This is a genomic window from Nocardia aurantia (assembly GCF_009604425.1).
Classification (GTDB): Bacteria; Actinomycetota; Actinomycetes; order Mycobacteriales; family Mycobacteriaceae; genus Nocardia; species Nocardia aurantia.
The window spans coordinates 230,687-285,660 of the sequence record NZ_WEGI01000012.1; the positions used below are offsets into that span (position 1 = coordinate 230,687).

Genomic DNA, 54,974 nt, shown 5'->3' on the forward strand with positions numbered 1-54,974 from the left:
GTGCGCGCGTGGTGCCGGACGGACGCGGCGCGAACGGTCCGCACGGCCTTACTAAACTGGCCCGGTGGCAGAAACCCAGCGACCAGTCCTCGTCGTCGATTTCGGTGCGCAGTACGCGCAGTTGATCGCGCGGCGGGTGCGTGAGGCCAGCGTGTACTCCGAGGTGATCCCGCACACCGCGACCGTCGAGGAGATCGCCGAGCGGCAGCCGCTCGCGGTGATCCTGTCCGGTGGCCCGGCCAGCGTGTACACCGAGGGCGCGCCGCAGCTGGACGCGCGGCTGTTCGATCTGGAGGTGCCGGTCTTCGGCATCTGCTACGGCTTCCAGGCCATGGCACAGGCGTTGGGCGGCACGGTCACCAACACCGGCACCCGCGAATACGGCCGCACCGAACTGAGCGTCGACGGCGGCGTCCTGCACGGCGGGCTACCGGCCGTGCAGCCGGTGTGGATGAGCCACGGCGACGCGGTCACCGACGCGCCGGCCGGTTTCGAGGTCACCGCCACCAGCGTGGGCGCGCCGGTGGCGGCGTTCGAGGACCGCGCGCGCCGGCTCGCCGGTGTGCAATATCACCCCGAGGTGCTGCATTCCCCGCACGGTCAGCAGGTGCTCAGCCGGTTCCTGCACGAGGTGGCGGGCATCCCCGCGGCCTGGACCCCGGCCAATATCGCGGACGCGCTGATCGAGCAGGTGCGCGCGCAGGTGGGCGACGGGCACGCGATCTGCGGCCTGTCCGGCGGCGTCGATTCCGCGGTCGCGGCCGCGCTGGTGCAGCGCGCCATCGGTGACCGGCTCACCTGTGTGTTCGTCGATCACGGCCTGCTGCGGGCGGGGGAGCGCGAGCAGGTGCAACGCGATTTCGTCGCCGCGACCGGCGCCCGGCTGGTGACCGTCGACGCGGTCGAGAAGTTCGTGGGCGAACTGAAGGGGGTGACCGATCCGGAGGAGAAGCGCAAGATCATCGGCCGGGAGTTCATCCGGTCCTTCGAGGACGCGATCGCCGAGGTCGTGCTGACCACCGAGGACGTTGGAGCGGCCGGTCCCATCGTGGAGTACCTGGTGCAGGGCACTCTCTACCCGGATGTGGTCGAGTCCGGCGGCGGAACCGGCACCGCCAACATCAAGAGCCATCACAACGTCGGCGGCCTGCCCGACGATCTGGAGTTCGAACTGGTCGAGCCGCTGCGGCTGCTGTTCAAGGACGAGGTGCGCGCGGTCGGCCGCGAGCTGGGGCTGCCGGAGGAGATCGTGGCCCGCCAGCCGTTCCCGGGTCCGGGCCTGGCCATCCGTATCGTCGGCGAGGTGACCGCCGACCGGCTGGCGACGCTGCGGCAGGCCGACGCCATCGCCCGCGAGGAGCTGACCGCGGCCGGCCTGGACGGTCAGATCTGGCAGTGCCCGGTCGTGCTGCTGGCCGACGTGCGCTCGGTCGGCGTGCAGGGCGACGGCCGCACCTACGGCCACCCGATCGTGCTGCGCCCGGTGTCCAGCGAGGACGCGATGACCGCGGACTGGACCCGGCTGCCCTACGACGTCCTGGAACGCATCTCCACCCGGATCACCAACGAGGTGGCGGAGGTGAACCGGGTCGTGCTCGATGTGACGAGCAAGCCCCCGGGGACCATCGAATGGGAGTGAGCCGGTGACGACGCCGAGGGCCCGGTCGCGATCGCGACCGGGCCCTCGGCGTCGTGCGAGTGGGGTCAGTGCCGCCGGCGGGGTGAGACCACCATGCCGCAGCCGACCACGATGGCGGCGCCGACCACGATCCAGCCGAGTGGGATGCCCGGATGGATCGGCCAGCCGTCCGGCCCGATGAAGGCCCAGACGCTGACGAGCACGGCCAGCAGACCGGCCAGCAGCAGGGCGAACGACGGTCCCCGGCGCGAGCGCCCGGTGCGGGTGTCGGTCTCCGACGGATCGGTGTCGATCGGGTTCTGATCAGCCACGTTTCACCTCCACGTTTCCGGCGCGTACATCGATGTCGAGATGCAGGACCGGTCCGGTCGCGGGTCCGGTCGGGCCCTGCGGGCAGTCGGTCGGATCGGCGAGTTTCACCGTGCAGGTGGTGTCCAGCCGCATCGACTCCGGGACCAGGACCCGCAGATTGCCCATCCGGACCCGCGCGGTCGCCGTCTGGTCCCCGGTCAGCGCCAGCGAGCGCAGGTCCAGCGTGCCGTTGCCGGCGTTGATCCGGAACGGCTGATCCAGTTCGGCGGCCGAGGTGGGCGTCCACGCGTGTTCGCCGACGGCGCCGCGATCGAATTCCACCGGTCCGATGATCGAGGCCAGCGCGACGAATCCGACCAGCGGCGGAATCAGCACGATCAGCCCGTAGCCGCGCCGCAGGAACGCGCCGATGATCAGGCCCAGGCCCACCACCGCCAGCGCCACCGCGCCGATGCGGGCGGGGGTCATCCAGTCCACCCCGGCGGCGGCGATCCCGCCCGCGATCGCGGCGGCGAGCACGGCGTTCCCGATGACGATCGGGGTGAGCCGCGAGCGCGGTGGCCGTGGCGCCGTCGCGACCGGCTGCGGTGGCGTCGGATCCGGGAGATTCCAGGCCAGCGGGGAGACCCCGAGCGGGTCCCAGCCCGGTGGCCGCGGACCGAAACGGTCCGGACCGGCGGTCGATCCGCGGCCCGCGGGGAATTCCTCGGTGACCGTCGACCTCGCGAAACCGCCGCCTTCCGGCCGGACCGGATCGTCGGCGGGGGCATCGACGACGCGATCCGCGGCGCCGGGTACGAAGTCGGTGTCCGCCGGATCGGCCATTCCTGCGGCTGTCGCACTCGCCGCGTCGGCCATCGGTGGGTGTCGGTCGGCCGTCGCGTCGGCCGACGGCGTGCCCAGCCTGGCTGTCGCCTCGGTCAGCGGCGTGCCCAGCCCGGCTGTCGCCTCGGTCAGCGGCGTGCCCAGCCCGGCTGTCGCCTCGGTCAGCGGCGTGACCTGGCCGGCGGTCGCGCCGGTCATCGGTGCCGCCCGGCCTCCGGTCCCGTCGGCGGCCGGTGTGACCCGGTTGTCCGCGGCACCGGCCGGTGACTCCGGCTCGTAGTGATCCGGCAGCGTCGTGTACGGCCCGTACGGGCCGGCCGCCCACGGCGATCCGCCCGGGAAAGCGGTGCCCGGATAGCCGGTCGCCGCGATCGTGTTCACCCCCAGGGAGTCCACCTCGTCGGCGGGGGGCTGAGGCTGCCGCAGGTACAGCAACCACCACGCGGCGACCATCAGCGCGAAGCTGATCAGTCCGGAGCCGCCGAGCCCCACCCCGACCGGCCCCATCGTCAGGAGCGCGATCACGAACACGACGAGCAGCACGATCGTCCGGACCGGGGACTGCGCGCTGTAGCCCTTGCCGAGCAGCCCCTGCGCCGGCGACACCTGATCGCCCGTCGCCGGGAGCAACAGCCATGCCGCCAGATACAGCACGATGCCCGCGCCGCCGAAGATCGTCGACACCACGAAGCCGATCCGGATCAGTACCGGATCGACGCCGTAGCGCCGCCCGAAGCCCACGGCGACGCCGGCGACCGGTCCTTGCCGCGGACGGCGCACGGGCCGGGTTCGCCACAGATGCTGGAGTTGCTCGTTGAATCCGGCCCGGCTACCGGTGCCCCCGGCCCAGCCGTTCGCTCTGGTCATGAATCTCATGGTGGAACGACCGGGGTCCGGTTGCATCGGGGTGAACCCTGAAATGAGACCTGAACTCCTGGGCACGGTCCGGTCACATCGTCGTGACCGGCCGCGATCCCCCCGCTCAGATGACCATGGGATCACCGAAGACCGCGCCGGAGGCGTCGGTGTCCGGTGAGCTGACCGTGATCATGGTGTACGGCCGGATCGTCACCGGGCCGCCGCAGTGGTGTGCCCACAGATGGAAGTCGTGGCTGACGACGGTGCCGGTCCGGTCCGGGGTCAGCGTCTTCTGGTCGATGACGACGTCCTTGATCTCCCCGGGCGAGATCGACAGGTCCAGGCCGACACCGGCCGCGATGGTCGGGCCGATCGAGGCCGCGACGCCCGGCGACACCAGATCCGGCGACGCCGACACCCCCGCGTTCGCCCCCAGCGACATCGACACCCCGGCGGTGGCGCTGAAGATCAGATCGATGTCGACCGCGCAGGCGATGAAATATCCGGCCCGCAGTGTTCCGGTGCCGCTGCCGGAGACCCGTCCGTAGAAGCTGGCCTCCATGAATGCCTCCCGGTTGGTCGGCATGTTGTTCAGCGGCGCGATCGGGTGGACGGCCGAATCGGCCTGCCCCACCGTGTAAGTGAGCCCGTCCGTCGTGACATAGGTGTTCTCGTGGGGTGCGAACACCCCGGTATCCGCCGACGCCTCCGGTGCGCCGAGTACGAGGCCGACCGTGGTGGCGGCGATCGCGATCGCGGACGTGATGTGCATTGATTCCCTCCCCATCGGTGCGCGCCGACAGCGCGCGATCTGCGTCCCTCCCGGCGGTCGGAGACCTCCCGGAGGCGGCGCGTCACCCATCCTGGCCGGGAGGTCTGAGCCCCGGCCAATGATTTCCTTGCGATTCCGGTCGAACAGCCTTGCGGGACAAGTGCTTCGGAATGAGCGACGATCCGGAATCCATGGTGTTCCGGTCGGGCGGCCGCCGGTGCGGCCCGGATCGCGATCCGGGCCGTCGCAGCCGGTCACGGCGCCGCGGGCAGTTTTCCGGACCGGCGCGGAGGATCCGGCGGATATCGCCGCCGCCGTCCGGTCCGGACAGCGGAGCGATGCCCGGGCCGATGGCGGTTGCCCCCGGGACCGGGTGACGGCACCCGGCCGACCGCACGGCGCCACTGTCCGGGGCCCGGGTACCGGACGCATCGTCCGGTCTGGACCGATGCACCGATACCGAGGCGCTGCCGGAAGCAGGTGCGCGGCGCACCCCGAGGCCCGAATCGGGGTTGTTCCCGATGGTCGCTGTCGGGGGTCCGTGCCAGTATCGAAGGCATGTTCCCGGCCACACCTGCCCTCGACGCGCACGGCGTCGTGCCCGCGCCGCCGCCGCGGTTGGTGCGCCGGTCCGGGGGCCGGGTGATCGGCGGCGTGGCCGGTGGGATCGCCGATCACCTCGATATCGACGTGTTCAAGGTGCGGATGGCGTTCGTCCTGCTGTCCGCGCTGATGGGGGCGGGCATTGTCGCCTACGGGCTGTTGTGGATCTTCACCTCGGCCGGTGCGGACGCGCCCCCGCCGACGGCGTCCGAGCGGCGGCAGGCGGTCGGGCTGGTGCTGCTCGGGCTGGCCCTGGCCGTCTCGATGTCGTGGCTGTTCAACGGCACCGCGGCCCACGTGGTCGGGCCGATCGTGGTGGTCGCGGTGGGCGCCGCGCTGGTGTGGCGCGAATTCGACGCCGAGGGCCCGCGGTCGATGTTCGGGCTGCCCGCCAAACCGGGCGTCCTGACCTGGACGCGCATCCTGTCCGGCGCCACGCTGATCGTGGTCGGGCTGAGCGTGGTGGTGCTGGCCCGGATCAATCTCAGCTCGCTGGGGTCGGCGTTGATCGCGGTCGGCGTCACGCTGGTCGGGGTCGGGCTGCTGACGGTGCCGCTGTGGCTGCGCCTGATGCGCGCGCTCAATTCCGAGCGCGCCGCCCGCATCCGCAACGAGGAGCGCGAGGAGATCGCCTCCCACCTGCACGATTCCGTCCTGCAGACGCTCGCGCTGATCCAGCGGCAGGCCGGCGATCCGCAGGAGGTCACCAGGCTGGCCCGCAGCCAGGAGCGGGAGCTGCGCAAGTGGCTGTTCGAGGATTCGATGCCGGCCGAGTCGAGCCTCGCCGCCGCGCTGCGCACCATCGCCGGGGAGGTGGAGGACCAGCACGGCGTGAAGGTCACCCCGGTGACCGTCGGCGACGTCTCGATGGATCCGGGCGATACCGGATTCGGCCTGCCCAAGGAGCATTTCACCGCCCTGCTCGGCGCCACCCGTGAGGCGCTGGTGAACGCGGCCAAACACGCCGGGGTGCCGACCATCGACCTGTTCGCGGAGGTGGAGCCGGAGCAGGTGAGCATCTTCGTGCGCGACCGCGGCACCGGTTTCGACCTCGCGGCCGTCCCCGCCGACCGGCGCGGCGTCGCCAAGTCCATCCGGGCCCGCATCGAGCGCCGCGGCGGCTCGGTCGACATCCGCTCGGCGCCCGGCCGTGGTACCGAGGTCCGGATCACCTTGCCGCGCAGCGACTCCGAGGACCCGGCCGAGTCCGCCGAGGCGGACCAGGAGTGATCGAGGCCGGTCGCGGCAGGCCCGGAGTCGGTAGGGTGAACCGGCCGAGGATGTTTCGGTTCCGGGAGAGCGCGGTCGGGTGTCCGGGATCGTCGAGTGAGGGAGAACAGTGTCCATCCGGGTTTTTCTGGTCGACGACCACGCCGTGTTCCGGTCCGGGGTGCGGGCGGAGCTGAGCAGGGAAGCCGATATGGCGGTGGTCGGCGAGGCCGGCGGGGTGGGGGAGGCTGTCGCCGGGATCAAGACCGCCCGCCCCGACGTGGTGCTGCTGGATGTGCACATGCCCGATGGCGGCGGCGTGGCGGTGCTGCAGGGCATCGACCCGGGCCCGGTGTGCCTGGCGCTCAGCGTGTCCGACGCCGCGGAGGACGTGATCGCGGTGATCCGCGCCGGCGCCCGAGGCTACGTCACCAAGACCATCTCCGGTCCCGAACTGGCCGAGGGCATCCGCCGCGTGGCCGCCGGTGACGCGGTGTTCAGCCCGCGGCTGGCCGGATTCGTCCTGGACTCGTTCACCGGCCGCTCCCCGGTCCCGGAGCCGCAACTGGACCCCGAACTGGATTCGCTGACCCCGCGGGAACTCGAGGTGCTGCGCCTGCTGGCCCGCGGCTACACCTACCGGGAGATCGCCGAGACCCTGTTCATCTCGGTGAAAACCGTCGAGACCCACGCCTCCAACGTGCTCCGCAAGACCCAGCAGTCCAACCGCAACGCCCTGACCCGCTGGGCCCACCGCCGCCGCATCGACTGACCCGGCGCGCTGCGTCGGCCGCCGCGACCCCGGCTGTACCGGCCGGCGCTATCCGACTGACTCGGTTCGCTGGCGCGGCTGGCGCTATCCGACTGGCACGGTTCGCTGGCACGGTTCGGCCGGCATGGCCGCGCTGTCCTCTCGGTGCGGCCCACCTGTACTGGGCGCTGTGTCGACCGGCCTGCGCTGTGCCGACCGATGTGACCCCGTCAGAGAGCGACCAGCACCACGATGATGATCAGCAGTCCGATCAGCAGGCCGACCGCGATGGCGAGCGGCCCGGCGTTCGGCCCGAGACTGTCCAGCCCGATGCCGCCGCTCTTGGCGGGCTTGCGTTGTGCCGGATTGCGTTGCGGGGCAGGCGCACTCGGGGCGACCGCGCGCGGCGGGCGGGGCAGCGGCGACGAATGCGGGCTGCGCAGCCCGGCGGCCGAGTTGCGCGCCGCCCACGCCGGGATGGTGCCGTCCTCGGTGCGGATCGGCGCGCCGAGAATATAAGGCCCGGTGCCGGGTCCGAAGGCCGCGGCGAGGATCTCGTCGCGCGCCTCGGCCATGGTCGGGCGGCGCTGCGGCGCCGGCTCCATCATGTGCAGCAGCACCTCGGTGAGCGGCCCGCTGCGGCTCGGCGGGATGATCTGCGCCATCGCGGCGCGGGTGACGATCACGTTCTGGTCCTCGTCGAACCCGTACGGCGTCTGCCCCTCGACGGCCGTGTAGAGCGTGGCGCCGAGCGAGTACACGTCGCTGGCGGCGGTCGGCTGCGCACCGCGCGCGACCTCCGGCGGCATGTAGGCGGGGGTGCCGGTGATCATGTCCTCCTGCTCACCGGCCAGATCACCGGCCCCGGCGGCGATACCGAAGTCGGACAGCTTCGCCTTGCCCACCTCACCGCCGCGGTCGGCGACCAGGATGTTGCCCGGCTTGATGTCGCGGTGGGTGATCCCGACGGCGTGCGCGGCGGCCAGGGCGTCGGCGACCTGCGCGCCGATCTGGGCCACCTCCACCGGCGGTAGCCCCTCGACCAGGGCCAGCGCCTTCGCGACGCTGCGCGACGGCAGATACTCCATCACCAGCCAGGGCTCGCCCGCCTCGAGCACCACGTCGTACACGGCGATCGCGTGCTCGTGCGACAGCTTGGCGGCGACCCGGCCCTCGTGCACGATCCGGTTGCGGACCTCGTCGGCCTCGGCGTCGGTGAGCCCGGCGGTGGTGAGCACCTGCTTGATGGCGACCTCGCGGTTGAGCAGGCGATCGGTCGCCAGCCACACCGCCCCCATACCGCCGCCGCCGAGCTTCGACTGGAGGCGGTAGCGCCCGGCGACGAGATAGTCGGGGCCGACGATGGGACGAGCGCGTTCGGTCACGGCGCGAGAATAGCCGAAAACCATCCTGACTGGCCCGGTTACCCGGAGTCGGCTTCCGCCCCCCGGCATCTTGACGCGTACCGAAGTGGGGGTTCTACTGAGGGTGGTATCGAACGTATATTCGACTATGATCGATAGCTGAACAGATGCTGGCGATGGTCATCCGACTCGTCCGGGTATCGCGGTGGAGTCCATTCGATGAGAGATGGGTGGTCGTTGGATGGGTTCGGCCGAGGAACGGAAACTGGAACGGCTGGCGGACCTGCGTCGCCGCATGGCCGCGATCCCCGCACGCGGCGCGGGTGCCGTCACTCGTCCGCCGGCCCCGCGATCGTCTCGCCCCGAGTCGCTACCGGTGCCGTCCGCCCTGGTGGACCTGCTGCCCGACGGCGGCGTACCTCGCGGATCGGTGGTCGCGTACACGGGTGCGAGCTCGTTGCTGGCCGGCCTGCTGGCCGCGGTGACCGGCAGCGGTGGTCACGCCGCGGCGATCGGCCTGCCCCGGCTGGGCCTGCTCGCGACGGCCGAGATGGGGGCACACCTGTCCCGGCTGTATGTCGTGCCCGACCCGGGCCCGGACCCCGTGGAAATAGCCTCCGTATTGCTGGACGGTCTGGATCTGGTCGTACTCAACCTCGGCGGCATCTCGGTCCCGGCCGCTCGCACCCGGGTGCTCGCCGCCCGCGCCCGCAGCAAGGCGGCCACCCTCGTCGTGACCGGCGGCGCCTGGATCGGCCCCACCCTGCGCATCGCCACCGAGATCGACGGCTACGAGGGCATCGGCCGCGGCACCGGCCGTCTGCGGACCGTTCGCCTGAACGTCTGCGTCCGCGGCCGCTCCACCCCGCCCCGCACCGGCCGCCTGGCCCTGACCCCCCACGACGGCTGCGTCGAATGGCAAGCCCCCGAACCCGATTCGACCTTCGCCCCATCCCCGGAGGTCGCCCGCCATGCCGTCTCCTGACCGTGCCGGCCACGGTCCCGGACCGAGATGCGTCCGATCGCATCATGCGAGACCGGCGAGCGCGGATCATCCGCGCCGCACGGGATGCCGGGCCTGTGCGAGTCGTTCGGCATGTGCTGCCGGACATACGGGTGGGCCGTGCTGCATGCGGCGTGCAGGTTGCATGAAATGCTCTGCACACCCGGACTTTTCGCTCCCGAAGAGAGTTCGTTGGCGTGCCGGATGCCCCGGTGGGGTCAGCTCTGCCGGATGCTCGGGGCATGCGGTCGGCCGCCCGGGCCGATCGCATGGCGTACGCCACCTGGTTTGTGCGGAATGCCCTGTCCAACTGAACTGTTCGGGATCAGCCGGACTTCTGTACCGTGTGATGTGCCCGGAGCGCGCACGGTGTCCGAATGCGGTGGCGTCCCGCACGAGGTCGCTGGAGTGCGCGGTCGGGGCGGCGCGATGAGCGCGGCCCGGTCGCGGGCGGCGCGGGTGCTGGCGTTGTGGTGCCCGGACTGGCCCGCGGTCGCGGCGGCGGCCGTGGACGAGGTGCCGCCGACCCGGCCGGTGGTGGTGCTGCACGCCAACCGGGTGGTCGCGGGGACGGCGACGGCGCGGGCGGAGGGAGTGCGACGCGGCCTGACGCGACGGGAGGCGCAGGCGCGCTGCCCGGGACTGTATGTGGCACAGGCAGATCCGGATCGGGACGCGCGATTGTTCGAGCCGGTGGTGGCGGCCGTGGCCGAGATCGTGCCCGGAGTGGAGGTGCTGCGCCCCGGTCTGCTGGTGCTGGCCGCACGCGGCGCTGCCCGATTCTTCGGATCCGAGGAGGCGGCGGCCGAGCGGCTGGTCGACGCCGTCGCCGCCACCGGGGTGGAATGCGCGATCGGGATCGCCGACGAACTGTCCACCGCGGTGATCGCCGCCCGTCGCGCGACGATCGTGCCACCGGGGGAGGGCCCGCGATTCCTGGCACCGCTTCCGGTCGCGGAGCTGGCCGTCGAGCCGAGCCTCGCCGCCCCGGAACGCGCCGACCTGGTGGACCTCCTGCATCGTCTGGGCCTGCGCCGCATCGGCGACTTCGCCGCGCTGAGCCCGGCCGAGGTCGGTTCCCGGTTCGGCGCCGACGCGATCCGCGCCCACCGCTGCGCCCGGGCCGAACCCGAGCGCCCGCCTTCGGCGGCGCCTCCGGCGGCGGATCTCGCGGTGGAGTACCCCTGCGATCCGCCGATCGACCGGATCGATGCCGCCGCCTTCGCCGGCCGCCTGCTCGCCACCCGGCTGCACGAACGCCTGGCCGGTGCGTCGGTGGCCTGCACCAGATTGATCGTGTCGGCGGAAACTGCTGCTGGAGAACAGCTTTCGAGAGTCTGGCGCTGTGCCGAACCGCTGACCCCCGAAGGTACCGCGGACCGGGTGCGCTGGCAGCTGGATGGCTGGCTCACCCAGCGTGCCCTGCGGGGAGTGCCGCCGGAGGAGGATCCCGGCGGCGCGGTGCACGGTCGCGGTATCGCACCGGGCGATCCTCGTTCGTTCGCGCCGGGGCAGAACCCTGCCGGGGCGACGGGAGAACACCACCGCGGGCACGGCGTCCGGCAACGCGGTGCGCGATCGGCCGGAACACCGCCGTATCGGCCCGGCCCGGCCCCGATCACCGTGTTGCGACTGGAACCGATCGAAGTCGTCACCACCGCCGCTCTGCAGATGGGCCTGTGGGGCGAGGCCGGCGACAACGAGGAGCGGGCCCGCCGCGCGCTGGTTCGAGTGCAGGGATTGCTGGGCGGAACCGCCGTGCAGGTCGGAGTGCTCAGCGGCGGCCGCGGCCCGGCCGAGCGCATCACCCTGATCGCCCTCGGCGACGAGCCGAGCCCCCGGTCCGATCCGGACCTGCCCTGGCCGGGCCGGCTGCCCGAACCCGCACCGGCCGTGGTGCTGGTCGACCATCCCGGCGTGCGATTGGAGGCGGCCGACAGCTCCCCGGTATGGGTGACCGACCGCGGCGATTTCACCGCCGTCCCGGCCCGCCTGCACTGGGGTCGTAAGCACTGGTCGGTGACCGGCTGGGCAGGCCCCTGGCTACTGGACGAACAGTGGTGGGGCGGCACCCGCCCCGACTGTCTCGTCCGTGCCCAGGTACTGCTCGACGACAGCGTGCGAACGCTGCTGCTGCTCGGCTACAACCGTGCCTGGCATGTGGAGGGCCTCTACGAGTGAGGCGAGAGCACGTGTACCGCGAAACTCCCCGGCCGCCGCCGCGATGCCGCCCGCCACACCAGAACCCGAATTCGTGCCCTGCTCACCGAGATTCGCGCCGACGGCAATCCCTGACCCGGGAGGCCGGCCACCCGCGGAACGCCCTACTTCCGCAGCGGACGCAGCAGCCGATGGAAGTTCAGGTCGTACCCCCAGCCGAAGGCTCTCGGGGTGAACAGACGCTTGTCGTCCGGATTCCACCACCGGGCGCGCAGCCGGGCCGCGGTCGGTACTCGCCAGTCGTACGGAATGCCGAGCACCGTGCCCTGCGGGTCGGGAACTCGGTCGTCGGAACCGTTCGTCATGTCCCCATCCTGCCACTCCGGTCCGACGAGAACCGGGCCCGGATTATGGCACCCGGCACATTCTGCGGCGCCCTCGTGCCGGTGTCCGTACCCTGGCGAAACGTGGAGTCGACTGTCATCCGGGTGCCGCTGGGCGGTGTATCCATCGCCTACCGCGACTCCGGCCGGCCGGTCGTTCCGCACCCGTTGTCCGGGGTGCCGGTGCTGCTGGTGCACGGTATGGGCGGCGACGGGCACACCTGGGACCGGTTCGCGGACCGGCTGGTGCGGTCCGGCCGTCGGGTGATCGTCCCGGATCTGCGCGGCCACGGCCGCAGCGCGCACACCGACTCCTACCACTTCGACGAATTCGGCGCCGACCTGCTGCGCCTGTGCGACCACCTCGAACTGTCCACGGTCGACCTGGTCGGGCATTCGCTCGGCGGCTACGCGGTCTCCTGTATCGCGATCGAACGGCCCGCACTGGTACGCCGCCTGGTGATCGAGGAACAGCCGCTGCCGCTGCGTTCCGGCGACGAGCAGGTGACCCTCACCCGCCGGTTCCCGTCGCTGCCGGAACTGTGGCATGCCGCCAGCAGCCTGCTCCGGCATCCGCGCGCGGTCCTGGCCTTCGACCGCGCGATGACCCGCACCGCCCTGGAACAGTTCCGCAAGCCGAATCCGGAGTGGTGGGAGCGGATCTCCGAGATCACCGCCGCCACGCTGTTCCTGCGCGGCGGTCCCGGCGGCATGGTCGACCCAGCGAAACTGGAGTTGTTCCGCGCCGCCGTCCCCGACTGCGCGATCGACGCCTTCGCCTGCGGCCACAGCATTCACCGCGACCGCTACCGCGAATTCACCACCGTCACACTGCCTTTCCTGGGCCACTGAGGTCCCGAGGCGGGTGCCCGTGGCCCGGAGATCTTCCGGTCCGCGACGGTTCTATCCTGAAATAATGTTCAGCGGTTTGTCCTGTTCGGCCGCCGCCGCGGTCGACATCCCCCTGCCCGGTAGCGCCACGCGGGTGACCGGGTGGTTGTGCGTCGAGCAGCCCGGTGCCTGGGGCCGGGATGTGATCGGCGACGAGGTGCTGGGCCCGGAGATCACGGCCGAGCTGGCCCCGCGGGTGAAGGCCGCGAAGGTCCGGCCGACACTTGTCCGCCGGCCCGGCCGCGGCGAATTCACCGGTGTCCGAACGGTACTGCTGGCGAGTTCGCATCCGGGGCGATCCTGGTGCGAGCGACTGGAGATCACCGACCTGAAGCAACTGCTCGACCTCGATCTGCACCTGGTGAACGGCCCCGCGCCCGGACTCGGTGCGCCCGTGCCGGTTCCGCCGATCCTGGTGTGCACCCACGGCAAGCGTGACCAGTGCTGCGCACGGCTCGGCCGCCCGATCGCGGCGCGGCTCGCCGCCGAATACCCGGACCGGGTCTGGGAGTGCTCGCACACCGGCGGTCATCGCTTCGCCCCCGCGATGGTGCTGCTGCCCGGCGGCCTCACCTTCGGCCGCCTCGACGAGGACGCCGCGGTGGCGGTGGTGGCCGCCGCCGATCGAGGCGAGATCCCGCTGACCGGCTTCCGTGGCCGCAGCGGTTGCTCACCGGTGGAACAGGTAGCGGAAATCGCTGTGCGCGAACGAGTTCCGGCCGCTGCGGACGATCTCACGGTAGCCGCCGTCGCGGACGATGTCCTGCCCACCCTGACCGGGGCCGAATTGCCCGATGATCCGGCCACTTTCGCCGGTGCCGCCCAGGTGGCCCATCGTGACGGCCGCCGCTGGCTGGTCACCGCCCGCACCGTCGCCTACGCCCCGCGTCAGGCCAGCTGCGGTGCCGCCCCCAAACCCGCGTCGGCCGTGGTCGCCGACGCCGTCCGCGAATTGCCCTGAGCCGCACCGACGGTGGATGCCCGGGACGGCTACCCGGTGGGGTGCACCCGCTCGCACACCGCACGCCGCCACTGGCGACTCGCGCGGGACCCCATCCCGTGTCTACCGATGGACCAGAAACAGTCGGCCTGGCCGCGCACTACTCAGCGGACGCCTCGAGGGCGGTCGATCCGGGTCCCACATGGACCAGCGGATGCCCGGCGCGGTCGATCCGGTCCCGTCTGCCAGTGGATTCCGGTCGACCTGATCCCAGGCACGTCGGCCGATGCTCAGGCCGCCGAGCTGGCCCCGAGTCTGCCGATGGATGCCCGGATCGTCGCTCCGATCCAGTGTCTGCCGATGGATGCTCGGGGATTGTTGCTCTGGTCCGGCGCCTGCCGATGGATGCCCGGGTACCCGTCGACTCGGCCCGGCATCTACCAGTGGATACCCGGGACCAGGTTGACGGTCCGGCGCAGCGCGGTGCGGGCCGCGCGGCCCGCGGTGGACGGGGCGCGATGCGGTTTATGGTGTGTGACAAGGGTTTCCGACACGGGTACTTCACCCTTGGCGGCGGGTGAGTCGGGCAGCGCGCGGTAGTACTGGTGCAGGATGCGGTCTTTGAGCCGCGGGGCGAACAGGCTGCCGTATTCGGCGAGCGTGCCGACCGGGACATCGATGCGCTTGGGTCGGTCGGTCAGCGCGCGTACGACGGTGTCCGCGGCCCATTCCGGGGACTGCGAGGGCCCCTGCTTGCCGCTCGGCGCGATCATCGGGGTGCGGACCAGCGGCATGTGGATGGTGGTGAAGGTGACGTTGTCGGCGAGCATCTCGGCCGCGGTCACCTCGGCGAACTTGTCGAGGGCGGCCTTGCTGGCCAGGTAGGCGGCGAAGCGGGGAGTGGCGACCTGCACCCCGGCGCTGGAGATGTTGACCACGTGGCCGAATTTTCGCTCCCGCATCTGCGGCAGCAGCGCCAGCGTCATCCGCACCGCGCCGAAGTAGTTGACCGCCATGGTCCGCTCGAAGTCGTGCAGCCGGTCGGTCGACCGGTGCACCGCGCGGCGGATCGAGCGGCCGGCGTTGTTGACCAGCATGTCGACGTGATCGTGCTCGTCGAGGACGGCCTTCACGGTGTGCTCGACCGACTCGGCGTCGGTGACGTCGCAGGGGTAGCCGAAGGCCGTGCCGCCGGTGGCGGTGATCTCGTCGACCACGGTCGCCAGTTCGTCGCCGCGGCGCGCGAGCAGGATCACCACGCCGCCCCGGGCGGCGACGGCGATCGCCGCGGCCCGGCCGATCCCGGAAGACGCACCGGTGATGAGGACGTGCTTACCGGTGAGATCCCGGCGGGTGCGGCGGCGCGCCGCGTAGCCCGGCTCGGCGGCGGTGTCGGACATCGTTGCTCCCTTGCCCCGGATTCGATTCGAACCAACTTACTCCAAAGTAAGTTGCGATGCCAATGTGCTGCGTCACAGTCGGGCAATCGCGGCACACCGTACTTGCAGTCGAATGCATGTTCGACTATGAAGAGTACCGATCGGTTTGCCGGAGGTGCGCATGGGCTGGGGAAACGGTCCGCCTACCTGGGCGGAGATGGAACGGGTACTGTCCGGCCGTCCCGGTCGCGAACTGCCGCCCGGTGACGGCGGCGACGGTCCGGCATGGTCCCGCAAGCGCGACGCTTACCGGGCGGGTGCGCGACCGGCGCCCGACGAGCCGGTGGTGCCGTACGCCGAACTGCACGCGCATTCCGCCTACAGCTTCCTCGACGGCGCCTGCCAGCCGGAGGAACTGGTGGAGGAGGCGGTCCGGCTGGGCCTCGGGGCGCTGGCCCTCACCGATCACAACGGGTTCTACGGGGTGGTGCGCTTCGCCGAGGCGGCGGCCGAATGGGGGCTGCCGACGGTGTTCGGCGCCGAACTGTCGCTGGGGTCGGCGCTGCCGGAATCCGAACCTCGCACCGGCGCACCCGATCCCGCCGGTCCGCACCTGCTGGTGCTGGCCCGTGGCGAGGAGGGCTACCGCCGCTTGGCGCGGGAGATGTCGGCCGCGCACATGGTGGCCGGGGAGAAGGGTGTGCTGCGCTACGACCTGGATCGGCTCACCGAGGCCGCCGGCGGGCACTGGCAGATCCTCACCGGATGCCGCAAAGGCCATGTGCGCGAGGCACTCTCGCACGGTGACGCCGCGGCCGCCGCGGCCCTGGGAGATCTGGTGGACCGATTCGGCCGCGACCGGGTGGCCGTGGAACTCACCCGGCACGGCATCCCCGCCGACGACGAGCGCAACGCGCGGCTGGCCGCCCTCGCCGAGCGGGCCGGGCTGCCGGTGGTCGCCACCACCGCCGCGCATTTCGCCGGGCCCGCGCAACGCCGGCGGGCGATGGCGCTGGCCGCGATCCGGGCCCGGCGCAGCCTCGACGACATGGACGGCTGGCTCCCCGCCACCGGTGGCGCGCACCTGCGCTCGGGCGCGGAGATGGCCCGGCTGTTCGCGGCCTGCCCGCAGGCGGTCGCCAATGCCGCCGGCCTGGCCCGGGACTGCGCCTTCGACCTGCGGCTGATCGCGCCGCAACTGCCGCCGTTCGAGGTGCCCGCCGGCCACGACGAGACCTCCTGGCTGCGAGATCTCACCTTCCGCGGTGCCGTCCGCCGCTACGGACCGCCCCAGGAGAATCCGAAGGCGTACCGGCAGCTGGAACACGAACTGCGGGTGATCGCCGAACTCCACTTCCCCGGCTACTTCCTCGTGGTGCACGACATCGTCGCCTTCTGCCAGGATCGCGGCATCCTGTGTCAGGGCCGGGGTTCGGCGGCCAATTCCGCGGTCTGCTACGCGATCGGCATCACCAACGTCGATCCGGTGGCCAACGAGCTGCTGTTCGAGCGGTTCCTGTCACCGGAACGGGACGGTCCGCCGGATATCGACCTCGACATCGAATCCGATCGCCGCGAGGAGGCGATCCAGCACGTCTACGAGAAATACGGTCGCGAGTACGCCGCGCAGGTGGCGAACGTGATCACCTATCGCGGCAAGTCGGCGGTGCGCGACGCCGCGCGGGCCCTGGGCTTCTCGCCCGGTCAGCAGGACGCGTGGAGCAAACAGGTCAGCCGCTGGACCGGGGTGGCCGCCGAGGAGCACACCGATATCCCCGCCGAGGTGCTGCGGCTGGCGGGGGAGCTCGAGGGCCTGCCCCGGCACCTGGGCATCCACTCCGGCGGCATGGTGATCTGCGACCGGCCCATCGCCGATGTCTGCCCGGTCGAATGGGCCCGGATGCCCGGCCGCAGCGTGCTGCAGTGGGACAAGGACGACTGCGCGGCCGTGGGCCTGGTGAAGTTCGACCTGCTCGGGCTGGGCATGCTGTCGGCCCTGCACTACATGATCGACCTGGTCCGTGAGCACGTCGGCGAGGTCGTGGAACTGCACGCGCTGGATCTGAGCGAGGCGGCGGTCTACGAGATGCTGTCGCGGGCCGATTCGGTGGGCGTGTTCCAGGTGGAGTCGCGGGCGCAGATGGCCACGCTGCCGCGGCTGCGGCCGCGCAACTTCTACGACCTGGTCGTGGAGGTGGCGCTGATCCGGCCCGGGCCGATCCAGGGTGGATCGGTGCACCCCTACATCCGGCGGCGCAACGAACTCGAGCCGGTGCACTTCGACCATCCCGCGCTGGAGAACGCGCTGGGCCGCACGCTGGGAGTGCCGCTGTTCCAGGAACAGCTGATGCAGATGGCCGTCGACGTCGCCGGATTCAGTGCGGCCGAGGCGGATCAGCTGCGCCGGGCGATGGGATCCAAGCGGTCACCGGAGCGGATGAACCGGCTGCGTGACCGCTTCTACACCGGGATGCGCGAATTGCACGGCATCACCGGCGAATTGGCCGACCGCATCTACGAGAAGGTGTACGCCTTCGCGAATTTCGGCTTCCCCGAGAGTCATTCGCAGAGTTTCGCCTCGCTGGTGTTCTACTCCTCCTGGTTCAAGCTGCATCACCCGGCGGCGTTCTGCGCCGGACTGCTCAACGCGCAGCCGATGGGTTTCTATTCGCCGCAGTCGCTGGTGGCCGACGCCCGGCGGCACGGGGTGGCGGTGCACGGCCCCGACATCAATCGCAGCCTCGCCGCCGCCACGCTGGAACGGCAGGGCGCCGAGGTGCGGCTGGGGCTGGCATCGGTGCGGCACATCGGCACCGAACTGGCCGAACGGATCGTCACGGCCCGGGCGTCCGGGGCCTACACGTCGTTCCTGGATCTGACCGGACGAGTGGAATTGACGGTGGCACAAGCGGAATCACTGGCCACCGCCGGTGCGCTCGGCAGCCTCGGGATGACCCGGCGGGAGGCGCTGTGGGCTGCGGGCGCCGCGGCGGGGGAGCGCCCGGACCGGCTACCGGGCACCGGCGCGGCCACCACCGCGCCCACCCTGCCCGGGATGAGCGAACTGGAGCTGGCCGCCGCGGACGTCTGGGCGACCGGCGTCTCCCCGGACAGCTACCCGACCGAATTCCTGCGCTCGCACCTGAACGCACTGGGCGCGCTGCCCGCCGACCGGCTGCTCGCCCAGTCCGACGGCGCGCGAGTCCTGGTGGGCGGGGCCGTCACCCACCGGCAGCGCCCGGCCACCGCGGCCGGAGTGACCTTCCTCAACCTGGAGGACGAGACCGGCATGGTGAACGTGGTGTGCTCCACCGGATTGTGGGCGCGGTACCGCCGCATCCTGCAGAGCGCCCCCGCCCTCCTGATCCGCGGCCGGGTCCAGAACGCGGAGGGCGCGGTCAGCATCCTCGCCGACCACGTGCAACGCCTGGACCTGCGAATCACCGCCAAATCCCGCGACTTCCGCTGATCCGCGCGAGGCATCGGCCATCCGGCGACCCACCGCAAAGTCAGCGAGTGCGCCTGAGATCACCCAGCAAACCACCGCAACACGCCAATACGATCTCGGCTGTCGGCTGTCGGCTGTCGGCTGTCGGGCGCGGACAGGCTGGGTGCCAGGTGGACAGGCTGGGTGCCAGCGGACAGGCTGGGTGCCAGCGGACAGGCTGGGTGCCGGGCCGACTGCCGACGACAGCCGCAACGCCGCTGCGCGGAGGTCGGCTCTCGTACACCGTGTGCGAGCCGCTCGGATCAGAAGTCGCTGTCGCTGCCGCCACCGAAGTCGCCGCCGCTACCACCGAAATCACTACCGCCACCGCCGAAATCGGAGTCGCCGCCGCCACCGCCCCAGTCCTGGTTGGTGGGCTGATCGTCGCCCGCTTGGTAACCGGACTCGTAACCGCGCTCGTAGTCGCCGTGATTCTCGTGCTCACCCGACATCTTGCCCAGCTCGTAGCCGAGCAGGCCGCCGCCGACCACACCGCCGACCGCGCCCAGGCCACCGGCCATCCCGGGGCTCATGCCGGGACGTCCGCCGTAGCCCTGGCCGTACCCCTGATCGTAGGGGCCGGGACCGTAACCGGGCTGGCCGTAACCGGGCTGGCCGTAACCGCCCTGCGGGCCGCCGCGGTTGAACAGGCCACCGCCACCGCTGTTTCCACCGTCGCCGCCCCGGCGGCGGCGGATCAGCGCGATGATGCCGCCCACGATCAGCACCACGAACAGGATCGGGCACAGCAGACCCCACAGGCTGAACCCGGAGTGCTGGTTGCCGCGATGCTGCGCCTGCGGCGGATGCGCGGGCGCCTTGGTCGGCGCGCCCTGACCGACCGCGGAGTTCAGCGAGCCCAGGGCCGCGACCGTCGCGCCGGTGTAGTCGCCGTTGCCGTAGGCGCTGCCGAAGGCCTTCCCCGCCGCGCTGGTGTCGCGGATGTGCGAATTGTTGCCGGTGCGGATCGCGAGGTGATGCGACTTGGTGTTGATGGCGATCACCACGTCGGTCGCGCCGGTGATGTGGGACTGCGCTTCCCGATCGAAGGACGCGTTGTCGTCGGCGTACTTCTCGGTGGTGAAGACCTGGACCGGATCCGGCAGGGCATTGCCCGCGTCCGTCACCCGGCCGGCGTCCAGCACCTTCGAGTCGTCGTGGATGGTGACCGGACCGGCCCAGGCCTGCCCGCCGGCCATCAGCACGACCGCTGCCACCGCCGTCAGCAGTGTCGCGAAACGCTTGATCATGCCTGCGCTCTCCCATCGGTGGGACCTGCGGCCCCGTCCTACGCGAGGGTACCGGGTCCACAGAAAAGACCAATTGGTTCTTATTCTCTCGCACCCGCTTCGGGAAGCCGCACCGCGTTCTGCGGTGCGTCGCGGCAGTGTCGCCGCGCTACGGGTGCGGCTGTGCGAAGGCTCGTGACAGCCGTCGGTGGTGGTGGTTACGGTCGCGGCATCGAACACCACTCGAAGAACGCGAGGGGGGTTGCATGTCCGGTTCGAATATCTCCGATACCTGTGTCGTCGGCGTCGATGCCGACGCGGTACGGCGGTTCGGCGCGGTGGCACGGCGTGCCTTCCGGGAGATCGACAACGCGGCCGAGACGGCGTGGGAGGTGCAGGCGCTGGTCGCCGATCTGGTCCCGCACAGCTCGCTGGCCGGAGTCTGGTGCGAATCCGCCGATGCCGCAGCCGATCTCGTCCGGCGCAGCGCGCAATGGTTCGCCCGGCTCGCCGACCACACCGAGATCGCCGTCGAGGGCTACGCGGCCGCCGACCGGGCGGGGGCGGGCGCGCTGCTCCGGTTGGAGGTGCGGTGGTGACACCTCCACGAATGCCACCGCCTCGCTCGGTGATCGAGGCGTGGCGGGCCCTCGAGGCCGCCCTCGGCCTGCGCGCCCTGTTCGACCGATCGCTGGGCGATATGGAAAGCCTGTCCGGCGCGGTGCGCGCGGAATGTCGCCGCCTCGACGGTGGCGGCTGGCGGGGAACGGCATACGACGCCGTGCTGGACCATGTGGAGGCGGCGCACCGCCGCAACCAACTGCTGTGGGATCAGCTCGAGGCGCTGCGCGACCGGGGTGCCGGCGCTCTGACCGACCTGCACTACACCGCCCTCGCCGCCCTCGACTACGCCGCCGACGCCGAGGCGGCCGGCTGTACGGTGGCCGACGACTGGACCGTCACCGCCGAACACCCCGCCGTCGCCGGCGAATGGTCGGAGGTGCTCGCCGAGGCGCTCACCGCCGTCACCCGCGCCGCCGACCGCGGCCGGGCCGCCATTCTCGGTGTGAGCAACGAATTCCGTTGTCTGGCAGCCATGTTCGGCCTCCATACCGCGGTCGACCTCGCCGCCGGTGAGTCTCCGGAGGCCGGTGCCACCACTCCCGCCCCGCCTTCCGCCGGCCCGACGAGCACGACCGGCCCCGGGGAGGAGGTCGGTGCGCCTGCCGCTGCCGAACTCTCGAATACCGGCACAGCGCTCGACACCACCGGGACATCCGGAAGCATCGTGCCACCGGCTGCCGGCGACACCCGCGGTATTGCTGGATTGCCGGGCGCCGGGCAGGTCGCGGATCCGGAGGAGAACGACGGCTCACGGGCGGCCGAGCGAACGGACGATGCGGAGCCCGCGCTGGACCCGGTCGCCGCCGGAGGATCGGGCGCTGGTGCCGAGATATCCGGGCGGACAACGGCGGTCGAGGACGATCGCTCGTCCGGTACCGGGGACACGTCGGATGCACTGACGGGTCGCCCGCCGGAGCCGTTCGGCGGCAACGACATCCGACCGGCAGGACTCGATGACGAATCGGACGGCGTGATGGCGGTGTCCCGGTCCGCGCAGGGCGAACGCGACGCCACCGGCTACGTCGAACCCGGCGACCTGAATTCGATCGATCTCCGATCCGGCGACCCCGACGAATCGGTAGTCATCGGTCCGGAGCCACCGGAGGAAGCGGTGTGTGCCGAGAACGACTCTGCCGTCGACCGATTCGCTGACGAACCCGGTGACCAGGACGAGACGGGTGCGGAACCTCCTGCCGCCGACGAATGCGGCATCGGAACGTTCGGCATCGCCGCCGCGACCGCGTGGCACACCGGTCCGGCGACCGGCCCGGCCGTCGGTGTCACGCTGGACCAGCTCACGGCCATCATGCCGGATCTGTCGTTCGAGCGGGCGGCGGAATATCTGCCGGCGCTGAACGCCGCCATGCTGGAGGGCGGTATCACCACGCCGTTGCGGCAGGCGGCATTTCTGGCGCAACTGGCGCACGAGAGCGGGCAGCTGCGATATTTCGAGGAATTCGGCGACGACGGCTATTTCAGGCAGTACGACCCGGGGCAGCCGAACGCGGCGGCCGGCAACACCGCGCCCGGCGACGGCCCGTTGTTCCACGGCCGCGGACCGATTCAGCTGACCGGCCGCGGCAACTATCGCGACGCCGGACTCGCCCTCGGGCTGGATCTGGAGGGCGATCCGGGTTCGGCGGCCCGGCCGGATATCGGATTCCGTGTCGCGCAATGGTATTGGAATTCCCGGGCGATCAACGCGCTCGCCGATCTGGGTGATTTCTCCGCTGTCACCGCCGCCGTCAACGGGGGCTACAACGGCCTGGCCGAGCGGGAGAGCTTCTATCGGCGCGCGCTGGAGGTGCTCGGATGATCGGCACTCGGGCGCTCGGCCGGCTGTATCCGTTGTCCGCCGGGTGGTTCGCGGGCGGCCGGTGCGCTGTCGTGGTTTCGGCGATCGTCTGGCTGGTGTTCTCCACCGGTTGCGCGCTACGGCTGCCGATTCCGGTCGCCGCGGGTTCGGCGGTGGCGTTGCGGGGCAGCGTGGCCGCCGGTCCGCCGGAGCGCTCGTTCGTGTTCCGTTCCGGGACAGAGGTTGTACTGGCGACTCGGGATCGGGTGGTCGCCAGGCATCCGGGGCATTACGCCGATGCCGGTTTCACCCGGGACAATTCGCACATCTACGCGTTGGACGCCACGGGCACGGTGCGGGCGGTGGAGGCTCGCGGTGGCGCGATGCTGCCGGGCTCGATCGACTGCCGCTGCGATCGGGTGTTTCCGTTGCACGGTACGACCGTCGGCTGGTGGCGGCCGCCTGGCGACTTTCTCCAGGCCGACCTTCACGAACCGAATCCGGTTGTGCGCGTGACGATATCGCTGCCGGCACCGCCGGACCCGATCGCCGCCGGCAATCTGCTGGGCGCCGTCCGACTGCTCGCCGCCGACGACCGGACGCTGGTGCTCGCCGAGACCGAGTCGCCGCCGGGCGCGAGCTGGGGCCTGACGCACCTCTTCTCGGCCGACCCGGAAACCGGTGCCGTGCGCCCCCTGGGCCGGGTCGACGGCGTCAACACCGCGATCGATCGCGTCGCGTTGCACCCGTCGGGTGGGGAGCTGGCCGTGCCCGGCTACCAGCGCGACGGGAAGACCTGCGGCGCCGCACGATTGCTGTGGATGGAGTTGCCCGGGCCCCGGCCGGAGCGCCTCGACCTGCCGCCGGACACCGGCTGCTCGGTCCTGATCGACGTCCGCTGGGACGCGGGGGAGCTGACCGTCGCCCGATTGCAGTGGCAGCCGGGTACTCCGGATCGGCCGAGCGCCGCGATGGTCTGGTCCCGGCGCGGTGCCGGCTGGGAGCGCCGCGGTGGCGACGATGTGCTCCGTCACCTCGCGCTGACGCCGTCCGCCACCGTCCAGTTGCGGCGCGGCGATCGGGATCGGGTGCACACCGAGCACGCCGGCGAGCTGGTTTTGGCCGCCGACGACGAGATCCGGGTACTGGCACACGACGTGCTCGACGTCCGTGTGCCCTATCCCTGAGTGAGGCCGTCGATCTCGAAGCGCTTGAACCGGGAGGTGGCCCCGGCGGTCAGTCGCACCGCGCTCTTGGGTACGCCGAAGTGCCGGGCCAGCGCCTCCGCGGCCGCCCGGTTGGCCTTACCCTCGACCGCCGGGGCACGCACGTACACCCGCAGCATGCCGTCCTCCAGCGTCTGCACCAGCGGTCCCTTACCGCTGTTCGGCTTGACGACCACCCGGATCACCGTCGGCACGGGCGGTTCCGATCGGCGTCACAGCCCACCCGGGAACCCCAGTTGCCGCCACGCCTCGTACACGGCGACCGCCGCCGCGTTGGACAGATTCATCGAGCGCCGGCCGGGCAGCATCGGGATCCGCACCCCCTCGGTGACGCGGGCGTCGGCCAGCACCTCGTCCGGCAGCCCGGTCGGTTCCGGTCCGAACAGCAGGGCGTCGCCGCGGCGGTACTCGACGTCGGTGTAGCGCCGGGTGGCGTGCGCGGTGAACGCGAACACCCGTCCCGGTTCGATCGCCGCCCAGGCGGCCGCCAGATCCCGGTGCACCGTCACCGACGCCAGATCGTGGTAGTCCAGCCCGGCTCGTCGCAGCTTCGGCTCGGACAGATCGAATCCGAGGGGTTCGATCAGATGCAGCCCACATCCGGTGCCGGCGGCCAGCCGGATCGCGTTACCCGTGTTCGGTGGTATGCGAGGTTCGAAGAACACCAGATGAAGCACGCGGGCAAGTATCCCCGGCGGCTCCGCGGCCGAGCGACCCGGCCCGATCCGAACGGGAATGCGAGAATCGGAGCGTGACCGAGACCCCTGCCACCCTGCCGTCGCGCTCCGCAGCAGTCGGGCGGTTCTTCCGCACCCACCTGCCGATGTCGCTGGTGGTGGCAGTGCTGGTGGTCGCGATCGTGTTCGTCGCGCAGGACCGGTGGCGGCGCGGCGCGTTCTTCGTCGGGGGCGCGATCCTGCTGGCGGCCGTGCTGCGGTTGTGTGTCCCGACGGCCCGGGTGGGCCTGCTGGCGGTGCGCAGCAGGCCCTTCGACATCGCGGCCTACGCGGTGCTCGGCGGCGCCATCGTGACGCTGGCCGCGACGATCAGCAGTCTGGGCGTCGACTGACCGTGTCGCCCCGGGCGGAGCGGGCCAGGTCCATTGTCTGGACCAGCAGCTTGCCGACCGCGGTGGTCTCGGTGAGGAAGCCGTCGTGCCCGTCGCGGGAATGGACGACCTCCAGCCCACGGCAACCGGGCAGCAGATCCGCCAGCTCCTGCTGGGTGCGCAGCGGGTACAGCCGATCGGAGTCGACACCGCCCACCACGCACGGCACCGGTGTGCTCGCCAGCGCGGCCTCGACGCCGCCGCGGCCACGGCCCACGTCGTGCCGGTTCATCGCCTCGGTGAGCAGGACGTAGGTGGCCGGATCGAATCGGGCGACCAGTTTGTCGGCCTGATGCTCCAGGTAGCTCTGCACGGCATAGCGACCGCCGCTCCAGGGATCCTCGTCGTCCTGGGCCCGATTCTCGAACCGATGATCCAGCTCGAATTCGGTGCGATAGGTGAGATGCGCGATGCGGCGGGCCAGACCCATCCCGGTCCGCGGTGCGCGGCCGGTGCCGTGATAGTCGCCACCCTGCCAATCCGGGTCGGCGGTGATGGCCGCGATCTGGGTGGTCTGGGTGCCGATCTGGTCGGCGGTCGCGCGCGCGCCGACGGCCAGGATCAGTGCCGCGCCGACGCGCTGCGGATACCCGACCATCCACTCCAGCACCCGCATGCCGCCCATGGAGCCACCGACCACCGCGGCCACCCGCTCGATGCCCAGCAGGTCGGCCAGCGCCACCTCGGCGGTCACCTGATCGCGGATCGAGATCTCGGGAAACCTTGTGCCCCAGGGCTTTCCGTCCGGTGCGAGACTCGCCGGCCCAGTGCTGCCCTTGCAGCCGCCGAGCACATTGGTGGCGATCACACACCACTCGTCGGTATCCAGCGGGGCACCCGGTCCGACGATCCCGTCCCACCAGCCCGGCAGCGCGTGCAGGCCGTCCGGCGCGCCGGCCACGTGCGAGTCGCCGGTGAGGGCGTGCTCGACGAGCACCACGTTGTCCAGGTCCGGCGACAGCTCACCCCAGCGTTGTACGGCGAGAATCGCGTCGGGGACGACCGCCCCGGTCTCCAGCCGGACATCCCCCACGGGAATGGTGACCAGGGTGCCGTCGGCGGGCGGTAGCACGGCCGCGGCGGGTCGGGAGATCCGTGCGTCGCTGTCCACGGTCACCGTGCCGCCACCGCGCCGGACCGGGAATATGCCGCAGCGAACGAGAAGTCACGCACCCCTTCGATGGTAGCGAGGCGGTGGCGAACGCCCGAAACGCCGGCCGACCAGCCGAAATCGGGCGCAGTGGGGTTACTCATGGTGGTGCTCCTGACATCGCGCTTGCTCCCGGTCTTCTCGGAAGCCGGGTCATCACCCGGAGCACCCCACCGCAACTGGAGGGTTGCCGACCAGCGAGCCGGGGCTTGGCGCTGGCGCTCATGACCTGTCTTGGATGGTATCGGATCGCGATCCGGTGGTGTTAGACGGTTGCGCCGGGGTTACTCGGAGGTGGCCATCGGCCGCGCGCAGACCAGCTTGAATTCGTCGTAGGCCGCCTGCACGGCCTGGATCATGAGGTCCTTGGCCGCGGCCGGCTTGCAATCGGCCAGGGCGGTGTCGCATTCCATGCCGGTGCGGATGATCGCGTGCCAGGTGGCGGCGATCAGGCGCACGGTCAGCGATTCGGCGTCGAGCCCGAGCCGCTCGCCGATGGCCGCGTTGAGCTCGGCGGTCTTGGTGTCGACGAAGTCCATGCTGCGCGAGCGCACCGCGGCGCTGGCGCGCATGATCCGCTGCATCTGCTGGAACCACGCGAACGGCAGGGCCTCGTCCGTGGTGCTGAGTTCGGCCACGGCGAGGTGGGCATCGCGCAGCGCGAGCAGCTCGTTGCCGGTGATCGGCTGGTTGCGCAACTCGGCGGCGACGCGCCGGCCCCAGTCCTCGGTCGGGGCGAGGACGATGTCCTCCTTGAGCTCGAAGTACCGGTTCACCGTGCGGGGCGAGACGTCGGCGGCATCGGCGATCTGCTCGACGGTGGTCGCCTCGAAGCCCTGACTGTCGCAGAGCTGTAGCGCTACTTCGATGATCCGGCGCCGGGTCTGCTCCTTCTTGCGTTCACGCAGACCGGCCCGGGGCTGACAGGAGGAGGAGCCGAGCATCTACGCATTCTAACTCCGTGTTACGAGTTCATGACCAGAGTCGCCAAATGTCGCAGTGCGACATTTTTCTCTTGACGCCATTTGGCTTGCGGTGACACGATGGCCTCACCTTGCTTCCTACTCAGGAGTTCTCCCCCATGACCGACCTCGGGATCGCAGAACACGAATCCCCGGCCACCGACGCCGAGCGCGGTCGCTCGACTCGGTGGTGGGCTCTGGGCGTGCTCGCCCTGGCTCAACTGATGGTGGTGCTGGACGCCACCATCGTCACGATCTCATTGCCCTTCGCCCAGCGTGACCTGCACATCAGCGACGGCGACAAGCAGTGGATGCTCACCGCCTACACGCTGATCTTCGGCGGTCTGCTGCTGCTCGGCGGCCGCCTGGCCGACTACCTCGGCCGCCGCCGGATGTTCCTCGTCGGCCTGGTCGGCTTCGCCGCCGCCTCGGCCCTGGCCGGGCTGGCCCAGAACGCCGCCGAACTGTTCGCCGGCCGGGCCCTGCAGGGCGCATTCGCGGCCGTGCTGGCCCCGGCGGCGCTGTCGCTGGTCTCGGTGACCTTCACCGAACCGCGCGAGCGGGCGCGGGCCTTCGGTGCCTTCGCGGGTGTGTCCGCCGGTGGCGCGGCCATCGGCCTCATCGTCGGCGGCGCGCTCACCGAATACGCCGACTGGCGCTGGTGCCTGCTGGTCAACACCCCGGTGGCGCTGCTGGCCCTCGTCGGCGCCTTCGCCTTCGTCATCCGGGACGTGCCCACCCCGCACACCGGTGGCTACGACGTGCCGGGCGCGGTGACCGTCACCCTCGGCCTGATCTCGATCGTGTACGGCTTCAGCCGCGCGGCCGAGGACGGCTGGCTGGCGTCGAGCACGCTCGCGCTGCTGATCGTCGGTGTCGCACTGCTGGCGGCGTTCGTCGCGATCGAGCGGCGTTCGGCCAGCCCGCTGCTGCCCTTGCACATTCCCGGCGAGATCAATCGCGGCGGTTCGTACCTGGTGGCGCTGCTGGTGCCGATCGCCATGTTCGCCATGTTCATCAACCTGAGCTACTACCTGCAGGTCACCCTCGGGTACAGCTCGCTGAAGGCCGGTGTCGCGTTCCTGCCGTTCCCGATCGGCATCATCATCTCCGCCGGGATCACCAGCACGCTGCTGCCGCGCATCGGTCCGCGGCCGCTGATGATCGCCGGCGGCATCCTGGGCATCGCCGGACTGGTCTACCTGGCCCAGTTGCACTACGGCGCCGGTTTCGCCGCCAGCGTGCTGCCGGCCATCTCGCTGATCGCCCTCGGCATGGGCGCGCTGTTCGTCTCGATGCAGACCACGGCCCTGCATCAGGTCGAGGACGAGGACTCCGGCGTGGCCAGCGCCCTGCTCAACGCCGCTCAGCAGGTCGGCGGCGCCATCGGCACCGCCCTGCTGACCAGCATCTCGGTGCAGGTCGCCGAGCGCTACGCGCGCAACCACCCGGCCATCGACAACGTCGCGGCCCGCGCGGCCATCCACAGCTACGACGCGGCCTTCTACATCGGGGCGGGCTTCTTCGCGGCGGCCATCGTGATCGTGGCGCTGATGATCCGGGACAAGCCGGAGAACCTGCTGGAGGGCGCCGAGCACGTCTCGGTCGGTGTCTGATATCTCACACTCCGGCGGTGCCGGGTGCCGGTTCGCGGCACCCGGCACCGCCGTGTGACGTCCACCGTCCCGACCCCGGGCGGAACGGTCGTCCGCCGCTGTTATGCATACTTGGTATGGAAGTATGCGTGACCTGCGCCACCGCGCTGGGGCGATGGGCCGGTCCCGGGAAGGACCGCCCCCTGGAAGTGAGACACAGCGCACCAGTACGCTTGTCTTGTTTAAGCACCGCAAGTCTCGTGGACAGCGCGGGACGTATACGTTGTCGTTGAACAGCCGGGGTCCGCTCACAAGCGTGTTCGCCTGGCCTGTGCAATGGGAGCACCTTCCTAGGAGGACACGAAGATCCATGTCCAAGATCAAGGTTGAAGGCACCGTCGTCGAACTCGACGGCGACGAGATGACCCGGATCATCTGGCAGTTCATCAAGGACAAGCTGATCCACCCGTACCTCGACGTGAACCTCGAGTACTACGACCTCGGCATCGAGTACCGGGACAAGACCGACGACCAGGTGACCGTCGACGCGGCCAACGCCATCAAGCAGCACGGCGTGGGCGTCAAGTGCGCGACTATCACGCCGGACGAGGCCCGGGTCGAGGAGTTCGGCCTGAAGAAGATGTACCGTTCGCCGAACGGCACCATCCGCAACATCCTCGGCGGCACCATCTTCCGCGCGCCGATCATCATCTCCAACGTTCCGCGACTGGTTCCGGGCTGGACCAAGCCGATCATCATCGGCCGCCATGCCTTCGGCGACCAGTACCGCGCCACCGACTTCAAGGTGCATCAGGCGGGCACCGTCACCGTCACCTTCACCCCGGAGGACGGCAGTGAGCCGATCGTCCACGAGGTCGTGAAGATGCCGGAGGACGGCGGCGTCGTGATGGGTATGTACAACTTCAAGCAGTCCATCGAGGACTTCGCCCGCGCGTCGTTCAACTACGGCCTGCAGCAGAACTACCCGGTGTACCTCTCCACGAAGAACACCATCCTGAAGGCCTACGACGGCATGTTCAAGGACACCTTCCAGGAGGTCTTCGACGCCGAGTTCAAGCCACAGTTCGACGCGGCCGGTCTCACCTACGAGCATCGGCTCATCGACGACATGGTCGCCTCCTCGCTGAAGTGGGAGGGTGGCTACGTCTGGGCGTGCAAGAACTACGACGGTGACGTGCAGTCCGACACGGTCGCGCAGGGCTTCGGTTCGCTGGGCCTGATGACCTCCGTGCTGCTGACCCCGGACGGCCGGACCTGCGAGGCCGAGGCCGCGCACGGCACCGTGACCCGGCACTACCGCCAGCATCAGCAGGGCAAGCCCACCTCCACCAACCCGATCGCCTCGATCTTCGCGTGGACGCGGGGCCTGGCGCACCGCGGCAAGCTGGACAACACCCCCGAGGTCATCGGCTTCGCCCAGACCCTGGAGGACGTGGTCATCAAGACCGTCGAGGACGGCCAGATGACGAAGGACCTGGCGTCGCTGGTCGGCGGCGATCAGGGCTACCTGACCACCGAGGAATTCCTCGGTGTGCTCGACGCCAACCTGGCGCGCGAGCTGCGCTGAGACGCGCAGGCCCGTCACCCACCGTCCGATGCGACCAGTCGGTGTGCGGCGAGTCGATCCCGGGCACCCGCCCCCACCGTCCCCGGTGGCCGCGGGTGCCCGAACTGTTTCCGGCCCGCCGGCCTGTCACACCACGGGCGGCGGCCCGGACAAGGTCTCGACGAGCTGATCGAGGTGCACGGCGAGCCGTTCGAGTTGCCGGTCGATCCCGTCGAACCGCGCATTCATCCCGTCGAGACGTCTGTCGATCCCGTCGAATTGCGCATTCATCCCGTCGAGACGTTGGTCGATCCCGTCGAACCGCGCGTCCATCCCGTCGAGACGTTTGTCGATCCCGTCGAACCGCGCGTCCATCCCGTCGAGACGTTTGTCGATCCCGTCGAATCGGCGACTGTGCTGGCGCAGGGTAGCGGTCAGGATGCCGAACTGCTGGCCGTTGGTCTTCGCCTGACGGTGCAGGCGCATGTCCAGGCCCCGGATGGCGGCGTGGGCGAGATGCGCCGATTCGTTGGTGTCGGCGACCAGGTAGTACAGGTCGTCGACGTCCGCGCGGAGTTGACCCGGGCGCTGGCTGTGATGTGTAGGACTCCCCATGGGCACCAAGGTAGTCGGCGGCCCGGCAGCTATCGATCGGATTGCCCGGCGGATGTGGAAGCCTGTGGACAACTTCGGGAGTGTGGAAAACCGTTGTCGCGCGCGGGTTCACACCGCGCGTAGGTGACCGCGGCTGGCGTAGATGTGTTCCGCGATGAGAGTGGCGACGCGGTCCGGTGCCTCCAGCATCGGCACATGGCCCACGCCGTGCACGAGGATGCGGTCGGCGGATTCCGGCAGCTCCCGCAGGAACAGTTCGGCGTAGCTGCGATTCGGGATCACCCGGTCGTGTTCGCAGAGCAGCAGGCGCACCGGCGTTTCCAGCGCCCCGACGTCCGTGACGCCGGGTGTGCGCAGGCCTTTGAGCAGCATCGGCACCATCGCCGGGCAGTGCACGGCGGCGGCGATGGCCGCCTCCACCGCCGCACGCGGCACCGCGGTGGTCCGATGGCTCAGCGCCAGCGCGGCGAAACTCCGTGCGGGCGGGCTGAATCGCAGTCCGGAACCGAGTAATTTGCCCAACTCCACGATCGGCAGCAGCGACAGGAACTTCAGTCCGACCCGTAGTTGCAGCAGTGACGGCGTGTGCCACCCGCCGGCCGGCGCGATCGCGGTGAGCGTGCGCGCGCGACCGCGGCGCGCCAGTTCGAAGCCGATCCAGCCACCCAGCGAATTTCCCGCGATATGGCAGCTGCGCCAGCCCAATTCGTCGAGTTGCCGTTCCACCCGGTCGGCCAGGATGCGCACGTCGAGGGTGCGGGTCTCCGGCTCGGGCCCGCCCCAGTGCCCGGCGAGCGCCGGTGCGAACACCTCGCAGGTGCCCGACATCCGTTGCGCCACTTGCTCCCAGCAGTGCGGCGAGAGCATGAACCCGTGCAACAGCAACAGCGGATCGCCGGATCCGGTGTGCAGGGCGGAGATCGGAGTGGGGGCGGCGGCGGTACGCGACATCATTGTCGTGACCCCTTCCTGGTGTGCGCCGATCCGGTGGCGCGACCGCGGTGTCCACAGGAAAAGTGTCCGACCTGCATTGTACGGTCGTAGGGTGCCCCCCATCATCATCTCGACCATCAACGTGAACGGAATCCGCGCGGCGACGGGTAAAACGGGCAAGGGGATGCTCGAATGGCTCGCGGCCACCGAAGCCGATGTGGTCTGCCTGCAGGAGACCCGGGCCACCGACGCGCAGACCCGGGCGGCGCTGGCGCCGGCGCTGACCCAGGGCTGGCACCTGGCGCATGCGGAACCCGGCGCGAAGGGCCGGGCCGGTGTCGCGATCCTGTCCCGGCGGGAGCCGCGGGCGGTGCGAATCGGCTTCGGCAGCACGGAGTTCGACGGCCTGGGCCGCTACGTCGAGGCCGAATTCGACGAATTGACCATCGCCAGTGTGTATGTGCACACCGGTGAGGCCGATACGCCGTTGCAGGAGGAGAAGTACCGCTTCCTCGCCGGTCTGGGGGCGCACCTGAAGGCACAGCGGCGCGACTTCGTGATCAGTGGCGACTGGAACGTCGCGCACACCGAGCTCGATATCAAGAACTGGAGGGGAAACGTGAAGAACGCGGGCTTCCTGCCCGGCGAGCGGGCCTGGGTCGACGAGATCCTCGCCGCCGGCTACGTCGACGTCGTCCGGAAACTGCACCCGGACGTCCCGGGACCGTACAGCTGGTGGTCGTACCGCGGCCGCGCGTACGACAACGACGCGGGCTGGCGCATCGATTACCAGCTGGCCCGCGGCGCGGTGGCCGAGCGGGCGAAGCAGGCGGTGGTGGAGCGCGCACCCAGTTACGCGCTGCGCTGGTCCGATCACGCCCCGGTGACGGTGCAGTACCGATGAAGTTCTCCGGCAAGGGTTTTCGTAGCGCGGCCGCACTGCTGGGGCTGCTGGTCGTGGTGGTGGCCGGATTGCTGGTGGCCCGCGGCGAACATCATTCGGCGAATCCGTCGGCCGGACCGGCGCCCGCGATCACGGCCGGGACCATGTCGGCGGCGCCGATCACCGCGCACCTGGCGGGTGTCCCGGACCGGGTCTACCGGACGCTGGACGAGATCGACGCGGGCCGCTGGCCCGGTTCCGCGAACGCGCCGGGCACCAAGGGCGGTGACCACTGGATGAATCGGGGGAACCAACTGGCCCAGCAGGATTCCGCGGGCCACGCGATCACCTATCAGGAATGGGACGTGAACCCGAAGAAACCGGGGCAGAGCCGCGACGCGGAACGCATCATCACCGGCAGCGACGGTTCCGCGTACTACACCGGTGACCACTACAAGACGTTCACCTGGTTGCGGTGAGCCGGAAGGCGATGCGGTGACGAGCGTTTCGATGACCTTGGCGCAGTTTCTGGCCGGTCCGTCCACCCGGTTCGCGGCCGTCGCCGGGTCGCCGGACCATGGCCGCGCCCCGGCGCTGGGCGCGCTGGCGGTCGACGCGGGCCGGTTCAGCGGGGTGCGGTACCGGGTTCCGGACGGGTACGTCGCCCGGGAGTTGCGCGGCACCAGGATGCGCACGCTCGCAGGCGTTTTCGACGAGTTCGCGGCCGCCTTCCAATTCCCGTACTACTTCGGCGAGAACAAGGACGCCTTCGACGAATGTCTGCGTGATCTGGACGAATTCGTGGGTTCCGCCGCCGGATACGTGGCGCTGATCCGCGATTCGGGCGAGTTGCTCGCCGAGGAGCCGGGGGAGTTGCCCTGGTTCACCGCCGCCACCTCGGACGCCGCGGCCTACTGGTCCGGCAAGGACGCGGTCTATCGCGCGGTGTTGCAGGGTAGCTCGCCCGCGGCGGGCGCCGTGACCTTGACGGTGTGACTGTGAGATACGTCAATCGACGGCCGATCCGCGCATAACCGAGGCCGGTCGCGGGGAGGATGGTGGCCGTGAGGCTGACGGTGACTCTCGATTCCGACGTCGTGGAACTGCTCGAGCAGGCCGCTCGCGCCGGCGGCCGATCGAAGAAGCACATCGTCAACGAGGCGTTGCGGCAGTTGCTCACCGGCATCGCCGCGCCGGTGCCGGAACCCGCGGAACCGGCGCCGCGGCCGGTGTTCGAGCCCCCGGCCCCGCGGGTCGCCGACCGCTCCGATCAGGACGCGCTCAACGCCGCGCTGGCGCACTATTTCGGGCTGCCCGCGCCGCCGCCGCGGCTGCATCTGATCAAGAGCGAGCGCTGACCGGCACCCGGGAAAACCCGTTGCCGGGTCATGGGAAGATCGGGGCATGTCCAGTCCTGCACCCACCGGCGAGCGCAAGCAGCGGGTCCTGTCCGGGATCCAGCCGACCAGTGATTCCTTCCACCTCGGCAACTATCTCGGCGCGCTCCAGTACTGGGTGACGTTGCAGGACGACTTCGACGCCCTCTACTTCATCCCGGACATGCACGCCATCACGGTCCAGCACGATCCGAAGGCGTTGCGCGCCCGCACCAGGGTCTCCGCGGCCCAGTTGCTGGCGCTGGGTATCGACCCGAAGCGGTCCACGCTGTTCGTACAGAGTCAGGTCCCGGAGCACGCCGAACTCACCTGGGTGCTCAGCTGCCTGACCGGTTTCGGCGAGGCGAGCCGGATGACGCAGTTCAAGGACAAGTCCGTGAAGCAGGGCGCGGACAACGCGACCGTCGGCCTGTTCACCTACCCGGTCCTGATGGCGGCCGACATCCTGCTCTACCGCCCGCATGTGGTCCCGGTCGGCGAGGATCAGCGTCAGCACCTGGAGCTGACCCGGAACCTGGCCCAGCGGTTCAACACCCGGTACAAGAAGACCTTCGTGGTCCCGGAAGCGCACATCGTCTCCGGCACCGCCAAGATCTACGACCTGCAGGATCCGACCTCGAAGATGAGCAAGTCGGCGGCCAGCGACGCCGGCCTGCTCAGCCTGCTCGACGATCCGGCGGTGTCGGCGAAGAAGATCCGTTCCGCGGTGACCGACACCGAGCGCGAGATCCGCTACGACCCGGAGACCAAACCCGGGGTCAGCAATCTGCTGGTCATCCTGTCCGCGCTGACCGACACCCCGATCGTGACGCTGGAACAGGACTACACCGGCAAGGGGTACGGTGACCTCAAGAGCGACGTGGCCGATGCCCTGGTGGAGTTCGTGACGCCGTTTCAGGCGAAGGTACGAGGGTATCTGGCAGATCAGGGCGAACTCGATCGCATCCTCGCCGCCGGTGCGGAACGCGCGCGGGAGATCGCCGGCAACACCCTCGCGCAGGTGTACGACCGGGTGGGTTTCCTGGCTCGGTGACGCCGCTCCGCGGGGCCGAAGGTTTCCGGGAGGTCGGGTTGTTGAGCAGGCTCCGCGCGCGGGTCACGGCCCTCGTGCAGCAGCGGCCCTGGCTGGATCATGTGGTTCGCGCGGGTAACCGCTACCAGCGGCAACGCGCCGACTACTACGCGGCCGGTCTGACCTATTACACCGTGCTGGCGATGATCCCGCTGCTGATGGTCGGTTTCGCGGTGGCCGGTTTTGTGCTGTCGCGCAATCCGGATCTGCTCGCGGAGTTGCAGAGCCGGATCGTGCGGAACTTCCCGGGTTCGCTCGGCGGCCAGCTGAACGATGTCGTCGACGAGGCGGTGCGATCCCGCACCAGCGTCGGCGTGCTGGGCCTGCTGGGCGCCGGCTACGCCGGGCTGGGCTGGATGGCGAATCTGCGGGCCGCCCTCGGTGAGTTGTGGGAACATCCTGTGCCGCTGGGCAATTGGTTCGGTTCCAAGTTCTCGGATCTGCTGGCGCTGCTGGGTCTCGGGGTGGCGAGCCTGCTCTCGGCCGGACTGTCCGCGCTGGCGGGCAGCGAACTGGGGCGGGACCTGCTGAGACTGGTCCGTCTCGACCACGCGCCCGGCGTGAACGTGCTGCTCACGGTCGCCTCGCTGCTGGCCGCGGTGCTGGCCTCCTGGGCGGTGTTCGCCTGGGTGATCGCCCGGCTGCCCCGGCAGCCGGTGCGGCTGGTCAGCGCGGTGGAGGCGGCGCTGATCGCGGCCGTCGCCTTCGAGATCTGGAAACAGATCGCGTCCTTCTATCTGAAGCGGGTGCTGACCAGCCCGGCCGGCGTCGCCTTCGGCCCGATCATCGGCCTGATGCTGTTCGCCAACATCACCAGCCGGATCATCCTGTTCGCCACCGCGTGGGCGGCGACGGCGGCGGACGGCGCGCCCGAGCCGGCGTCCCCCGATCCGACTCCCGTGGTGATCTCGCCGCGGGTCCGCGCCGGCCTCACTCCGTCGGCCGGTGCGGCGCTGTTCGGCGCGGGCGCGGTGGTGGGTCTGCTGGCCCGATTGCCCCGCCGGGCATCGCGGTGATCGCGGAGCCGTAATCGCTTCGCGCACTGTCACATAAGCGACATTCGGTGCATTGCGAACGACCGACCAGCACGGTAGCGTTGCCGACTCGTGAGGCGACGGCAGCGAGCGCCGCGCCCACGACGAATCCAGCGAGGGGATCGATGACAGTTCCATCCGGCTATCCGCCGTCGGGGTCCGGCGGGCCGCAGTGGCAACAGGTTCCGCAGTCGCCTGCCCAGGCGCCCACGGGCTACGCGCCACCACCGCAGCCGGGTTATCCGCAGGCCCCGCCGCCGCAAGGGGGCTATCCGGCCGCGCCGCCGCCGCGGCGATCGCCCAAGGTCGGCGCCTGGATCGCGCGAATCGTGGGCATTCTGGTCGTGATCGGGATCGCGGTGGCCTGGGGCGTGCTGCGCGACCACGGCCACAGTGGCGACAAGTCGTACGACACGATGAACACCGCGAAGGTCGGCGACTGTGTCGCCTTGAGCGGCAGCACCTTCGACGTGAAGGTCGCGAAGATCTCCTGCGGCGATCCCGCCACCATGTACAAGGTCGGGGCGGTGTCCGACGGTTCGGGCGCCTGCCCCGGCCCGGACTACGAGTCGGTGACCACCTCCGGCGGCCACCGCAACACCAAGATCTGCCTGGAACTCAATGTGCAGCAAGGTGATTGCGTCAACATCGACAAGTTGTCGGCGTCGTCGAAGAAGGTCGACTGCGCCACCGCGGCGGGCGCCGGCAGCTCGATCGGGACTGCGAACTACATCAAGATCGACCGCGTCATCGACGGCACCACCACCCGGACCGCCTGCGGTGCGGACTACACCGAGAACGACACGATCGTCTACCTCCAGCCCAACCCGCGCGTGTTGTGCCTGGTGAGCCCGGAAGACAACTGATCGACGCGGACGGCCGCCGCGCTCCGGAAATCCGGGGCACGGCGGCCGTCCGGCTGTGCACCCACGGAATCGCAAGGGGCAGCAGCGATTCCGTCCCGGTCCGGATCCTGGATGAACGGCCCGGCGGTTTCGACGCCGGGCGCGGCAACCAGGCGCCCGGCGCTCCTCCACTCCATCATCGCCGCGGCCGCGGCGCGAGATTTCGGATCAGCGCGATCCGATCGCGGCGCGGGTGGCGTCAGCGCCGGCGACGCCCCCGGCCCGACACCCACCACGCCGCGATCACCAGGCCCAGCGCCACCAGGATCCCGCCCGCCAGGATGTAGGTGGGCAGATCGTCGTGGGTCGGCGTGTCCTCGTCGCCGGGCTGGTCGGAGTCGTGCGGCGGCGGCGAGGCCAGCGTCACGCTCGGGTTGGCGCTCCCGGACCGGCTGCTGTCCGGCAGCGATCCGACGTAGGCGTCCGGCGGAAAGGCGAAGGCCCATTCCAGCAGGCGGGCGGCCTGTTCCGGCGGCCGGATCGGCAGCACGTCGGCCTTCAGCAGCGTGATGACCAGGCGGCGGCCGCCACGCTCGGCGGCGTTGACGAAGGTCTGCCGCGCGTCGTCGGTGAAGCCGGTCTTGCCGCCCAGATCGCCGTCGAAGTCGTAGAGCAGCCGGTTGTCGTTGGCGATGACGAAGCCGGGATGGTCCTTGTCGCCCGGGATCTTCGGGTCGGCCGGGAAGCCGGGGAAGTCGGCCTGCTCGGTGTGGATCAGCTCGGCGAAGGTCGGGATGGTCATCGCCTCGCGGAAGATCGTCGCCAGATCGTACGGCGAGGTACTCATCCCCGGGCCGTCCAGGCCCGCGGGGGTGGCAGGGCGGGTGTCCATGGCGTGCAGCCGCTCGGCCTCGGCGCGCATCTTCGCCACCGTGGCGTCCACGCCGCCGAGTTGCATCGCGATGGCGTGCGCGGCGTCGTTGCCGGAGCACATGATCAGCGCCTGCATCAGCTGCTTGTTGGTGTAGCGGCCGCCGGGCCCGATGCCGACTCGGGTGCCCTCCGCGTTCGCGTCCTCCTGGGTGCCGGTCACCACCTTGGTCAGGTCCAGGCTGCGCAGCGCGACGATCGCGAGCAGCGTCTTGATCGTGGAGGCGGGCCGGTACCGGCCGTGCGGGTCCTTGGCGGCCAGCACCCGGCCGCTGTTCAGGTCGGCGATCACCCAGCCGGTGGCGGAGATCTCGGCGGGCACCGGCGGCACGCCGGGCGGCAGCACCACACCGCACTGGCCCAGCTTGGGACCGCCGATCGGCGGCGACGGCACCGGCAGCGGGGTCGGGGCCGGATCACCGGGCGCGGGCACCTCGGAGGTGTCGATCGGCGGGGGTGGCGACACCTTGTTCGGGCAGTCGTCCGTGTTCGGCGTGGTGAACGGCGGGGTGGCCGCCGGCTGTGCCCCGGCCACCGCGACATCGAGGCCGGTCCCGGCCGTGCCGCAGAAGATGCCGGCGACCAGTGTCGCGGCGGCGAGCGTGCGTAGTCGGCGGGGGCGGCGCCGAGGGGTGCGGGTGCTCATCGCCTTGGAGCTTAAAGCGCGGGCCGCCACGCCGCTGTCCCGCATTGATTGACACGCCGCCGGTTGACAGTAAATGCAAAACGAGAGACTCTTCCATATAAGAGAAGCATCCAAATGATTGGAACTAGCATGAAGATGCCGAGCCCTCGCTGGCTGGCCCTCGGAGCCCTGGCGCTGGCCATGCTCACCATCGGCCTCGACACCACGGTGCTGACCGTGGCGCTCCCCACCATGGCCCTCGACCTGAACGCGAATACCGCTGCGCTGCAATGGTTCACCGCCGCCTACACGCTGGCGCTGGCCGCGCTGATGATCCCGGCGGGCGCGCTCGGCGACCGCTACGGCCGCAAGCGTTTCCTGTTGTTCGCGCTGGCGTTGTTCGGCGTCGCCTCCGCCGCCTGCGCGCTGTCCACCACCGCCGCCGAGCTGATCGCCGCGCGCGCGGTGCTCGGCGTGGCCGCCGCGGCGATGATGCCGCTGTCGATGTCGGTGCTGCCCAGCATGTTTCCCGAACCGGCGGAACGGCAACGGGCGCTGACCATCTGGGTCACCTCGACCGCCATCGGGCTGCCGCTGGGCCCGATCGTGGGCGGCTATCTGCTGCGCGACTTCTGGTGGGGCTCGGTGTTCCTGATCAATGTGCCGCTGGTGATCATCGGCCTGGCCGCGGTGGCCGCGCTGGTGCCGGAATCGCGCAGCGCGCAGGCCTTCCGCATCGATCTGGTCGGCGTGGTCCTGTCGGTGATCGGGATGACCGGGCTCACCTACGGCTTCATCCGGCTCGGCCAGGGCTGGGGCGACGGGCTCGGCTGGGGCGTGGTCGCCGCCGGGGTGGCGGTGCTGGCCGGATTCGTGGCGTGGCAGCGCCGCACCGAGCATCCGCTGATCGACCTCGGACTCTTCCGCAATCGCGGATTCGCTTGGGGCACAGTCCATATGATCGTCATCAACTTCGCGATGTTCGGGCTGTTCTTCACCGTGCCGCAGTACTTCCAGGCGGTGCTCGGTGTCGACTCGCTGGGCAGCGGCCTGCGTCTGCTGCCGTTGATCGCGGGCCTGCTGGTCGGCACCCGCGTCACGGACCGGCTGCTGCCCCGGCTCGGGCTGCGGGGGGTGCTGCCCCTGGGCTTCGCGATCCTGGCCGCGGGCCTGGCGCTCGGCGCGCTGACCAGCGCCGGTACCGGCTACGGGTACACGGCGGTCTGGATCACGCTGCTCGGCGCGGGCATGGGCCTGGTGATGCCCGCCGCGATGGGCATGGCGATGGGTGAACTGGACGCCCAGCGCGCCGGCACCGGTTCGGCCCTGCTGCAGGCGCTGCGGCAGGCCGGCGGCACGATCGGCGTCGCCATCCTGGGCACCGTGCTGGCCACCCATTATCGCTCCGGCCTGGGCGATGACGATCGTGCCCCGATCTCCGACGGCGTCAACGCCGGTGTCGCGGTCGCGCGGAAGTTGTCCGACGCCGCCCTGCTGGACCAGGTCCGGACGGCCTTCGTGGACAGCATGGACCTGATGCTCTGGGTCTGCGCGGCCCTCTGCGTCGCCGGTGCGATCCTGGCCGCCGTCTTCACCCGATCGCCGAAGCCCGCCGCCGGGCAGCCGGTGGATGCGGGAGAATCGGTCCATGTCGGCTGACTCGAAGGCAGCGCCTCCGCAGGCTCATCCCGGTCCGTCCGGGATGAGCCTGCGGGAACGCAAGAAGGAACGGACCCGCCGGACCATCCGCATGGAGGCGTTCCGGTTGTTCCGGGAGCGGGGCTACGCGGAAACCACGGTCGAGCAGATCGCCGCCGCGTCCGATATCTCGCCGAGCACGTTCTTCCGGTACTTCCCGTCCAAGGAACAGGTGGTCCTGGTCGACGACCTCGACCCGATCCTGATCCGCGCGCTGGAGGAACAACCGCTGGACCTGTCCCCGCTGGAGGCGTTCAAACGCGCCGCGACCGCCATCTATCACTCGCTGAACGCCGAGGAGTTCGCCTTCGAACAGGAACGGGTGCGGCTGGTCTACGGCGTCCCCGAGCTGCGCGGCGCGATGATCTACGAACTCGATCGCACTCGCGAGTTGATGGCCGGGCTGGTGGCCCGCCGCACCGGCCGGTCCGCCGATTCGCTCGAGGTCCAAGCGTTCTCGGGCGCGGTGATCGGCGCGCTGACGATCGTGACCGACGGCGGCGAACTCGACCTCGATCGCATGGTCGCGATCCTGGAGTTCCTCCAGGCGGGGATGCCGCTCTAGCGGTCAGTGCGCGACGGCCGGCACGGAATCGTCGGTCATCGCCGCGAAGAACCCGCCCACCACGTCCTCGAGCTCGGCGATCGATTCCGCGCAGTACAGCACCGGCTGATAGTGCGTGATGTCGTACACCGCGGTGCCCATCTCCGCGATGTTCAGCGGCCGCAGCTCGGCGCGCCGGAACTCCCCGATCTCGCCGTACGAGGACAGCAGCCCGGCGCCGTAGCACCGCACCTCGCCGTGCTCGCGGACGACGCCGAACTCCATCGAGAACCAGAACACGTTGGCCAGGAAGTGCAGTGCCGCGTCGGTGCGCAGCCGCGCGACCGCCGCACCCACCTCGGCGTAGATCGCCGCGAACCGCGGGCTCGCCAATTGACCGGCGTGCCCGATGATCTCGTGGATCGCGTCCGGTTCGGGCGTGTAGAGCGGGGCCGAATGATGGCGAATGTACTGGGTGGAGTGAAAGATCCGATCCACGAACGAGCCGAAGAACTCGCGCAGCGGCACCAATCCCGCCGCCGGCACGTACCGGAACCCGCTCAGCGGCATCAACGCCGCCGACACCTCGTCCAGTTGCGGGATCCGATCGGACGGCAGCCGTAGCCGCGCCTCGTGGGCCAGCACCTCGGTGGCCGCGTAGCGCGCGTGCTTACGCCGCAACTCGGCGGAGACAATCCGCCAGACCTCGTGCTCCTCGTCGGTGTAGTCGATGCGGGGCAGCGAACGCCCAGGACGGTAGTCGAGCGCCAGGGCGGCGATGGCGTCGCGGCGGGCCCGGTACTCCGGGTCACGCACGCCGGGATGCTCGTCGCTCAGGTGCACCCGCACACCGTCGGTACCCGTGGTGACCGGCGAGTACAACTGCGCCTCCTCGAACATGACTCGATGCAAGCACTGTGGGGCGCATCCGACAACGAACCACGCGCGAACTGCGCAAACTGCCCAGCACAGCTCCCCGGAACGGGCGCGAACCACGACAATCGTCCGGTGGTGCGTTTCGGATGCTGGCTGACCCTGTTCGGTGTCGGCTTCGTGATCCTGGACGTCACCGGTACCCACCCCGCGGCCCTGTCCTGGGTCGATGACCGGCAGCCCGGCCTCGGCGTGGTCTGCACCCTGCTCGGCCTGACGGTGATCGCCGCGGACCTGATCACCGACCGGTTCGACGACGACGAGCATTGAGCCACGAAAAGGGCCGCCTTCCCGAAAGGGGAAGGCGGCCCGTGGTTTTCGGCGCCGGATCAGCGGGCGAACAGCAGCGCGCGCTTGACCTCGGTGATCGCCTTCGTCACCTGGATGCCGCGGGGGCAGGCGTCGGTGCAGTTGAAGGTGGTGCGGCAGCGCCAGACGCCCTCGACGTCGTTGAGGATGTCCAGGCGCTCCTGAGCGGCCTCGTCGCGGCTGTCGAAGATGAAGCGGTGCGCGTTCACGATCGCGGCCGGGCCGAAATAGCTGCCGTCGTTCCAGTACACCGGGCACGAGGTGGTGCAGCACGCGCAGAGGATGCACTTGGTGGTGTCGTCGAAGCGGTGCCGGTCGGCCTGGGACTGGATGCGCTCCCGGGTCGGCTCGTTGCCGCTGGTGATCAGGTACGGCTTCACCGCGCGGAACGCGTCGAAGAACGGCTCCATGTTCACCACGAGGTCCTTCTCCACGGGCAGGCCGCGGATCGGCTCGACGGACATGGTCAGCGGCTTACCGCTCTTCGGGAGCAGATCCTTCATGAGCACCTTGCACGCCAGCCGGTTCACGCCGTTGATGCGCATGGCGTCGGAACCGCAGACGCCGTGGGCGCAGGAGCGGCGGAAGGTGAGCGTGCCGTCGAGGTAGCTCTTGATGTAGATCAGCACGTTCAGGAAGCGGTCGGTCGGCAGCACCGGCACCTGGAACGATTCCCAGCGCTCGCCGCGGCCGTCCTCCGGGTTGAACCGGGCGATCTTGACGGTGATCAGGGTGGAACCGTCCGGGACCGGGGCGGCCTTCTGCGGTGTCTCGGCAACGGCAGTCATCAGTACTTACGCTCCATCGGCTCGTAACGGGTCTGCACGACCGGCTTGAAGTCGAGCTGGATCTCGGCGAGGAGGTTCGCCGGGGCGCCGGGCTCGACCTGCTTGTACGCCATGGTGTGGCGCATGAAGTTGACGTCGTCGCGGTTCGGGTAGTCCTCGCGGGCGTGGCCGCCGCGCGACTCCCGGCGGTTCAGCGCGCCGAACACGGTCACCTCGGCCAGCTCCAGCAGGAAGCCCAGCTCGACGGCCTCGAGCAGATCGCTGTTGTAGCGACGGCCCTTGTCCTGCACCGTGATCCGGCCGTACCGCTCCTTCAGCGCGTGGATGACGGTCAGCATCTCCTTGAGGCTGTCCTCGGTGCGGAACACGCCCGCCTTGTCGTCCATCTCGATCTGCATTTCGGCGCGGATGTCGGCGACCCGCTCGTTGCCGTGGTCGGACAGCAGCCCGGCCAGCCAGTTCTGCACCATCCCCGCCGGATTCTCCGGCAGTTCGGTGAACTCGGCCCGCTCGGCGTACTCGGCGGCGGCGATGCCCGCGCGCCGGCCGAACACGTTGATGTCCAGCAGCGAGTTGGTGCCGAGCCGGTTGGCGCCGTGCACGGATACGCACGCGCACTCGCCGGCCGCGTACAGGCCGGGGACGACGTCGGTGTTGTTGCGCAGCACCTCGCCGCGGATGCGGGTCGGGATGCCGCCCATCGCGTAGTGGCAGGTCGGCATGACCGGCACCGGCTCCTTCACCGGGTCCACGCCCAGGTAGGTGCGGGAGAACTCGGTGATGTCGGGCAGCTTCTCCTCGAGCACGTCCTCCCCGAGGTGCGTCACGTCGATGAGCACGTAGTCCTTGTTCGGGCCCGCGCCGCGGCCCTCGCGGACCTCCTGCACCATCGAGCGGGCCACGATGTCGCGCGGCGCCAGATCCTTGATGGTGGGGGCGTAGCGCTCCATGAACCGCTCGCCGGAGGAGTTGCGGAGGATGCCGCCCTCGCCGCGCACGGCCTCGGAGATGAGGATGCCCAGACCGGCGAGGCCCGTCGGATGGAACTGGTGGAACTCCATGTCCTCCAGCGGCAGGCCCTTGCGGAACACGATCGCCATGCCGTCGCCGGTCAGCGTGTGCGCGTTGGAGGTGGTCTTGTACATGCGTCCCGAACCGCCGGTGGCGAAGATGATCGCCTTGGCGTGGAACACGTGCAGATCACCGGTGGCCAGCTCGTACGCGACCACGCCGGTCGCGACCGGGCCGCGATCGGTGTCGGTCAGCATCAGGTCCAGCACGTAGTACTCGTTGTAGAACTCCACGTCGTGCTTGACGCAGTTCTGGTACAGCGTCTGCAGGATCATGTGGCCGGTGCGGTCGGCGGCGTAGCACGCGCGGCGGACCGGCGCCTTGCCGTGATCGCGGGTGTGGCCGCCGAACCGCCGCTGGTCGATGCGGCCCTCGGGGGTCCGGTTGAACGGCAGGCCCATCTTCTCCAGATCGAGCACCGCGTCGATGGCCTCCTTGGCCATGATCTCGGCGGCGTCCTGGTCGACGATGTAGTCACCACCCTTGACCGTGTCGAAGGTGTGCCATTCCCAGTTGTCCTCTTCGACGTTGGCCAGCGCGGCGCACATGCCGCCCTGGGCCGCGCCGGTGTGGCTGCGGGTCGGGTACAGCTTGGTGAGCACGGCGGTCCGCACCCGGGGGCCGGCCTCGATCGCCGCGCGCATGCCCGCACCACCGGCGCCGACGATCACCACGTCGTACCGGTGTTCCTGGACGGGACGAGACCCACCGGTTTCGATGGTTCCTTCGCTTCGCTCGCTCATCGCGGTGGCCTGCTCCTAGCTGATGTTGGGGTCGAAGGTGAAGATGACGTAGCTGCCCACGCCCATGATCAGGATCATGGCGACGGCCAGCAGCGCCTTCAGCCAGAACCGGGTCTGGTCCTTGCGGGCGTAGTCGTCGATGACCGTGCGCAGGCCGTTGCCGCCGTGCAGCTGGGCCAGCCACAGCATGGTCAGATCCCAGAACTGCCAGAACGGGCTGGCCCAGCGGCCGGCCACGAAGCCGAAGTTGATCCGCTTCACGCCGCCGTCGAGCATCAGCATGATCGTCATGTGGCCGAAGACCAGCACGATCAGCAGCAGGCCGGAGAAGCGCATGAACAGCCACGCGTACTTCTCGAAGTTGTTGCCCGAGACGCGGCGGGGAGCGCGCGGGGAATCCAGGCTGGCGGGCCGATCGTAGGACTTGCCGAGAACAGGTGCAGTCATGTCAGTGCTCCGTCAGCAGGTAGAAGAACTGCCGGCCGACGCCGGCCGCCGCGACCAGGACCCAGACCGTCAGGACGATCCACAGCATCAGCCGCTGGTACTTGACACCCTTCGACCAGAAGTCGACCAGGATCAGCCGCAGGCCGTTGAGCGCGTGGAACAGCACGCACACGACCAGGCCCATCTCGAGCAGCGCGACGATCGGGTTCTTGTACGTTTCGATCGCCCGGTTGTAGGTGTCCGGGCTCACCCGTACCAGCGCGGTGTCGAGCACGTGGACGAACAGGAAGAAGAAGATCGCCACGCCGGTGATGCGGTGCAGCGCCCAGGACCACATGCCCGGGTCGCCGCGGTACAGGGACTTCCGCTTCGGCCTCGCCGGAGCTTCGATGGTCGTCATAGAGTGCGGTGCCTCCAACGTCGTCGATGGACACGCCGGCGAGCCGGCTAGTCGGATGCGGTCGCAGATTTCGGCGCGCGGGCTCCGCGATCCCGCTACCCTGAGGAACACGGAGATCACGGTGAACACGGTGAACACGGTGAACACCAGTGCTAGCGGTTCCGGAGAACACCAGTTCGTAGCCGGAGCCTCGACCCGGGTGGCCTGAGTGCCGGACGGCCGCCGGGAACCTGGACCGATCTGTCGAGAACTCTAATCCTCGGCGTTTCACGGAACTAATTCGGCGTACCTGTCGTTATGTCGTAATCAGGCGAGTTAGGTTTGCCTTGCCTGGCAACCGCACCGGCGTGAAACGGGCTCCCCATCGCTACTCGAGACAGGTCCACGCGGAGGTCCGATATGTCCGAAATCGACTGGAATACCTTGCGCCGCAACGCATCCGAAATCATGCGCAATGCCTATGCGCCCTACTCCAGGTTTCCGGTCGGCGCGGCGGGCGTCACTGCCACGGGACGAATTGTGGCCGGTTGCAATGTGGAAAATATCTCATACGGACTGGGCCTCTGTGCCGAATGTGTACTCATCGGTAACCTCCACGCGACCGGAGGCGGGCGTTTGCTGGCGGTTGCCGTATGCGATTCCCGCGGCGAAATTCTGATGCCGTGCGGACGTTGCCGGCAGCTGCTCCACGAGCACGGCGGCGGGGATCTGCTCGTCGATCACAAGCGCGGCCCGCGGCCCCTGCGGGAACTGCTGCCGGACGCCTTCGGGCCCGACGATCTGGCGGCCGGGCAGCAATAGCCGGAAGGCATCGCCGGGTGGCGGGAAACCGACGTGTCGGTCGGCGATTCTCCTGGAACGAGTGCGCGAGTGCGACCGACGGCTGCGCGGTGCATGCCGTTCTGCAAGGGTGGTGCGCATGGCGAGCGAGCAATCGGCGACGGCGGTCATCACGGCCAAACGTGACGGCGGTGAGCTGTCCGATGCGCAGATCGATTGGGTGATCGACGCGTACACCCGCGGCACGGTCGCCGACGAGCAGATGGCGGCGCTGGCGATGGCCATCGTGTGGCGCGGGATGACCCGCCGGGAGATCGCGCGCTGGACCGCCGCGATGATCGCCTCGGGGCAGCGGATGTCCTTCCCGGAGTTGAACCGGCCCACCGTGGACAAGCACTCCACCGGCGGCGTCGGCGACAAGATCACGCTGCCGCTGGCCCCGCTGGTCGCCGCGTGCGGGGCGGCGGTGCCTCAGCTGTCCGGCCGGGGCCTGGGCCACACCGGCGGCACCCTGGACAAGCTGGAGTCGATTCCGGGCTGGCAGGCCGATCTCGCGCCGGACCGGATGCGGGAGATCCTCGCCGATCCGGCGATCGGCGCGGTGGTCTGCGCGGCCGGGGCGGATCTGGCCCCCGCCGACAAGCGCTTGTACGCCCTGCGCGACGTCACCGGCACCGTCGAGTCCATCCCGCTGATCGCCAGTTCCATCATGAGCAAGAAGATCGCCGAGGGCACCTCGGCCCTGGTCCTCGACGTCAAGGTGGGCAGCGGCGCCTTCATGAAGGATCTCGACTCCGCCCGCGAGTTGGCCGCCACGATGGTCGAATTGGGCGCCGACTCCGGGGTCCGCACCGTCGCGCTGCTCACCGCGATGGACGCCCCGCTGGGCCGCGCGGTCGGCAACGCCCTGGAGGTGGCCGAGTCGGTCGAGGTCCTGGCCGGCGACGGCCCGGCCGACGTCGTCGAGCTGACCCTCGCGCTGGCCCGGGAGATGTTGGCGCAGGCCGGAATTCACGATGTCGACCCGGCGGACGCGCTCGCCGACGGCCGGGCCATGGATCGCTGGCGGGCCATGGTCCGGGCCCAGGGCGGCGAGCCCGACGCGGCCCTGCCCACCGCGCGCCTGCGCGAACAGATCTCGGCGCCGCGGGCCGGGATCGTGGCCCGGGTCGACGCGCTGCGGGTCGGCCGGGCGGCGTGGCTGCTCGGCGCGGGCCGGGCGCGGCAGGGCGACGCGATCGACCACGCCGCGGGGATCGAGGTGCACGTGCGGCCCGGCGACCGCGTCGCGGCGGGTCAACCGCTCTACACCCTGCACGCCGACCGGCCGGAACTCGTCGGCGACGCCTGTGAGGTGCTGCACGCGTCGTACACGATCGGCGAGGCCGAGGTCACCCCCTCGCCGCTGGTGCTGGACCGAATCTCGAGATGACCGCGCCGGACACGGCGAGCGACGACATGCCGTCGAGAGGATGGACACACGGAAAGTTGCCTGCGCACCCGCGTCGATGCGGCTAGCGTCAATACATGACTGGACCGACGCCTCTGACTCTCGCCTCGATCCGCCGGGCGCCCAAGGCGGTGCTGCACGACCATCTCGACGGGGGACTGCGACCCGCCACGGTGCTCGAGTTGGCCGCCGGCTGCGGCTACGATCAGCTACCGGCCACCGATGCCGACGCGCTCGGCCGCTGGTTCCGCGACGCCGCCGACAGCGGCTCGCTGGAGCGATATCTGGAAACCTTCGCCCACACCGTCGCGGTGATGCAGACCCCCGAGGGCCTGCGCCGGGTGGCTCGCGAGGCCGCCGAGGATCTGGCCGCCGACGGCGTGGTCTACGCGGAGGTGCGGTTCGCGCCCGAACAGCACCTGGAGCGCGGGCTCACCCTCGACGAGGTGGTCGAACACACCCTCGCCGGATTCCGGGAAGGTGAGGAGATCGCGGCCGCGGCCGGGAATCCGATCCGGATGACCTGCCTGCTGACCGCCATGCGGCATGCCGCGCGCTCACTGGAGATCGCGGAATTGGCGGTGCGGTTCCGCCCGCGCGGCGTGGGCGGTTTCGACATCGCCGGCGCCGAGGCCGGTTATCCGCCCACCCGGCACCTCGACGCGTTCGAGTACATGCGAGCCAACAACGCGCACTTCACCATTCACGCCGGCGAGGCGTTCGGGCTGCCCTCGATCCACGAGGCGCTGGCGTTCTGCGGCTGCGATCGGCTCGGGCACGGGGTGCGGATCACCGACGACATCTTCGACGGCGCGGCCGCGGCGGCGACTCCCGCGCCGGAGGGCACCACCGTGCCCGACCACAGCGGGCTGCGCCTCGGCTTGGTCGCCAATTACGTTCGGGACAAACGGATTCCGCTGGAACTGTGCCCGTCGTCCAATGTGCAGACCGGCGCGGTGCCGTCGTTGGACAAGCACCCGTTCGACCTGCTGGCCCGGTTGCGGTTCCGGGTCACCGTCAACACCGACAACCGGTTGATGAGCGATACAGACATGAGCCGCGAGATGCTCAAGCTGGTCGAGACCTTCGGCTACGGCTGGAGCGATCTGGAGCGATTCACCATCAACGCGATGAAGTCCGCCTTCATCCCGTTCCCGGACCGGCTGCGCCTCATCGACGAGGTGATCAAGCCCGGCTACGCTGTGCTGATCGGCTGAACCGGCGGGGCTCAGCTCTTCTGCAGCCGGGCCTCGAACGCCTGCTCCAGGGCCCGCCAGCCGGCCGCCTCGGCGGTGAACGGCGGGCTCGGGGCCATCCGGTTCGGGTCCGGCTCCAGCAGGTACGACACGTACCAGCCCAGCGGGGTGGACTTGGCCAGCGCCTGCTCGACCCCGTCGTCGCCGGCGTAATCGGCTGCGTCGGTGAGCAATTCGACCGCGAGGTCGAGCTGGTCGACATCCACCTGCCGCGGGCCGACGGCCAGATCGTCGGCGAGGCCGGGCAGTACGTAGACGTTCTCCTCGGTGACCTCGACCTCCAGCGAACCGTCGGTGGCGGCGGTGCGCACCTCCTCGAAGGTGCTCACCCGGGCCAGGTCGTGGTCGTGGTCGTCGGCGAGGTAGCGGGCCAGGGCGCGCTCGGACGAGAAGATCGTGATGTTGCCCTCGCTGCCCAGGAACACCGGTTCGTCGTCCAGATAGCAGCGCAAGGTGAACCAGGTGCCGTCGGAGGTGATGATCTTCACCGGGTCGATGCCGACGAGGTTCCAGAAGGTCTCCTCTTCCTCCTCGTCCTCGGCATCCAGGTCGACCTGTTCGAACTCGTTGTCGTCCTCGGATTCCGCGACATCCTCGGCGTCGACGATGTTCTCCTCGGCGGCCAGCAACTCGGCCTCGGCGACGGCGACGGCCGCGGCGTCCACCTCCGGCGTCTGCACGACCGAGTCGATGGCGTCGATGACCTGGTCCCAGTCCTTGGCGATGGCCGCGCCGATCTGGTCCCACAGCTCCTGGCCCTCACGGCCGACGAAGGCGTTCACACCCGCCGGCAGCGCGCCGAGCACGGGATGCGAACCGAAGAACTTCGTCACCACCTCGAGCTCGCACACCTCGCCGATGGTCCGGACCATGTCGAGCGTCTCCTCGAGCTCGGCGATGGTCTCCGGATCCGGGTCGCCCGCCGCGAGCTCCGGCGCGCCGACCAGATCGAAGGCGTACTGCTCCTCCGGTTCCAGCTCCGCGGCGGACAATCCGGCCACGACCTTCCAGGCCGGATGGTCGATCAGATCGTTGTCGTCGCTGGTGCGGATGAACGCGGCGAGCTCCGCGACCGACTCGAATCCGTAGAGCGCGTCCTCGTGTCCGAGGAATGCCTCCCACTCGTCGTCACCGTCCCGCCAGCGCGGTGCCCACAGGGTGACGAGGTCGCCATCGGTCAGGCCGAGCTCGATCGGGACGATGTCTCCAGAAGCCATGACCGGAAGCCTATCGAGCCGTCGTCTGCGGCACTATTCGGCCCGCCCCGCAACGCTTCCCGCCGCGGGCGGAACGAACGCGGAGTTGAGGGTCGCAACCACTTCCGACCGCTGCCGACCGGCGTCCGTGGCGGCCTGCTGGCACGCCCAGATGATGAGTTGCCCCACGTCGGCGGGGGTATGACCGCTGACCGACTCGGCCAGGGCGAGGTCGATCAGGGCCCCGTCGCTGTCGACCTCCACGCTCACCAGACCGTCGTCGCTGGTGAAACGGCCGCGCACCTGCTTGAGCCCGAACAGCGCCGCCTCCAGCGCCTCCAGCTTCTCGGTCGCCTGGGCGACCAGCGCGTCCATCTCCGCGCTCATGGGGCAACCCTTTCGGTTCGGATGCTCACACCGGCCTCATCCAACTCGTGGGCCCGGTGTCCTCGTCGTCCATCCGGTCCAGCTCGTCCACGGCGGACTGCCGGGTGGGCAGGCCCAGTTTGTCCAGCAGTTCCGTCGGCATACCCGATTCGGCCAGCAGTTCCCGGCGGCGGGCCTTGGCCACGATCGCCGACCGCTGCGTCAGGCGCAGGATCTCGGCGGCCAGAGCCTTTGCGCCGTAACGGTATTCGCTGCGCTCGAAGCTGATCTCGACCGGCATGCCCTGATCGGTGGCGCGCACGCTGATCGTGCCGGACCGATTGCTGCTGACCGCCACCGTCACCGCCGGGATCGGCGGCTTCTGCTCGGAATTCATTCGGTGTGCTCCATCACGCCGTCGGCCTGTAGAAGCCGTGGAACGCCATTCCCATGTTCTCCGTTCGGATCGGATCGATGCGCACCGGACTGCCGGCCTCCACCATCTGGCCGTTGCCGACCACCATCGCCACGTGGCCGTCCCAGACCGCCAGATCGCCGGGCATGACCTCGCCGGCGGAGACCGGCATACCGCCCTGGTCGGAGGCGATCCGGGGCAGATCCACCCCGGCCTGACCGTAGGCCCACGAGGTCAGCCCGCTGCAATCCAGACCCACGCCGGGCGTGTTGCCGCCCCACACGTACGGGGTGCCGACGGCGCTGATCGCCGCCTCGACCGCCGTCGCGGCCTTCGGATTCGGGGCCACCACCTGACTGCCGTCCGGCAGCGAGATCGCCACCGCCTCCGGATGGCCGGGCAACAGCGGTGGCGGCGCGGCCATCTGGTTCAGCGGAGCCGCCGGGTTGGCCCGGGCGACCAGGTCGTCGACGGCGGCGCCGCCCGTACCGACCAGCCCGCTCAGGACCCCGCCACTGCCGCCGAGCAGCGTGGCGGCCTGCCGGGCGCCCTCGGCGGCCAGGCCCGCCAGGTCGGTCGGCGCACCCGCGGGCGGCGGAGTGGGCGGCGGCGGAACCAGATCGGTCATCGAGGCCGTATGCGTGCCCAGGTCGGATTGCACCCGCGACACCACCGCCAGCGCGCGGCCGAGATGGTCGATGGCGGAGTTCACCGCCGTGGCCATGCCCGCCGGGGTCGCGAGGGCCGGCCCCAGCGCGTTCACCGACTGCACGAAATCCTGCAGCACCGCGCCGATCTCCTGCTGGCCGGACTGCACCGAGGCGGCCGCGAGACCCACCACGTCGGCCATGGTGACGCCGCGATCGGAGATGGTGGCCGCCGCGGTCTGCACCCGCATCGCCTTGTCGGTGGCGGCGTCTCCGCCGCCACCCTGCCAGGACGCGTCGAGTTGATCGATGCTCTGCCGACCGGCCTGTTCGACGCCGTCGACGGCCGCCGAGGACTGCCGTAGCGAGTCCGCCGGGCCGCCGGCGGGCAGCACCCCGGTGCCGAAACCGGCCAGCAGGTCGGTGATCGGCCTGGTCAACGCGTCCACATCGAGCACCGGACTCATGTCAATTCTCCCTCGACGGCGCGCAGGGCATCGGCGTGTTCGAGCTCCGACTCGGCATAGGAGGCGGCCGTGCCGGTGGCGGCGGTGCCCATCGAACCGAGGACCGCGGACAGCTGGCCGATCGCTGCCACGTGCCCGGCGTGGGCGGCGCGATAGGCGTCGACGAAATCGCCGCCGATCAGCCCGAGGATCGGGCCCAGCAGCAGTGGATCGGCGGCCGCGGCATGTGCCGCCGCGGAGCCCATCTCACCGGCCAGACCGGTGGCGGTGGCGCCGTATGTCGCGACGCCCTGGGTGTCGACCGAGAGTTTCTCCATACAACATCCCCCATCGTGCTGTTCCATTGGCAGGGTACGTCATTCAGCGGGTTGGACGCGCCCTCCCGCACACCGGTTCCGGTGCGACCGGAAAACTTCCCCGGACGCCACCCACGTTCCGCAGACTCTATGGTGTGGCCATGCGCACGCTCATCGTGGATCATCCCCTGACCGCCACGTTGCTGACCACCCTGCGGGACGAACGCACCACCAACCCGGCGTTCCGGGCCGCGCTGCGGGATCTGACCGGCCTGCTGATCTACGAGGCGCTGCGCGACGCCCCGGTCGCCACCTTCCCGGTGACGACGCCGGTCGCCGTCGCACAGGGCACGCGACTGTCGCACCCGCCGTTGCTGGTTCCGGTGCTGCGGGCCGGACTCGGCATGGTGGAGGCGGCCAGTGCGCTGGTGCCGCAGTCGCGGGTCGGGTTCGTCGGCATCGCGCGCGACGAGGACAGCCACCAGCCCGTGCCCTACATGGAGTCGCTGCCGCGCGATCTGTCCGGTGTGCCGGTGTTCGTGCTGGATCCGATGCTCGCCACCGGCGGTTCGATGCTGCACACCCTGGACCGGTTGCGGGCCCGCGGCGCCGCCGACATCACCGCGATCTGCGTGCTGTCCGCACCGGAAGGCATTGCGGCCCTGCGAGATTCGGACCACCCGGTTCGACTGGTCACCGCCGTCGTAGATTCCGGCCTGAACGCGGACGCCTACATCGTGCCCGGTCTCGGCGACGCGGGCGACCGTCAGTTCGGCCCGCGCTGAACCGGTTCCGGCCCCGGCGTTCACTTCGGGCCCGCCTCCGACGGTCCCGTCTCCGGCCGGGCCGACCGGAGGATGCGCCGCCCGGCCCGCGGCGTGCGCAGCCGCCGGCTGCGGCCGCGTTCACGCTCGTTGCGGTCGCGCAGTCGTCCGCCCAGCCGGTCCAGCTGCCGCTCCAGCTTGTCCAGCGGGCCCAGCGGCAACGGCGTCGGCTGCGAGAACAGTTCGATGTGCAGGCAGACCGGGCAGCGATAGGTGTCGATCGCGTAGCTCGGCCGCTCCGCCGGTTCGAACAACCTGCCGCCGATGCCCGAGATCCAGCGGCTGACGACCGGCTCGAATCCGGTGCCCTGTACCAGACCGGCCTCCAGGCCGGCGCTTCCGCAATGGGTGCAGTGCAGTTCGCTCACCCTCGGCATGATCGCATCGACCGGCGCGCGATCCGAATCGAAACGATCGAACATTCGCGCAGAATTCATGCGCGGCAAGCCATCCGGACCGGCCGGTCACCCCTCGCGATCGTGGAGATAGTCGGCGAGCGCCGCCCGGACGGCCGGTCGGCGCCGGCCCGCGTGCAGTTCGAGCAGGGCGGCCTCGGCGATCATGCCGATCCACAACTGGGCCGCCTCGTGCGGGTGCGGCCGGCCCAGCGCCTCGAAATCCGGCCGGGCCACCGCGGCGTTGTGGGCGTTCCGGGCGTTCACCTCGTCGGCGATCAGCGGTTCCGCGCGCGCCTCCAGCAGCAGCGCCTTCACCCCGCGGTCGCGCAGGCAGGCCTCCAGATAGGCCGCGGTCCCCGCCAATAGGCGCTCGCGTCCGGGCGCGACACCGGCCATGGCGGCGGCGATCTCGGCCTCGAGCCGATCGTGGAATTCCCGGTGCAGGGCCAGCAGATATCCGGCCCGGGAGCCGAAGTGGTGGAAGAACGTGCCCTTGGCGACCCCGAGCTCCTCGACCAGCGCGTTCACGCTGAGCCCCGCCAGGCCGACGCGTTCGGCCAGGCGCAGGCCACTGTCGATCAGTGCGGATCGGGTGCGCGCCGCCGCGTCCTGCCTGAGATTCATTGCCGATCAACCTATCCGAGCGGTGCGGCGGCCCCGGCATCCGGCTTGTGCGCCGCTCGCCCCGACGCTACCATTTTAACCGACCGATCGGTCAGTGAGTGACCGATCGGTCGGCGAAAACTCGACGAGAGGACGGTGAGAGGCGATGCGGATCGCGCACACGTCGGCGGGGGAGCTGGCGTACGAGGAATCCGGAGACGGGCCGCCGGTACTGCTGCTGCACGCGAACGCCCACGACCACCACGACTTCGACCCGATCGTCCCGGCACTGTCCCGGGCGCATCGGGTGATCGCGGTCGATTGGCCCGGCCACGGCGTCACCGCCGCGAACCCGATCACCGCCACGAAACTGGCCGACGCACTCGCCGAGTTCGTCGCCGGACTCGGCCCCGAACCGGTGGTGCTGATCGGCAACTCGGTCGGCGGATTCGCCGCGGCCCGCCTGGCGATCGAGGAGCCTGCGCGGGTCGCCGGCCTGGTCCTGGTCAACACCGGCGGATTCGCGAAGCGGACGCCGCTGACCCGCGCCTACTACCGGATCTACGCGTCGCGCCCGGTCTCCCGCCTGCTGCTGCCGCTGATCGTGCGCGGCTACCTGCGGCCCGCCGGTGCGCACGATCGGTCCGTCGCCGAGCGGACCCTCCGGTTCCTGGGCACCGCGCGGGGCCGGGCGACCTACACCGCGATGTGGCGCAGCTTCGCCGACCCGGACTACGACCTGACCGTCCGCGCCGCGCGGATCACGGCGCCCACGCTGGTCGTCTGGGGCCGCCGCGATTCGGTCGCACCCCTCTACCTCGGCCGGGCGACCACCCGGCTCATCCCCGGAGCCCGGCTCGCGGTCCTGGACACCGGGCATCTGCCCTTCTCCTCCGCGCCCGAAGAATTCCTGGACGTCGTCCTGCCGTTCGTCCGGTCGGCGCACGAACGCTGCGAGTATCCCGGGTGAAGTCCGTCTCAGAGCTCGGCGCAGAACTTTCTGATCTCGGAGAGCTGCTGCGCGGCAAGATGTTTCGCCTCCGGCAGCGCCGCATGATCCGAAACCGGCTGCACCACTTCGATATAGCATTTGAGCTTCGGTTCGGTACCCGACGGCCGGATCACCAGACGCATTCCCGGGCCGTCGAATATCACTGCGTCCGTGCGCATCCGGCCT

The 54,974-nt window shown here is 70.2% G+C and carries 55 protein-coding genes, 1 pseudogene and 1 riboswitch (1 of these 57 cut by a window edge); of the genes and pseudogenes, 29 read left to right on the forward strand and 27 right to left on the reverse strand.

Translation table 11 applies throughout. From position 1 onward, the window contains the following. The first annotated feature begins 64 nt into the window (after window positions 1–64). Window positions 65–1,639 carry a glutamine-hydrolyzing GMP synthase gene (gene guaA, locus NRB56_RS27315; protein ID WP_319943601.1) on the forward strand — a complete coding sequence of 525 codons (1,575 nt, stop codon included), beginning with the start codon at window positions 65–67 and terminating at the stop codon, window positions 1,637–1,639. A 65-nt stretch (window positions 1,640–1,704) separates the two neighbouring features. On the opposite strand, the gene NRB56_RS27320 is transcribed toward guaA, so the two are convergent. From NRB56_RS27320 to NRB56_RS38465, 3 genes are all read right to left on the reverse strand, one after another. Continuing rightward, the gene (locus NRB56_RS27320) at window positions 1,705–1,950 is read right to left on the reverse strand and encodes a hypothetical protein (protein WP_153347091.1); all 246 of its coding nucleotides are present in this window, start codon (window positions 1,948–1,950) and stop codon (window positions 1,705–1,707) included. After that, the gene (locus NRB56_RS27325) at window positions 1,943–3,643 is read right to left on the reverse strand and encodes a PspC domain-containing protein (protein ID WP_153347092.1); all 1,701 of its coding nucleotides are present in this window, start codon (window positions 3,641–3,643) and stop codon (window positions 1,943–1,945) included. Before NRB56_RS27325 ends, NRB56_RS27320 begins: the two co-directional genes overlap by 8 nt. Window positions 3,644–3,758: 115 nt before the next feature. Beyond that, window positions 3,759–4,406 (reverse strand): MspA family porin, encoded by a 648-nt coding sequence (locus NRB56_RS38465; protein WP_194291006.1) that lies wholly within the window; start codon window positions 4,404–4,406, stop codon window positions 3,759–3,761. A 558-nt stretch (window positions 4,407–4,964) separates the two neighbouring features. On the opposite strand from NRB56_RS38465, the gene NRB56_RS27335 reads away from it, so the two are divergent. Both NRB56_RS27335 and NRB56_RS27340 read left to right on the forward strand, forming a co-directional pair. Next, window positions 4,965–6,239 (forward strand): ATP-binding protein, encoded by a 1,275-nt coding sequence (locus tag NRB56_RS27335; protein ID WP_153347096.1) that lies wholly within the window; start codon window positions 4,965–4,967, stop codon window positions 6,237–6,239. A 115-nt stretch (window positions 6,240–6,354) separates the two neighbouring features. Then, window positions 6,355–6,990 (forward strand): response regulator transcription factor, encoded by a 636-nt coding sequence (locus NRB56_RS27340; RefSeq protein WP_319943651.1) that lies wholly within the window; start codon window positions 6,355–6,357, stop codon window positions 6,988–6,990. 209 nt (window positions 6,991–7,199) lie between these two features. On the opposite strand, the gene NRB56_RS27345 is transcribed toward NRB56_RS27340, so the two are convergent. Further along, window positions 7,200–8,378 carry a serine/threonine-protein kinase gene (locus NRB56_RS27345; RefSeq protein ID WP_153347098.1) on the reverse strand — a complete coding sequence of 393 codons (1,179 nt, stop codon included), beginning with the start codon at window positions 8,376–8,378 and terminating at the stop codon, window positions 7,200–7,202. Between the two features lie 196 nt (window positions 8,379–8,574). Here NRB56_RS27345 and NRB56_RS27350 point away from each other — a divergent pair, with 196 nt between their 5' ends. Together NRB56_RS27350 and NRB56_RS27355 are read left to right on the forward strand one after the other, a co-directional pair. Continuing rightward, window positions 8,575–9,318 carry a hypothetical protein gene (locus tag NRB56_RS27350; protein WP_153347100.1) on the forward strand — a complete coding sequence of 248 codons (744 nt, stop codon included), beginning with the start codon at window positions 8,575–8,577 and terminating at the stop codon, window positions 9,316–9,318. Between the two features lie 447 nt (window positions 9,319–9,765). Then, window positions 9,766–11,517, forward strand: coding sequence for a DNA polymerase Y family protein (locus NRB56_RS27355; protein ID WP_153347102.1), 1,752 nt, complete (start codon window positions 9,766–9,768; stop codon window positions 11,515–11,517). Between the two features lie 143 nt (window positions 11,518–11,660). Here NRB56_RS27355 and NRB56_RS27360 read toward each other — a convergent pair whose 3' ends face one another. After that, window positions 11,661–11,861 carry a DUF5808 domain-containing protein gene (locus NRB56_RS27360; protein WP_153347105.1) on the reverse strand — a complete coding sequence of 67 codons (201 nt, stop codon included), beginning with the start codon at window positions 11,859–11,861 and terminating at the stop codon, window positions 11,661–11,663. 102 nt (window positions 11,862–11,963) lie between these two features. On the opposite strand from NRB56_RS27360, the gene NRB56_RS27365 reads away from it, so the two are divergent. Beyond that, window positions 11,964–12,731, forward strand: a complete 768-nt coding sequence (locus NRB56_RS27365; RefSeq protein ID WP_319943602.1) for an alpha/beta fold hydrolase — start codon at window positions 11,964–11,966, stop codon at window positions 12,729–12,731. Window positions 12,732–12,795: 64 nt separating this feature from the next. Beyond that, window positions 12,796–13,731 carry a sucrase ferredoxin gene (locus NRB56_RS27370; protein WP_153347107.1) on the forward strand — a complete coding sequence of 312 codons (936 nt, stop codon included), beginning with the start codon at window positions 12,796–12,798 and terminating at the stop codon, window positions 13,729–13,731. Window positions 13,732–14,147: 416 nt separating this feature from the next. Here NRB56_RS27370 and NRB56_RS27375 read toward each other — a convergent pair. Further along, window positions 14,148–15,092 (reverse strand): annotated as a pseudogene (locus tag NRB56_RS27375) (SDR family NAD(P)-dependent oxidoreductase); the annotation flags it as partial. 178 nt (window positions 15,093–15,270) lie between these two features. Here NRB56_RS27375 and NRB56_RS27380 point away from each other — a divergent pair. Continuing rightward, window positions 15,271–18,558, forward strand: a complete 3,288-nt coding sequence (locus tag NRB56_RS27380; protein WP_153347111.1) for an error-prone DNA polymerase — start codon at window positions 15,271–15,273, stop codon at window positions 18,556–18,558. A gap of 281 nt (window positions 18,559–18,839) precedes the next feature. On the opposite strand, the gene NRB56_RS27385 is transcribed toward NRB56_RS27380, so the two are convergent. After that, window positions 18,840–19,826, reverse strand: a complete 987-nt coding sequence (locus NRB56_RS27385; protein WP_153347113.1) for a hypothetical protein — start codon at window positions 19,824–19,826, stop codon at window positions 18,840–18,842. A 245-nt stretch (window positions 19,827–20,071) separates the two neighbouring features. Here NRB56_RS27385 and NRB56_RS27390 point away from each other — a divergent pair, with 245 nt between their 5' ends. Genes NRB56_RS27390 through NRB56_RS27400 form a run of 3 tightly spaced genes read left to right on the forward strand, consistent with a single transcriptional unit; the run spans window position 20,072 to window position 23,411 of the window. Then, window positions 20,072–20,404: a hypothetical protein gene (locus NRB56_RS27390; RefSeq protein ID WP_153347115.1), complete on the forward strand. Its 333-nt coding sequence runs from the start codon at window positions 20,072–20,074 to the stop codon at window positions 20,402–20,404. Further along, on the forward strand, window positions 20,401–22,245 hold the full coding sequence (locus NRB56_RS40260; RefSeq protein ID WP_319943603.1) for a glycoside hydrolase family 19 protein: 1,845 nt from the start codon (window positions 20,401–20,403) through the stop codon (window positions 22,243–22,245). Before NRB56_RS27390 ends, NRB56_RS40260 begins: the two co-directional genes overlap by 4 nt. Continuing rightward, window positions 22,242–23,411: a hypothetical protein gene (locus tag NRB56_RS27400; RefSeq protein WP_153347117.1), complete on the forward strand. Its 1,170-nt coding sequence runs from the start codon at window positions 22,242–22,244 to the stop codon at window positions 23,409–23,411. The genes NRB56_RS40260 and NRB56_RS27400 overlap by 4 nt, the downstream gene beginning before the upstream one ends. Here the strand turns inward: NRB56_RS27400 and NRB56_RS27405 are convergent. Together NRB56_RS27405 and NRB56_RS27410 are read right to left on the reverse strand one after the other, a co-directional pair. Further along, on the reverse strand, window positions 23,402–23,644 hold the full coding sequence (locus tag NRB56_RS27405) for a DUF167 domain-containing protein (RefSeq protein WP_319943604.1): 243 nt from the start codon (window positions 23,642–23,644) through the stop codon (window positions 23,402–23,404). The two genes, NRB56_RS27400 and NRB56_RS27405, sit on opposite strands and share 10 nt — an antisense overlap. An 18-nt stretch (window positions 23,645–23,662) precedes the next feature. Next, a complete protein-coding gene (locus tag NRB56_RS27410) occupies window positions 23,663–24,127 on the reverse strand; it encodes a tRNA (cytidine(34)-2'-O)-methyltransferase (protein WP_319943605.1) in 465 nt (154 codons plus the stop codon). 146 nt (window positions 24,128–24,273) lie between these two features. On the opposite strand from NRB56_RS27410, the gene NRB56_RS27415 reads away from it, so the two are divergent. Continuing rightward, a complete protein-coding gene (locus NRB56_RS27415) occupies window positions 24,274–24,519 on the forward strand; it encodes a DUF3017 domain-containing protein (RefSeq protein ID WP_153347366.1) in 246 nt (81 codons plus the stop codon). On the opposite strand, the gene metX is transcribed toward NRB56_RS27415, so the two are convergent. Together metX and NRB56_RS27425 are read right to left on the reverse strand one after the other, a co-directional pair. Further along, on the reverse strand, window positions 24,497–25,675 hold the full coding sequence (metX, locus tag NRB56_RS27420; protein WP_319943606.1) for a homoserine O-acetyltransferase MetX: 1,179 nt from the start codon (window positions 25,673–25,675) through the stop codon (window positions 24,497–24,499). The two genes, NRB56_RS27415 and metX, sit on opposite strands and share 23 nt — an antisense overlap. 150 nt (window positions 25,676–25,825) lie before the next feature. After that, a riboswitch (SAM riboswitch) is annotated at window positions 25,826–25,938 on the reverse strand. Window positions 25,939–25,992: 54 nt separating this feature from the next. Then, window positions 25,993–26,652 carry a TetR/AcrR family transcriptional regulator gene (locus tag NRB56_RS27425; protein ID WP_153347119.1) on the reverse strand — a complete coding sequence of 220 codons (660 nt, stop codon included), beginning with the start codon at window positions 26,650–26,652 and terminating at the stop codon, window positions 25,993–25,995. 137 nt (window positions 26,653–26,789) lie between these two features. On the opposite strand from NRB56_RS27425, the gene NRB56_RS27430 reads away from it, so the two are divergent. Both NRB56_RS27430 and NRB56_RS27435 read left to right on the forward strand, forming a co-directional pair. Then, the gene (locus tag NRB56_RS27430; protein ID WP_153347121.1) at window positions 26,790–28,286 is read left to right on the forward strand and encodes an MFS transporter; all 1,497 of its coding nucleotides are present in this window, start codon (window positions 26,790–26,792) and stop codon (window positions 28,284–28,286) included. A gap of 349 nt (window positions 28,287–28,635) precedes the next feature. Continuing rightward, complete coding sequence (locus tag NRB56_RS27435; protein ID WP_153347123.1) at window positions 28,636–29,853, forward strand: NADP-dependent isocitrate dehydrogenase; 1,218 nt, start codon at window positions 28,636–28,638, stop codon at window positions 29,851–29,853. Between the two features lie 126 nt (window positions 29,854–29,979). On the opposite strand, the gene NRB56_RS27440 is transcribed toward NRB56_RS27435, so the two are convergent. Beyond that, window positions 29,980–30,447, reverse strand: a complete 468-nt coding sequence (locus NRB56_RS27440) for a hypothetical protein (RefSeq protein WP_153347125.1) — start codon at window positions 30,445–30,447, stop codon at window positions 29,980–29,982. Between the two features lie 108 nt (window positions 30,448–30,555). Next, complete coding sequence (locus NRB56_RS27445) at window positions 30,556–31,401, reverse strand: alpha/beta fold hydrolase (RefSeq protein ID WP_153347127.1); 846 nt, start codon at window positions 31,399–31,401, stop codon at window positions 30,556–30,558. A 91-nt stretch (window positions 31,402–31,492) separates the two neighbouring features. On the opposite strand from NRB56_RS27445, the gene NRB56_RS27450 reads away from it, so the two are divergent. The 7 genes from NRB56_RS27450 (at window position 31,493) to NRB56_RS27480 (ending at window position 36,632) form a co-directional block, all read left to right on the forward strand. After that, complete coding sequence (locus NRB56_RS27450; RefSeq protein WP_319943607.1) at window positions 31,493–32,284, forward strand: exodeoxyribonuclease III; 792 nt, start codon at window positions 31,493–31,495, stop codon at window positions 32,282–32,284. After that, the gene (locus NRB56_RS27455) at window positions 32,281–32,742 is read left to right on the forward strand and encodes a ribonuclease domain-containing protein (RefSeq protein ID WP_153347131.1); all 462 of its coding nucleotides are present in this window, start codon (window positions 32,281–32,283) and stop codon (window positions 32,740–32,742) included. The genes NRB56_RS27450 and NRB56_RS27455 overlap by 4 nt, the downstream gene beginning before the upstream one ends. A 31-nt stretch (window positions 32,743–32,773) precedes the next feature. Beyond that, entirely contained in the window at window positions 32,774–33,259 is a 486-nt protein-coding gene (locus tag NRB56_RS27460; RefSeq protein WP_153347133.1) for a barstar family protein, read from the forward strand. Between the two features lie 68 nt (window positions 33,260–33,327). Then, the gene (locus NRB56_RS27465; protein WP_194291007.1) at window positions 33,328–33,621 is read left to right on the forward strand and encodes a ribbon-helix-helix domain-containing protein; all 294 of its coding nucleotides are present in this window, start codon (window positions 33,328–33,330) and stop codon (window positions 33,619–33,621) included. Window positions 33,622–33,667: 46 nt separating this feature from the next. Next, entirely contained in the window at window positions 33,668–34,693 is a 1,026-nt protein-coding gene (gene trpS / locus NRB56_RS27470) for a tryptophan--tRNA ligase (protein ID WP_153347137.1), read from the forward strand. A 38-nt stretch (window positions 34,694–34,731) separates the two neighbouring features. Continuing rightward, window positions 34,732–35,748, forward strand: coding sequence for an inner membrane protein YhjD (gene yhjD / locus NRB56_RS27475; protein ID WP_153347139.1), 1,017 nt, complete (start codon window positions 34,732–34,734; stop codon window positions 35,746–35,748). 143 nt (window positions 35,749–35,891) lie between these two features. Further along, window positions 35,892–36,632, forward strand: a complete 741-nt coding sequence (locus NRB56_RS27480; protein ID WP_153347141.1) for a proline-rich domain-containing protein — start codon at window positions 35,892–35,894, stop codon at window positions 36,630–36,632. A 238-nt stretch (window positions 36,633–36,870) separates the two neighbouring features. Here NRB56_RS27480 and NRB56_RS27485 read toward each other — a convergent pair whose 3' ends face one another. Continuing rightward, window positions 36,871–38,187 carry a D-alanyl-D-alanine carboxypeptidase family protein gene (locus NRB56_RS27485; RefSeq protein WP_153347143.1) on the reverse strand — a complete coding sequence of 439 codons (1,317 nt, stop codon included), beginning with the start codon at window positions 38,185–38,187 and terminating at the stop codon, window positions 36,871–36,873. Between the two features lie 129 nt (window positions 38,188–38,316). On the opposite strand from NRB56_RS27485, the gene NRB56_RS27490 reads away from it, so the two are divergent. Together NRB56_RS27490 and NRB56_RS27495 are read left to right on the forward strand one after the other, a co-directional pair. Next, a complete protein-coding gene (locus NRB56_RS27490) occupies window positions 38,317–39,825 on the forward strand; it encodes an MFS transporter (protein ID WP_227838391.1) in 1,509 nt (502 codons plus the stop codon). Next, window positions 39,815–40,429, forward strand: coding sequence for an acyl-CoA-like ligand-binding transcription factor (locus tag NRB56_RS27495; RefSeq protein WP_227838392.1), 615 nt, complete (start codon window positions 39,815–39,817; stop codon window positions 40,427–40,429). The genes NRB56_RS27490 and NRB56_RS27495 overlap by 11 nt, the downstream gene beginning before the upstream one ends. 3 nt (window positions 40,430–40,432) lie before the next feature. Here the strand turns inward: NRB56_RS27495 and NRB56_RS27500 are convergent, their stop codons facing one another. After that, window positions 40,433–41,308, reverse strand: coding sequence for a phenylalanine 4-monooxygenase (locus NRB56_RS27500; protein ID WP_153347147.1), 876 nt, complete (start codon window positions 41,306–41,308; stop codon window positions 40,433–40,435). 108 nt (window positions 41,309–41,416) lie between these two features. Here NRB56_RS27500 and NRB56_RS27505 point away from each other — a divergent pair, with 108 nt between their 5' ends. Then, on the forward strand, window positions 41,417–41,611 hold the full coding sequence (locus NRB56_RS27505; protein WP_153347149.1) for a hypothetical protein: 195 nt from the start codon (window positions 41,417–41,419) through the stop codon (window positions 41,609–41,611). Between the two features lie 59 nt (window positions 41,612–41,670). Here the strand turns inward: NRB56_RS27505 and NRB56_RS27510 are convergent, their stop codons facing one another. The 4 genes from NRB56_RS27510 to sdhC are packed head-to-tail and all read right to left on the reverse strand — an operon-like array spanning window position 41,671 to window position 45,099. Continuing rightward, the gene (locus tag NRB56_RS27510; protein ID WP_153347151.1) at window positions 41,671–42,438 is read right to left on the reverse strand and encodes a succinate dehydrogenase iron-sulfur subunit; all 768 of its coding nucleotides are present in this window, start codon (window positions 42,436–42,438) and stop codon (window positions 41,671–41,673) included. Next, window positions 42,438–44,252 (reverse strand): succinate dehydrogenase flavoprotein subunit, encoded by a 1,815-nt coding sequence (gene sdhA, locus NRB56_RS27515; protein WP_153347153.1) that lies wholly within the window; start codon window positions 44,250–44,252, stop codon window positions 42,438–42,440. The genes NRB56_RS27510 and sdhA overlap by 1 nt, the downstream gene beginning before the upstream one ends. 15 nt (window positions 44,253–44,267) lie before the next feature. Next, window positions 44,268–44,699 carry a succinate dehydrogenase hydrophobic membrane anchor subunit gene (locus NRB56_RS27520; protein ID WP_153347155.1) on the reverse strand — a complete coding sequence of 144 codons (432 nt, stop codon included), beginning with the start codon at window positions 44,697–44,699 and terminating at the stop codon, window positions 44,268–44,270. A 1-nt stretch (window position 44,700) separates the two neighbouring features. Then, on the reverse strand, window positions 44,701–45,099 hold the full coding sequence (gene sdhC, locus NRB56_RS27525) for a succinate dehydrogenase, cytochrome b556 subunit (RefSeq protein ID WP_153347158.1): 399 nt from the start codon (window positions 45,097–45,099) through the stop codon (window positions 44,701–44,703). 399 nt (window positions 45,100–45,498) lie between these two features. On the opposite strand from sdhC, the gene NRB56_RS27530 reads away from it, so the two are divergent. From NRB56_RS27530 to NRB56_RS27540, 3 genes are all read left to right on the forward strand, one after another. Further along, window positions 45,499–45,900 carry a cytidine deaminase gene (locus NRB56_RS27530; RefSeq protein ID WP_153347160.1) on the forward strand — a complete coding sequence of 134 codons (402 nt, stop codon included), beginning with the start codon at window positions 45,499–45,501 and terminating at the stop codon, window positions 45,898–45,900. Between the two features lie 118 nt (window positions 45,901–46,018). Beyond that, window positions 46,019–47,311: a thymidine phosphorylase gene (locus tag NRB56_RS27535; RefSeq protein WP_153347162.1), complete on the forward strand. Its 1,293-nt coding sequence runs from the start codon at window positions 46,019–46,021 to the stop codon at window positions 47,309–47,311. Between the two features lie 95 nt (window positions 47,312–47,406). Then, window positions 47,407–48,546 (forward strand): adenosine deaminase, encoded by a 1,140-nt coding sequence (locus NRB56_RS27540; protein ID WP_153347164.1) that lies wholly within the window; start codon window positions 47,407–47,409, stop codon window positions 48,544–48,546. Between the two features lie 11 nt (window positions 48,547–48,557). On the opposite strand, the gene NRB56_RS27545 is transcribed toward NRB56_RS27540, so the two are convergent. From NRB56_RS27545 to NRB56_RS27565, 5 genes are read right to left on the reverse strand one after another with little or no spacing between them, the layout of a single operon-like run. Next, window positions 48,558–49,802 carry a primosomal protein gene (locus tag NRB56_RS27545; protein WP_153347166.1) on the reverse strand — a complete coding sequence of 415 codons (1,245 nt, stop codon included), beginning with the start codon at window positions 49,800–49,802 and terminating at the stop codon, window positions 48,558–48,560. 33 nt (window positions 49,803–49,835) lie between these two features. Then, the gene (locus NRB56_RS27550; RefSeq protein WP_153347168.1) at window positions 49,836–50,168 is read right to left on the reverse strand and encodes a YbaB/EbfC family nucleoid-associated protein; all 333 of its coding nucleotides are present in this window, start codon (window positions 50,166–50,168) and stop codon (window positions 49,836–49,838) included. A gap of 25 nt (window positions 50,169–50,193) precedes the next feature. Next, window positions 50,194–50,544, reverse strand: a complete 351-nt coding sequence (locus NRB56_RS27555; RefSeq protein ID WP_153347170.1) for a hypothetical protein — start codon at window positions 50,542–50,544, stop codon at window positions 50,194–50,196. A 13-nt stretch (window positions 50,545–50,557) separates the two neighbouring features. Next, window positions 50,558–51,676 (reverse strand): NlpC/P60 family protein, encoded by a 1,119-nt coding sequence (locus NRB56_RS27560; protein WP_153347172.1) that lies wholly within the window; start codon window positions 51,674–51,676, stop codon window positions 50,558–50,560. After that, entirely contained in the window at window positions 51,673–51,993 is a 321-nt protein-coding gene (locus NRB56_RS27565) for a type VII secretion target (protein WP_153347174.1), read from the reverse strand. The genes NRB56_RS27560 and NRB56_RS27565 overlap by 4 nt, the downstream gene beginning before the upstream one ends. Before the next feature lie 140 nt (window positions 51,994–52,133). Between NRB56_RS27565 and upp the strand changes: the two genes are divergently transcribed. After that, window positions 52,134–52,757, forward strand: a complete 624-nt coding sequence (gene upp / locus NRB56_RS27570) for a uracil phosphoribosyltransferase (RefSeq protein ID WP_153347177.1) — start codon at window positions 52,134–52,136, stop codon at window positions 52,755–52,757. Window positions 52,758–52,777: 20 nt separating this feature from the next. Here upp and NRB56_RS27575 read toward each other — a convergent pair whose 3' ends face one another. Beyond that, window positions 52,778–53,164 carry a hypothetical protein gene (locus NRB56_RS27575; RefSeq protein ID WP_153347178.1) on the reverse strand — a complete coding sequence of 129 codons (387 nt, stop codon included), beginning with the start codon at window positions 53,162–53,164 and terminating at the stop codon, window positions 52,778–52,780. A 96-nt stretch (window positions 53,165–53,260) separates the two neighbouring features. Next, entirely contained in the window at window positions 53,261–53,818 is a 558-nt protein-coding gene (locus NRB56_RS27580) for a TetR/AcrR family transcriptional regulator (protein WP_153347180.1), read from the reverse strand. Window positions 53,819–53,963: 145 nt separating this feature from the next. Between NRB56_RS27580 and NRB56_RS27585 the strand changes: the two genes are divergently transcribed. Further along, window positions 53,964–54,767 carry an alpha/beta fold hydrolase gene (locus tag NRB56_RS27585; protein ID WP_153347182.1) on the forward strand — a complete coding sequence of 268 codons (804 nt, stop codon included), beginning with the start codon at window positions 53,964–53,966 and terminating at the stop codon, window positions 54,765–54,767. Window positions 54,768–54,775: 8 nt separating this feature from the next. Here the strand turns inward: NRB56_RS27585 and NRB56_RS27590 are convergent, their stop codons facing one another. Further along, window positions 54,776–54,974, reverse strand: the final stretch of a protein-coding gene (locus NRB56_RS27590; protein ID WP_153347184.1) for a phospho-sugar mutase. The gene runs 1,406 nt beyond the window's last position; the window shows 199 of its 1,605 coding nt (coding positions 1,407–1,605); its start codon lies off the right edge, out of view; it ends in the stop codon at window positions 54,776–54,778.

Excerpts from the sequence above, each read along its gene's own strand:
- NRB56_RS27345 (WP_153347098.1), bottom strand. The coding sequence starts at position 8,378 with ATGGTTTTCGGCTATTCTCGCGCCGTGACCGAACGCGCTCGTCCCATC.
- NRB56_RS27520 (WP_153347155.1), bottom strand. The coding sequence starts at position 44,699 with ATGACTGCACCTGTTCTCGGCAAGTCCTACGATCGGCCCGCCAGCCTG.
- NRB56_RS27500 (WP_153347147.1), bottom strand. The coding sequence starts at position 41,308 with ATGTTCGAGGAGGCGCAGTTGTACTCGCCGGTCACCACGGGTACCGAC.
- sdhA (WP_153347153.1), bottom strand. The coding sequence starts at position 44,252 with ATGAGCGAGCGAAGCGAAGGAACCATCGAAACCGGTGGGTCTCGTCCC.
- NRB56_RS27580 (WP_153347180.1), bottom strand. The coding sequence starts at position 53,818 with ATGAATCTCAGGCAGGACGCGGCGGCGCGCACCCGATCCGCACTGATC.
- NRB56_RS27335 (WP_153347096.1), top strand. The coding sequence starts at position 4,965 with ATGTTCCCGGCCACACCTGCCCTCGACGCGCACGGCGTCGTGCCCGCG.
- NRB56_RS27495 (WP_227838392.1), top strand. The coding sequence starts at position 39,815 with ATGTCGGCTGACTCGAAGGCAGCGCCTCCGCAGGCTCATCCCGGTCCG.
- NRB56_RS27445 (WP_153347127.1), bottom strand. The coding sequence starts at position 31,401 with ATGATGTCGCGTACCGCCGCCGCCCCCACTCCGATCTCCGCCCTGCAC.
- NRB56_RS27415 (WP_153347366.1), top strand. The coding sequence starts at position 24,274 with ATGTCGCTGGTGGTGGCAGTGCTGGTGGTCGCGATCGTGTTCGTCGCG.
- sdhC (WP_153347158.1), bottom strand. The coding sequence starts at position 45,099 with ATGACGACCATCGAAGCTCCGGCGAGGCCGAAGCGGAAGTCCCTGTAC.
- NRB56_RS27460 (WP_153347133.1), top strand. The coding sequence starts at position 32,774 with ATGACCTTGGCGCAGTTTCTGGCCGGTCCGTCCACCCGGTTCGCGGCC.
- NRB56_RS27440 (WP_153347125.1), bottom strand. The coding sequence starts at position 30,447 with ATGGGGAGTCCTACACATCACAGCCAGCGCCCGGGTCAACTCCGCGCG.
- NRB56_RS27530 (WP_153347160.1), top strand. The coding sequence starts at position 45,499 with ATGTCCGAAATCGACTGGAATACCTTGCGCCGCAACGCATCCGAAATC.
- NRB56_RS27355 (WP_153347102.1), top strand. The coding sequence starts at position 9,766 with ATGAGCGCGGCCCGGTCGCGGGCGGCGCGGGTGCTGGCGTTGTGGTGC.
- upp (WP_153347177.1), top strand. The coding sequence starts at position 52,134 with ATGCGCACGCTCATCGTGGATCATCCCCTGACCGCCACGTTGCTGACC.
- NRB56_RS27480 (WP_153347141.1), top strand. The coding sequence starts at position 35,892 with ATGACAGTTCCATCCGGCTATCCGCCGTCGGGGTCCGGCGGGCCGCAG.
- NRB56_RS27425 (WP_153347119.1), bottom strand. The coding sequence starts at position 26,652 with ATGCTCGGCTCCTCCTCCTGTCAGCCCCGGGCCGGTCTGCGTGAACGC.
- NRB56_RS27380 (WP_153347111.1), top strand. The coding sequence starts at position 15,271 with ATGGGCTGGGGAAACGGTCCGCCTACCTGGGCGGAGATGGAACGGGTA.
- NRB56_RS27455 (WP_153347131.1), top strand. The coding sequence starts at position 32,281 with ATGAAGTTCTCCGGCAAGGGTTTTCGTAGCGCGGCCGCACTGCTGGGG.
- NRB56_RS27370 (WP_153347107.1), top strand. The coding sequence starts at position 12,796 with ATGTTCAGCGGTTTGTCCTGTTCGGCCGCCGCCGCGGTCGACATCCCC.
- NRB56_RS27490 (WP_227838391.1), top strand. The coding sequence starts at position 38,317 with ATGAAGATGCCGAGCCCTCGCTGGCTGGCCCTCGGAGCCCTGGCGCTG.
- NRB56_RS38465 (WP_194291006.1), bottom strand. The coding sequence starts at position 4,406 with ATGCACATCACGTCCGCGATCGCGATCGCCGCCACCACGGTCGGCCTC.
- NRB56_RS27400 (WP_153347117.1), top strand. The coding sequence starts at position 22,242 with ATGATCGGCACTCGGGCGCTCGGCCGGCTGTATCCGTTGTCCGCCGGG.
- NRB56_RS27535 (WP_153347162.1), top strand. The coding sequence starts at position 46,019 with ATGGCGAGCGAGCAATCGGCGACGGCGGTCATCACGGCCAAACGTGAC.
- NRB56_RS27390 (WP_153347115.1), top strand. The coding sequence starts at position 20,072 with ATGTCCGGTTCGAATATCTCCGATACCTGTGTCGTCGGCGTCGATGCC.
- NRB56_RS27510 (WP_153347151.1), bottom strand. The coding sequence starts at position 42,438 with ATGACTGCCGTTGCCGAGACACCGCAGAAGGCCGCCCCGGTCCCGGAC.
- NRB56_RS27325 (WP_153347092.1), bottom strand. The coding sequence starts at position 3,643 with ATGACCAGAGCGAACGGCTGGGCCGGGGGCACCGGTAGCCGGGCCGGA.
- NRB56_RS27585 (WP_153347182.1), top strand. The coding sequence starts at position 53,964 with ATGCGGATCGCGCACACGTCGGCGGGGGAGCTGGCGTACGAGGAATCC.
- NRB56_RS27555 (WP_153347170.1), bottom strand. The coding sequence starts at position 50,544 with ATGAATTCCGAGCAGAAGCCGCCGATCCCGGCGGTGACGGTGGCGGTC.
- NRB56_RS27430 (WP_153347121.1), top strand. The coding sequence starts at position 26,790 with ATGACCGACCTCGGGATCGCAGAACACGAATCCCCGGCCACCGACGCC.
- NRB56_RS27435 (WP_153347123.1), top strand. The coding sequence starts at position 28,636 with ATGTCCAAGATCAAGGTTGAAGGCACCGTCGTCGAACTCGACGGCGAC.
- NRB56_RS27540 (WP_153347164.1), top strand. The coding sequence starts at position 47,407 with ATGACTGGACCGACGCCTCTGACTCTCGCCTCGATCCGCCGGGCGCCC.
- NRB56_RS27485 (WP_153347143.1), bottom strand. The coding sequence starts at position 38,187 with ATGAGCACCCGCACCCCTCGGCGCCGCCCCCGCCGACTACGCACGCTC.
- NRB56_RS27545 (WP_153347166.1), bottom strand. The coding sequence starts at position 49,802 with ATGGCTTCTGGAGACATCGTCCCGATCGAGCTCGGCCTGACCGATGGC.
- NRB56_RS27560 (WP_153347172.1), bottom strand. The coding sequence starts at position 51,676 with ATGAGTCCGGTGCTCGATGTGGACGCGTTGACCAGGCCGATCACCGAC.
- NRB56_RS27550 (WP_153347168.1), bottom strand. The coding sequence starts at position 50,168 with ATGAGCGCGGAGATGGACGCGCTGGTCGCCCAGGCGACCGAGAAGCTG.
- NRB56_RS27360 (WP_153347105.1), bottom strand. The coding sequence starts at position 11,861 with ATGACGAACGGTTCCGACGACCGAGTTCCCGACCCGCAGGGCACGGTG.
- NRB56_RS27350 (WP_153347100.1), top strand. The coding sequence starts at position 8,575 with ATGGGTTCGGCCGAGGAACGGAAACTGGAACGGCTGGCGGACCTGCGT.
- trpS (WP_153347137.1), top strand. The coding sequence starts at position 33,668 with ATGTCCAGTCCTGCACCCACCGGCGAGCGCAAGCAGCGGGTCCTGTCC.
- NRB56_RS27385 (WP_153347113.1), bottom strand. The coding sequence starts at position 19,826 with ATGATCAAGCGTTTCGCGACACTGCTGACGGCGGTGGCAGCGGTCGTG.
- NRB56_RS27565 (WP_153347174.1), bottom strand. The coding sequence starts at position 51,993 with ATGGAGAAACTCTCGGTCGACACCCAGGGCGTCGCGACATACGGCGCC.